51 protein-coding genes, 1 tRNA gene and 1 riboswitch (1 of these 53 cut by a window edge) are annotated in these 57,494 nt (G+C 59.4%); of the genes, 10 read left to right on the plus strand and 42 right to left on the minus strand.

Annotation, left to right across the window (positions count from 1 at the left end):
• Positions 1-65: 65 nt before the first annotated feature.
• Entirely contained in the window at positions 66-2,360 is a 2,295-nt protein-coding gene (locus ACO6TG_RS10945) for a mechanosensitive ion channel domain-containing protein (RefSeq protein ID WP_422378208.1), read from the minus strand.
• A 293-nt stretch (positions 2,361-2,653) separates the two neighbouring features.
• On the opposite strand from ACO6TG_RS10945, the gene ACO6TG_RS10950 reads away from it, so the two are divergent.
• Positions 2,654-3,769 carry a DUF2336 domain-containing protein gene (locus ACO6TG_RS10950; RefSeq protein ID WP_422378209.1) on the plus strand — a complete coding sequence of 372 codons (1,116 nt, stop codon included), beginning with the start codon at positions 2,654-2,656 and terminating at the stop codon, positions 3,767-3,769.
• A 19-nt stretch (positions 3,770-3,788) separates the two neighbouring features.
• Here ACO6TG_RS10950 and ACO6TG_RS10955 read toward each other — a convergent pair whose 3' ends face one another.
• From ACO6TG_RS10955 to fliI, 3 genes are all read right to left on the minus strand, one after another.
• Positions 3,789-4,223 (minus strand): paraquat-inducible protein A, encoded by a 435-nt coding sequence (locus tag ACO6TG_RS10955; protein WP_094072419.1) that lies wholly within the window; start codon positions 4,221-4,223, stop codon positions 3,789-3,791.
• 218 nt (positions 4,224-4,441) lie between these two features.
• Positions 4,442-4,849 carry a flagellar export protein FliJ gene (gene fliJ, locus ACO6TG_RS10960; protein ID WP_422378210.1) on the minus strand — a complete coding sequence of 136 codons (408 nt, stop codon included), beginning with the start codon at positions 4,847-4,849 and terminating at the stop codon, positions 4,442-4,444.
• Positions 4,850-4,877: 28 nt separating this feature from the next.
• Entirely contained in the window at positions 4,878-6,203 is a 1,326-nt protein-coding gene (gene fliI, locus ACO6TG_RS10965; RefSeq protein WP_422378211.1) for a flagellar protein export ATPase FliI, read from the minus strand.
• A 371-nt stretch (positions 6,204-6,574) separates the two neighbouring features.
• Between fliI and ctrA the strand changes: the two genes are divergently transcribed.
• Positions 6,575-7,267: a response regulator transcription factor CtrA gene (gene ctrA, locus ACO6TG_RS10970; protein ID WP_031270498.1), complete on the plus strand. Its 693-nt coding sequence runs from the start codon at positions 6,575-6,577 to the stop codon at positions 7,265-7,267.
• Positions 7,268-7,379: 112 nt separating this feature from the next.
• Here the strand turns inward: ctrA and ACO6TG_RS10975 are convergent, their stop codons facing one another.
• The 3 genes from ACO6TG_RS10975 to ACO6TG_RS10985 all read right to left on the minus strand — a co-directional run bounded on the left by ACO6TG_RS10975 (position 7,380) and on the right by ACO6TG_RS10985 (position 10,656).
• Entirely contained in the window at positions 7,380-8,738 is a 1,359-nt protein-coding gene (locus tag ACO6TG_RS10975; RefSeq protein ID WP_422378212.1) for a lamin tail domain-containing protein, read from the minus strand.
• A gap of 79 nt (positions 8,739-8,817) precedes the next feature.
• Positions 8,818-9,537 (minus strand): substrate-binding periplasmic protein, encoded by a 720-nt coding sequence (locus ACO6TG_RS10980; RefSeq protein WP_422378213.1) that lies wholly within the window; start codon positions 9,535-9,537, stop codon positions 8,818-8,820.
• Positions 9,538-9,687: 150 nt separating this feature from the next.
• A complete protein-coding gene (locus ACO6TG_RS10985) occupies positions 9,688-10,656 on the minus strand; it encodes an MBL fold metallo-hydrolase (RefSeq protein WP_422378214.1) in 969 nt (322 codons plus the stop codon).
• A 295-nt stretch (positions 10,657-10,951) separates the two neighbouring features.
• On the opposite strand from ACO6TG_RS10985, the gene ACO6TG_RS10990 reads away from it, so the two are divergent.
• Complete coding sequence (locus ACO6TG_RS10990; RefSeq protein WP_422378215.1) at positions 10,952-11,863, plus strand: LytTR family DNA-binding domain-containing protein; 912 nt, start codon at positions 10,952-10,954, stop codon at positions 11,861-11,863.
• A 39-nt stretch (positions 11,864-11,902) separates the two neighbouring features.
• On the opposite strand, the gene ACO6TG_RS10995 is transcribed toward ACO6TG_RS10990, so the two are convergent.
• The 7 genes from ACO6TG_RS10995 to ACO6TG_RS11025 all read right to left on the minus strand — a co-directional run bounded on the left by ACO6TG_RS10995 (position 11,903) and on the right by ACO6TG_RS11025 (position 19,121).
• Positions 11,903-12,787: a CheR family methyltransferase gene (locus ACO6TG_RS10995; RefSeq protein WP_422378216.1), complete on the minus strand. Its 885-nt coding sequence runs from the start codon at positions 12,785-12,787 to the stop codon at positions 11,903-11,905.
• Positions 12,784-14,004, minus strand: a complete 1,221-nt coding sequence (locus ACO6TG_RS11000; protein ID WP_422378217.1) for a protein-glutamate methylesterase/protein-glutamine glutaminase — start codon at positions 14,002-14,004, stop codon at positions 12,784-12,786. Before ACO6TG_RS11000 ends, ACO6TG_RS10995 begins: the two co-directional genes overlap by 4 nt.
• 20 nt (positions 14,005-14,024) lie before the next feature.
• Positions 14,025-14,390, minus strand: a complete 366-nt coding sequence (locus ACO6TG_RS11005) for a response regulator (protein WP_006932059.1) — start codon at positions 14,388-14,390, stop codon at positions 14,025-14,027.
• Between the two features lie 38 nt (positions 14,391-14,428).
• On the minus strand, positions 14,429-14,920 hold the full coding sequence (locus ACO6TG_RS11010) for a chemotaxis protein CheW (protein WP_422378218.1): 492 nt from the start codon (positions 14,918-14,920) through the stop codon (positions 14,429-14,431).
• A complete protein-coding gene (locus tag ACO6TG_RS11015; RefSeq protein ID WP_422378219.1) occupies positions 14,917-17,712 on the minus strand; it encodes a hybrid sensor histidine kinase/response regulator in 2,796 nt (931 codons plus the stop codon). Before ACO6TG_RS11015 ends, ACO6TG_RS11010 begins: the two co-directional genes overlap by 4 nt.
• A gap of 134 nt (positions 17,713-17,846) precedes the next feature.
• Positions 17,847-18,491 carry a histidine phosphotransferase ChpT gene (gene chpT / locus ACO6TG_RS11020; protein ID WP_094072429.1) on the minus strand — a complete coding sequence of 215 codons (645 nt, stop codon included), beginning with the start codon at positions 18,489-18,491 and terminating at the stop codon, positions 17,847-17,849.
• Positions 18,492-18,665: 174 nt separating this feature from the next.
• Entirely contained in the window at positions 18,666-19,121 is a 456-nt protein-coding gene (locus tag ACO6TG_RS11025) for a YHS domain-containing (seleno)protein (protein WP_422378220.1), read from the minus strand.
• Between the two features lie 153 nt (positions 19,122-19,274).
• Between ACO6TG_RS11025 and ACO6TG_RS11030 the strand changes: the two genes are divergently transcribed.
• From ACO6TG_RS11030 to ACO6TG_RS11040, 3 genes are all read left to right on the plus strand, one after another.
• On the plus strand, positions 19,275-19,880 hold the full coding sequence (locus ACO6TG_RS11030) for a DUF1134 domain-containing protein (protein WP_422378221.1): 606 nt from the start codon (positions 19,275-19,277) through the stop codon (positions 19,878-19,880).
• Between the two features lie 120 nt (positions 19,881-20,000).
• Positions 20,001-21,380: a hypothetical protein gene (locus ACO6TG_RS11035; RefSeq protein WP_422378222.1), complete on the plus strand. Its 1,380-nt coding sequence runs from the start codon at positions 20,001-20,003 to the stop codon at positions 21,378-21,380.
• 60 nt (positions 21,381-21,440) lie between these two features.
• Positions 21,441-22,223, plus strand: coding sequence for a DeoR/GlpR family DNA-binding transcription regulator (locus ACO6TG_RS11040; protein ID WP_094072432.1), 783 nt, complete (start codon positions 21,441-21,443; stop codon positions 22,221-22,223).
• Positions 22,224-22,329: 106 nt separating this feature from the next.
• Here the strand turns inward: ACO6TG_RS11040 and ACO6TG_RS11045 are convergent.
• Positions 22,330-22,405: transfer RNA gene (locus ACO6TG_RS11045), tRNA-Glu, on the minus strand.
• A 141-nt stretch (positions 22,406-22,546) separates the two neighbouring features.
• The gene (locus tag ACO6TG_RS11050) at positions 22,547-22,903 is read right to left on the minus strand and encodes a hypothetical protein (protein ID WP_094072433.1); all 357 of its coding nucleotides are present in this window, start codon (positions 22,901-22,903) and stop codon (positions 22,547-22,549) included.
• Between ACO6TG_RS11050 and ACO6TG_RS11055 the strand changes: the two genes are divergently transcribed.
• The 3 genes from ACO6TG_RS11055 (at position 22,902) to ACO6TG_RS11065 (ending at position 27,359) form a co-directional block, all read left to right on the plus strand.
• Complete coding sequence (locus tag ACO6TG_RS11055; RefSeq protein WP_422378223.1) at positions 22,902-23,927, plus strand: RluA family pseudouridine synthase; 1,026 nt, start codon at positions 22,902-22,904, stop codon at positions 23,925-23,927. The genes ACO6TG_RS11050 and ACO6TG_RS11055 overlap by 2 nt on opposite strands.
• 179 nt (positions 23,928-24,106) lie before the next feature.
• Entirely contained in the window at positions 24,107-24,994 is an 888-nt protein-coding gene (gene rpoH, locus ACO6TG_RS11060; RefSeq protein ID WP_094072435.1) for an RNA polymerase sigma factor RpoH, read from the plus strand.
• Positions 24,995-25,133: 139 nt separating this feature from the next.
• Positions 25,134-27,359, plus strand: coding sequence for a CHASE2 domain-containing protein (locus tag ACO6TG_RS11065; RefSeq protein ID WP_422378224.1), 2,226 nt, complete (start codon positions 25,134-25,136; stop codon positions 27,357-27,359).
• A 17-nt stretch (positions 27,360-27,376) separates the two neighbouring features.
• Here ACO6TG_RS11065 and ACO6TG_RS11070 read toward each other — a convergent pair whose 3' ends face one another.
• The 5 genes from ACO6TG_RS11070 to ACO6TG_RS11090 form a co-directional block, all read right to left on the minus strand.
• Positions 27,377-28,318 carry an ABC transporter substrate-binding protein gene (locus tag ACO6TG_RS11070; protein ID WP_422378225.1) on the minus strand — a complete coding sequence of 314 codons (942 nt, stop codon included), beginning with the start codon at positions 28,316-28,318 and terminating at the stop codon, positions 27,377-27,379.
• Positions 28,319-28,341: 23 nt separating this feature from the next.
• Positions 28,342-29,097: an ABC transporter permease gene (locus ACO6TG_RS11075; protein WP_422378226.1), complete on the minus strand. Its 756-nt coding sequence runs from the start codon at positions 29,095-29,097 to the stop codon at positions 28,342-28,344.
• 148 nt (positions 29,098-29,245) lie between these two features.
• Positions 29,246-29,351, minus strand: a riboswitch (TPP riboswitch).
• Positions 29,352-29,428: 77 nt separating this feature from the next.
• On the minus strand, positions 29,429-31,168 hold the full coding sequence (locus tag ACO6TG_RS11080) for a hypothetical protein (protein ID WP_422378227.1): 1,740 nt from the start codon (positions 31,166-31,168) through the stop codon (positions 29,429-29,431).
• 255 nt (positions 31,169-31,423) lie between these two features.
• Positions 31,424-32,716 (minus strand): adenylosuccinate synthase, encoded by a 1,293-nt coding sequence (locus tag ACO6TG_RS11085; protein ID WP_422378228.1) that lies wholly within the window; start codon positions 32,714-32,716, stop codon positions 31,424-31,426.
• 213 nt (positions 32,717-32,929) lie between these two features.
• Positions 32,930-34,234: an MFS transporter gene (locus ACO6TG_RS11090; protein ID WP_422378229.1), complete on the minus strand. Its 1,305-nt coding sequence runs from the start codon at positions 34,232-34,234 to the stop codon at positions 32,930-32,932.
• A gap of 102 nt (positions 34,235-34,336) precedes the next feature.
• Between ACO6TG_RS11090 and ACO6TG_RS11095 the strand changes: the two genes are divergently transcribed.
• Complete coding sequence (locus ACO6TG_RS11095; protein WP_422378230.1) at positions 34,337-35,233, plus strand: DMT family transporter; 897 nt, start codon at positions 34,337-34,339, stop codon at positions 35,231-35,233.
• 45 nt (positions 35,234-35,278) lie between these two features.
• Here ACO6TG_RS11095 and serA read toward each other — a convergent pair whose 3' ends face one another.
• From serA to ruvC, 21 genes are all read right to left on the minus strand, one after another.
• On the minus strand, positions 35,279-36,865 hold the full coding sequence (gene serA, locus ACO6TG_RS11100) for a phosphoglycerate dehydrogenase (RefSeq protein WP_422378231.1): 1,587 nt from the start codon (positions 36,863-36,865) through the stop codon (positions 35,279-35,281).
• A 77-nt stretch (positions 36,866-36,942) separates the two neighbouring features.
• Positions 36,943-38,121 carry a phosphoserine transaminase gene (locus tag ACO6TG_RS11105; protein ID WP_422378232.1) on the minus strand — a complete coding sequence of 393 codons (1,179 nt, stop codon included), beginning with the start codon at positions 38,119-38,121 and terminating at the stop codon, positions 36,943-36,945.
• 138 nt (positions 38,122-38,259) lie between these two features.
• Entirely contained in the window at positions 38,260-38,889 is a 630-nt protein-coding gene (locus tag ACO6TG_RS11110) for a histidine phosphatase family protein (protein ID WP_422378233.1), read from the minus strand.
• A complete protein-coding gene (locus ACO6TG_RS11115; RefSeq protein ID WP_422378234.1) occupies positions 38,886-39,668 on the minus strand; it encodes a 3-deoxy-manno-octulosonate cytidylyltransferase in 783 nt (260 codons plus the stop codon). Before ACO6TG_RS11115 ends, ACO6TG_RS11110 begins: the two co-directional genes overlap by 4 nt.
• Complete coding sequence (locus ACO6TG_RS11120; RefSeq protein ID WP_422378235.1) at positions 39,665-40,681, minus strand: phosphotransferase family protein; 1,017 nt, start codon at positions 40,679-40,681, stop codon at positions 39,665-39,667. Before ACO6TG_RS11120 ends, ACO6TG_RS11115 begins: the two co-directional genes overlap by 4 nt.
• Before the next feature lie 169 nt (positions 40,682-40,850).
• A complete protein-coding gene (locus ACO6TG_RS11125) occupies positions 40,851-41,666 on the minus strand; it encodes an outer membrane protein (protein WP_422378236.1) in 816 nt (271 codons plus the stop codon).
• A gap of 210 nt (positions 41,667-41,876) precedes the next feature.
• Complete coding sequence (gene glmM / locus ACO6TG_RS11130) at positions 41,877-43,220, minus strand: phosphoglucosamine mutase (protein ID WP_422378237.1); 1,344 nt, start codon at positions 43,218-43,220, stop codon at positions 41,877-41,879.
• A gap of 172 nt (positions 43,221-43,392) precedes the next feature.
• Complete coding sequence (ftsH, locus tag ACO6TG_RS11135) at positions 43,393-45,309, minus strand: ATP-dependent zinc metalloprotease FtsH (protein WP_094072446.1); 1,917 nt, start codon at positions 45,307-45,309, stop codon at positions 43,393-43,395.
• Between the two features lie 172 nt (positions 45,310-45,481).
• Positions 45,482-46,855: a tRNA lysidine(34) synthetase TilS gene (gene tilS / locus ACO6TG_RS11140; protein WP_422378238.1), complete on the minus strand. Its 1,374-nt coding sequence runs from the start codon at positions 46,853-46,855 to the stop codon at positions 45,482-45,484.
• A complete protein-coding gene (gene ybgF / locus ACO6TG_RS11145) occupies positions 46,839-47,783 on the minus strand; it encodes a tol-pal system protein YbgF (RefSeq protein WP_094072449.1) in 945 nt (314 codons plus the stop codon). The genes tilS and ybgF overlap by 17 nt, the downstream gene beginning before the upstream one ends.
• Before the next feature lie 233 nt (positions 47,784-48,016).
• Positions 48,017-48,502: a peptidoglycan-associated lipoprotein Pal gene (gene pal / locus ACO6TG_RS11150; protein ID WP_094072450.1), complete on the minus strand. Its 486-nt coding sequence runs from the start codon at positions 48,500-48,502 to the stop codon at positions 48,017-48,019.
• Positions 48,503-48,662: 160 nt separating this feature from the next.
• Positions 48,663-50,012, minus strand: a complete 1,350-nt coding sequence (tolB, locus tag ACO6TG_RS11155; RefSeq protein WP_422378239.1) for a Tol-Pal system beta propeller repeat protein TolB — start codon at positions 50,010-50,012, stop codon at positions 48,663-48,665.
• A 43-nt stretch (positions 50,013-50,055) separates the two neighbouring features.
• Positions 50,056-51,009 carry a TonB C-terminal domain-containing protein gene (locus ACO6TG_RS11160; protein ID WP_422378240.1) on the minus strand — a complete coding sequence of 318 codons (954 nt, stop codon included), beginning with the start codon at positions 51,007-51,009 and terminating at the stop codon, positions 50,056-50,058.
• Between the two features lie 6 nt (positions 51,010-51,015).
• Positions 51,016-51,465, minus strand: coding sequence for a protein TolR (gene tolR, locus ACO6TG_RS11165; RefSeq protein WP_422378241.1), 450 nt, complete (start codon positions 51,463-51,465; stop codon positions 51,016-51,018).
• Positions 51,466-51,468: 3 nt separating this feature from the next.
• The gene (tolQ, locus tag ACO6TG_RS11170) at positions 51,469-52,176 is read right to left on the minus strand and encodes a protein TolQ (RefSeq protein WP_094072454.1); all 708 of its coding nucleotides are present in this window, start codon (positions 52,174-52,176) and stop codon (positions 51,469-51,471) included.
• A gap of 263 nt (positions 52,177-52,439) precedes the next feature.
• On the minus strand, positions 52,440-52,907 hold the full coding sequence (gene ybgC / locus ACO6TG_RS11175; protein ID WP_422378242.1) for a tol-pal system-associated acyl-CoA thioesterase: 468 nt from the start codon (positions 52,905-52,907) through the stop codon (positions 52,440-52,442).
• Positions 52,908-52,988: 81 nt separating this feature from the next.
• Positions 52,989-55,121: a methyl-accepting chemotaxis protein gene (locus ACO6TG_RS11180; RefSeq protein ID WP_422378243.1), complete on the minus strand. Its 2,133-nt coding sequence runs from the start codon at positions 55,119-55,121 to the stop codon at positions 52,989-52,991.
• 115 nt (positions 55,122-55,236) lie between these two features.
• The gene (gene ruvB / locus ACO6TG_RS11185) at positions 55,237-56,277 is read right to left on the minus strand and encodes a Holliday junction branch migration DNA helicase RuvB (protein ID WP_422378244.1); all 1,041 of its coding nucleotides are present in this window, start codon (positions 56,275-56,277) and stop codon (positions 55,237-55,239) included.
• Entirely contained in the window at positions 56,267-56,512 is a 246-nt protein-coding gene (locus ACO6TG_RS11190; RefSeq protein WP_422378245.1) for an endonuclease, read from the minus strand. Before ACO6TG_RS11190 ends, ruvB begins: the two co-directional genes overlap by 11 nt.
• Positions 56,509-57,126: a Holliday junction branch migration protein RuvA gene (ruvA, locus tag ACO6TG_RS11195; RefSeq protein ID WP_422378246.1), complete on the minus strand. Its 618-nt coding sequence runs from the start codon at positions 57,124-57,126 to the stop codon at positions 56,509-56,511. The genes ACO6TG_RS11190 and ruvA overlap by 4 nt, the downstream gene beginning before the upstream one ends.
• A protein-coding gene (gene ruvC, locus ACO6TG_RS11200) for a crossover junction endodeoxyribonuclease RuvC (RefSeq protein WP_422378247.1) crosses the window boundary here: on the minus strand, positions 57,123-57,494 show its 3' portion. 153 nt of this gene lie beyond the right edge of the window; 372 of the gene's 525 nt are visible here — the last part of the coding sequence; its start codon lies off the right edge, out of view; it ends in the stop codon at positions 57,123-57,125. The genes ruvA and ruvC overlap by 4 nt, the downstream gene beginning before the upstream one ends.

The raw sequence follows: 57,494 nt of genomic DNA on the forward strand, positions 1-57,494 counted from the left end.
GTTTCCATTCAACCAGTGTCAAGCTGCCTTTCCAGAACTTTCCAGTCCGGGCACCTGTGAAGGTGTCAGTGTTCACCATCCTCCGCCGGAGCATCATCGGCCAACTCGCTGGCGCTCGTCGGCAGTTTGCGGCGCTGCTTCTGTTTGGGTTCGTCCTCCGCAAAGGGCGGCGTCGCAGCGTGATAGGTGACCTGCGGGAACGGAATTTCGATATCGCGTTCATCGAACACCTGCTTGACGAATTCATTATAGGCCCGCCCGATGCCCCACTGATCGCCTGGGGTTGTCTTGATCCGGGCCCGGATATCGATCGAGCTGGCACCGAAATTGGTCACGCCATGCATTTCGAAGTCGCCGACAATCTTCGATCCGAAGTCCGTTTTCTTCAGACGCTCGAACGCCTCGATCATCGCCTCTTTCGCCTTGGCGATATCCGTGTCGTAGGACACGCCGATCAGGGCCACATGGTAGGAGAAGCCGCGCATGAAGTTGGACACCATGTCGACGGACGAAAACGGGATAAGATGCGTGGTGCCGTTCAGGTCGCGCATGCGCACCGAACGGATGGTGATGCCTTCCACCGTGCCGGTGATCCCGGCCACCGTCACCACATCGCCTTCGTTGATCGCGTTTTCGATCTGAATGAAGGCACCCGTGATGATGTCCTTGACCAGGGTCTGCGCACCGAAGGAAATGGCCAGACCGACCACACCGGCACCGGCAATCAGCGGCCCGATATCGACGCCGATTTCAGAGAGCGACAGCAGGATGGCCATGACGATGATGATGATCGTCGCCGCGTTCCGAAACAGCTGAAACAGCGTTCGCTCCCGCGCCGTGACAATATAGCCGGCGCGCGATTGCAGACGCAGGTCCACCCAGGACATGACCGCCAGCCAGATCACGAAGGCGACCAGCACAACAAAGAAGGCCGAGCCGTAGCTGCTGACAAGCCGCACCCCGACATCGCTGTTGAACCAGTCGATGACCCCGATGAGCCCCCAGATGTCGAGCAGGAGCAGAACCGTTCCTGCAAAGACAACCGCGCGAATGATCTTCAGGAGCCGGGGAACAAAAGCATTCAGGCGGTACTGCAGGGCCGGGAGTTTTTGCTGAACGCTCTCCGGCAGACGAATACCGCCCTTGATGGCTTTCGTCATCACAAGCGATATCACCATGCCGGCCATGATTGTCACGATCGAAAGGCCTGTGGCCCGCAGGATGATTGTGGTCGCATCAAATGGACGCGTCACCCAGACCACAAAGACCGCAATGATGTAACCCAGCGCACCGATGTGCCAGAGGTCGCCGAGGTTGGACACGGCTCTTTGAGCAAGCATGCTCTGCAGCGTTTCCGCATAGCGCCTGGTTCCTTCACGCACCCGCACACGGTTCCGCTTGATCAGAACCATCAGGTAAAGCATGCCGCTGAGAACAATCAGGAAGCGTAGCGCATTGCCCAAAACGAAGGACACGGCCAGGTTGGCAACCGGAACCGCCAAGAATACCCCGTAGTTGATCCAGTACATATAGAGCCGCAGGCGCGCGTACCAGTAGTTCGAACTGTCATCATCGAAGGGCAGCAACCGCAATTCCGGCCGGTTGGGTGCGAACACGAACCTGAGCGATACATTGGCCATGCCCGTAATGAAAAAGGCATTCAGTGCGAGGCTCTCCTGAAGCGTGACGCCTGCCTCAAACCCGCCATAGGCCAGCAGGGCGACAAAATAGCCGACCCCCAGCCCGAGCGCGACGGTCAACGCGTCAATGGCCGATGTCAGCAAGAGGATGAAACTGCGCATCAGCCCACCTCCGTAGCGGGCCCGAAGTTGCAGCTTGGGGTACAGTTTCTGTGCCACAAACTGACCGGCGAAAAAGGCGATATAGGCACTGACAAGAACCGCAGCGACCTGACTGATGACACTCTGCACCCGGTCCCATTTGACCGGAATATCGCCTTGCAGGATCAACAACAGCCCCTTCAGGGAGTGCCCTGCCCGATCGATGAGAACGCCCACCTCGTCTGCTACGGCTCGCGTATACTCCCCGACCCGAATGACAAAGCTTTCGCTTTTGGCCGTGTCCTGCGCCTCCGGTGGCTGTTCGCCCGCGGAACCTGCAGCGTCCGCTGCTGCCGACGTCGGGTCGGCACTGCTCTTCTTCAAAAGTTCAAGAAACGCCGCCCGGCTGTCAGGATCACTGAGCACCTTGATCAGTGCCTCGTTCGCTTGATCAACCTCCTGTGCCGTGGTTTGCGCTTGCCCGGCAGCGCCGCCATTCGCGTTTTGTGCCAGCGCAGGTGAAGAGGCTGAACAAAGGAGCACTGCAATGGCAAGGAGACAGGACCGCAAGAATGTCATTTCAAACTCGGCAAGGGTTCGTGAAGGGGGCAAAATTCAATTCCAACCGGACCATAGTGAACAAGGTCCCGGCTTGAAAAGGTCATGAACAACGGTTCATGTATTTTTGCACCGCACAAAGCACCGACAAAGAAATTTGAAGCTTTTTTTGCCCAGATATTATGTAGCCTCCAAATTTTTCGCACTTATCAACCGGAACTGCAAATTTACGCAAGGTCATTATGCTGCATCAACCATTCAGGTAACGTAATAATAACAATATAGGCGTCACTTAGTACTCAAGAGGAGGAAGGATGCCAGGGTCCTTGATCAAACTCGCCCTCGAAGGGACTGACGAAGCGCGCCAGCGTCTGTTTGCGCAGGTGAGCGAACTTGTCGTCTCGAATCTGGACGAGCGCACCGATCGGGAGCTTGCCATCTTCTCCGAAGTGATCATCAAACTCTATGGTGTCGGCTCCGCCACGGACAGGGCCCGGCTCGCGCAAAGGCTGGCCGCTCAGGTCAACACACCCGTCGAACTTGCGCGCAAGATCGCAGAAGACGAAGTCAACGTGGCCATGCCGGTGCTTGCGCACTGCCCCGTCTTTTCTCAGGAAGATTTGCTGAATTTTGTCGAGCATCTCAGCAATGCGCACCTGCAAGTTCTGGCGCGCAGGTCAGACCTGTCCACCGAAGTATCCGACGTGATCGCCGAACGCGGCGACAAGCCCGTTCACCGCATTCTCGCCGGCAACCGGGAAATCAAGTTGTCCCGCGACACCATGGTGAATCTGGTCAAGCTGGCCACCGAAGACCCCGTGCTGCGCGAAGACCTGTGTTTGCGCACGGACCTGTCACCTGCGGTCTGCAGAACCCTGCTTCCTCTCGTCGATGACGAAACCAAGAAACGCCTGCACCGGATCATCGAAGGCGCGCTCTCCCAGGAGCAACTGGACCAGATCGCCAGGCTGAAGGTATTGCGGCGCGAGTTCGGCGATGCCCTGGACAGCACCGACATGAGCCTTTTGTGGCGAGACGCGGAACGCAAGGACATCAGCGTAAGCGAGTTGATGATCCTGCTGTTGCAGGACGGCCGTTTCAACCACTCGATAGAGCTACTGAGTGCTCGGGGCCGCACAGCGCAGAAGTCTCTCAAAGACGCAGTTTACAGCGGAAAGCAGGATCTGGTTCTGCGCACGGCAGCAAAGGCCGGGCTGGATGTCGCCACCTTCGCGTTGTTTGCCAAGGTTCGCTGCGATCATCTGAGAGTTCCCTCCGCACAAGGGTCGGAGTGGACTGCTGCCTACAAAAAGTTTCTCGACAACAACGCCGTCACGAAACAGTCCCGCTGCGGAGACTTTCAGGCGAACCGCCGCACCAAGAAACCCCGTGCGGCCGGTGACCGCAGCTCGCGCGTTTCGGCCATCTGACCGGGCAGCGGGCGGTCGATCAGCTTCTGGAACACAAGGTTGCAGCAATGGCAGTCGACAGGGTCGCCGCTGCGTAGAACCAAAGGCCAGGCAAGATGGCGGCGGCGGCCAGACCACTGGTTTTGGCAGCAAACAGCACCAAAGCAACAAGCATCACATCCAGCATGGACCACTTGCTGACCATCGATAAGAGCGCCAGCGAGCGTGTCTTGGTGCCACTGAGTACCGCAACATGGATGAGCAGGATCTTGAGAGCCGGAAAACCGATTGAGAACAGGGCAACGACAGCGGCCAGCGCCGCATCGCCCTCTTGCCAGAGTCCCAGCACCATCTCCAGCAACGTCGGCCGGTCTTCCAGGAAATAAAGGCGCTCGAACCGCATAAGCGGCTGGGTCAGGCCCAACGCGAACGAAAAGGTGGAAACAGGAAGTAGAAAAGCCAGAAGAAATCGCATTGAGACTGCCGCAGCCGGACCGGGTCAGGCCTTGTGAATGTGTTGAACGCAAACCGACCCGCCTGAGATAGGGACTGGGTTCGCTATTCCCTATATCACCGGGCTGGAAAAGCACAAAACCTGACCGCCGAGGGCGCCGGTCAGGTAAATGGGGAGCGTCAAAATCTGTGCCGGTTGTTAAAGGCAACCAGCGCGAATTGCGGCAGTCCGGCCGCGGGTCAGCGCACTCTGGCGCGGGCGGCCACTTCGTCGAGCTGGTCCTGTTCCGCCATCTCCTGGGCGGTGCGTTCACGCTGCTGGTCTCGTTCTTCCAGCTGCTCGAACTTCTTCAGCTCTTCGATAGCTTCACTGAGCTCGTCCTGAGCACGCTGAAGCTGGTCGTCCAGTTCATACGCTGAATTGCGTAAATTATCGCGCCGGTCAGCCGCCGCCTTGGCAAAAGTCGGATAAGCAAAATGAGTGACATCCGTTATGCCGACACGTTCCTGCTCGGATTTGATCTGATCATCGAGTTCGTCAGCCATGCGATTGAACTCGGCAATCATGCTCTCGATCTGAGCGAGCTGCCGCCGTTTTTCGTCAACTTGAAACCGCTTCAGGCGGATCAAACTGTCTCGGGTTTTCATTACTCAATACTCCCCTAACACGGGCAGTCTATCCCGGAGTCATTTCCAAAAGGTTGGCAAGTTGCTGATACCCGTCAGAAAGTGACGTCGCTTCGTCTTTTCCCTGGTTCAGGAACTCGTCGATCATCGTGAAGCGGTAAATGGCCTCATCCACCGTCGGATCAGACCCTTTCCGATAGGCCCCCAGCCGGATGAGCTCTTCCATATCCGTATAGGTGGACAGCAGCTGGCGCGCCCGGCGCAGGACGGGAAGCTGCTCGGATGGCACACAGCGCGGCATCGTTCGCGATACCGACTTCAACACATCAATCGCCGGATAGCGCCCGCGCTCGGCAATGGACCTGTCCATCACCACGTGACCATCCAGAATGCCGCGCACCGCGTCGGCAACGGGTTCGTTGTGGTTGTCGCCTTCAACGAGCACCGTGAACAGGCCGGTGATCGAGCCACTGCCCTGCTTGCCCGGTCCGGCACGTTCCAGAAGCCGCGGCAACTCGGTGAAGACGGTTGGCGTATAGCCCTTGGATGTGGGCGGTTCGCCGATCGAGAGGCCGATTTCCCGCTGCGCCATGGCGAATCGGGTCACCGAATCCATCATGCACAGAACATTGTTGCCCTCATCACGAAAATGTTCCGCAACGGTCATGGCGAGATAGGCGGCCTGACGCCGCATCAAAACACTTTCATCAGACGTCGCAACGACGACCACGGAGCGTTCCAGGCCCGATTCGCCAAGATCGTCCTCAATGAATTCCTGAACCTCGCGCCCGCGCTCGCCAATCAGGCCAATCACCGCAACGTCACAATTTGTGTTGCGCGCCAGCATGGACATCAGCACGGATTTGCCGACACCCGAGCCGGCGAAGATGCCCATGCGCTGGCCTTCGCAACAGGTTACGAAAGTGTTAAGCGCCCTGACGCCGAGATCCAGCGGCGGACCAACCCGTTTACGTTCTGAGGCCGGCGGCGGTGAACTTCGCAATTTGCGAGGCACTCCGCCATTTGGAAGATCTCCTTTACCATCAATCGGTTCACCAAGTGCATTAACCACCCGGCCGAGCCAGGCATTGGCCGGATGCACCACGCTGTCACGCGATTGAATCACCGCCTTGCAGCCCATGCGCACGCCTTCCAGACCCGAAAACGGCATGCACAACGCATGCCCCTCTCGAAAACCGACAACTTCCGCAGGGACTTTGGGGTTATCCTCACCGTTGTCGATCAAAAGCCGGGAGCCGACGCTCATCTCGTGAATGGGCCCCGCGATCTCCACGAGAAGGCCTTGAACCGCTGTAACCCGGCCATAAATTTCGGTCGGCATCAGCGAATCAATCTCGGCGAAAAGCGCCTTCACGGAAGATTCCTTTCCTCGTTAACGGATTCGGTAACTGTTCGTTTACGACTCTGGTTAATCTTAACCTTTGGAAGGCTGACAAGCGAGAGCCATTTCGAAGTCAAAACGGCTTTGTTGAAAGGAATCTGAACGGAATCGGTTAGACCCGTTTCTTAAAGTGCGACATTAAGATTTGTGAATCCGGTTTTTTTCTGGGGATTCAACAAGTTGGCTGTTGTTCACAGTTTCCTCTCTTCGAAGCTTGCCGTTACGAATCATATTTTGTTAACCATTAACCGATAGCTTTGAGTCGGGGTTAACTCAGTCCTTCGTAGCAGGCACCGACAGAGCCGTTGCGACTTGCCCAGGAAAGGCAGAACAAGGGGATTGGCATGCGTGTATTGTTGATTGAGGATGACAGCGCCACGGCGCAGAGCATCGAGTTGATGCTGAAGTCCGAGAACTTCAACGTCTACACGACAGATCTTGGCGAGGAAGGCATCGACCTCGGCAAACTGTACGACTACGACATCATCATGTTGGATTTGAACCTGCCGGACATGTCCGGTTATGAGGTTCTCCGGACACTTCGCGTTTCAAAGGTCAAGACACCGATCCTGATCCTTTCCGGCAACGCGGGTATTGAAGACAAGGTTCGCGGCCTCGGCTTCGGCGCCGACGATTACATGACCAAGCCGTTCCACAAGGACGAGCTGGTCGCGCGGATTCACGCAATCGTCCGCCGCTCCAAGGGCCACGCCCAGTCGGTGATCGTCACCGGTGACCTGAAGGTCAACCTGGACACCAAGACCGTCGAAGTCGGCGGTCAGCGCGTCCACCTGACCGGCAAGGAATACCAGATGCTGGAGCTGCTTTCGCTCCGCAAGGGGACGACGCTCACCAAGGAAATGTTCCTGAACCACCTTTATGGCGGCATGGACGAGCCGGAGCTGAAGATCATCGACGTCTTCATCTGTAAGCTGCGCAAGAAACTGGCAGCTGCCACTTCCGGCAAGAACTACATCGAAACCGTCTGGGGCCGCGGCTACGTGCTGCGCGAACCGGATGTCGAAGCTGCCGCCTGATCGGTTGGCCTCGAACGGAACAAAGCCCCGGCAGTGCCGGGGCTTTTTTTGTTTGTCCCGCAAGGAACTGCCCCCTGCCGCTGCCCTTGACGAGCTTCGGCCGGCTTCGCTCTCAATCTGCTTCTGCAGAACCGGGCTCTGCAAAGACCAGAATCTGCTTTTCCGAGGCACGCCCGTAGGACACGGCCGCGCGCATATCGCCGGCCTCATCATGCAAGCTGATCAGTCCCCTTCGATTTGACACTTGCATGTGTTCAGCAGTTTGCCGGGTCACGGCAACCTTCAGGGTCTGCCCGGCTTTCAGCGTTGTATCGGCAATTGGTTGCGGCCGGCTCATCTTGTCCCGCAGTTCAAATCCTTGAAGCGCGATATCCGAACCGCTCGCGTTCCAGATCTCCACCCATTCCGCGCCCTGATCCTCTCCGGGTGGGTTGGGCAATGCCGCCCGAATTCGCAGCTCCCCATTGTTCTGAAGCCGGACGGGACGCGGTTTCACTACGATGTCGCCGGAGCCGCCGCCGTCCACACCGCCTTCGCCGAGATAGACCGGAAAGAAGGACCGGATGTGTTTTCCAAGTCCACCATCCTGCGTGGTTGCGTGATACATCACCAGGTCATAGACCCCGTCGCCGAGCTTCACCCGCTTCTTCTGGTTGGTGAGCAACCCCAGATGACCTTCGTAATAGGCCAGGGTGGCAAGCGCCATTTCGCAGGCCGGGCTGCAGCCGACAAAAAAGCCGCCCTTCTTCTTGAAAAGTTCGGCGACAAGGTTGCCGTGCATGTCCATGTGGTTCCAGAGCATCTGCAACGTCACGACATGCGGGTTGTCAGGTCCCGGACCGCCCAGGTCATATTTGTAGCCCAGGTAATCCACGCGGCCACCGAGCTCGTCGAGGGCAAATTTCACCCAGGAGTGATATCCGGAGATCTTGCCCTTTTCTGCAGCGCCATTCGCATTCTTGGCGTATTTGCCCTCTCCGACGAACACATGCTCGAAGCCCGTGCAGAAGTGGGTCGACTTTCCGCGATAATAGTTCGTGTAGACCTTGAACCAGATCAATTCCAGATCACGCCTGAATTGGTCCTGGGGCAGGTCCGGAACAAGCGTGTTCGAGATATGGTCGTAGGCAATCTGCATCGGCCTGCTTGCCAGGACGAGGTCGAGAAAGTTTTCGATCTCCGCTGCCTCTGCAGGTGATACCAGTTCCGGATCACGGAAATGGACGGCGTAGTTGTCGAGAAGCCGAATGAATGCCGAATAGAGCGGATTTTGTTCGAGTTTTTTGAAGTCGACATGATGAAACAAGGGATTTGTCGCCAGATCGATCTGCCGGCTGCCTCGTGCCTTGACCTGCTCATCCAGGAGGATGTCGGCCCCAGGGTTGGCCCAGCTGCCGTCGTCCTGTCGCGCACTGACTGAAAACCGGTGATCGTCTTGCGCCCAGATGGCCTGATAAACATGTTCTGACATCGCCGCCCCCCCGTATCAACGATGGGAAGGTGGCACAGTTTCGTGTCACTTTCACCGGGATAGTCTGATTTGGAAACGATCAGCCGTCGCCCTGCTCCTCCTCTTCAGCGCGCAAGGCATCAAGAGCAGTCTGCAGACGGTCAATCCTGTCTTCGCCCACTTTCGGATTGCAGGCCAACGACAAATCGACTTGTTCCAACAGCAGAACGGGCTCAACATCGATCCCTTCCTTGCGCGCAAGATAAGGAGAGGTAATGAGACCACCAATCCAGAGATCGATCCGGCCCAAGGCAAGCAGATTGGCATTCAGCCGATTGTCCTCGACCACCGACAGTTTGGGGTGTCCGGCCGCGCGCAGCTTGTGTGTGGTTGCCCAGCCAAGCGCCGTACCTGTCGTGTAGTCAAAACTGTCCTCAACGCGCTCCAGTTTCAGTCCCGCCTCCTTGAGCGCAAAAAACGCCAGTCCGTCTGTAAAAAGTGGCCCCACCCAACTAAAGAGGGTCTCGCGCTCCTCCGTTTTCCAGACCGACAAATGACAGGCATCGTCCCTTGAACGGACGTTCATATAGCCGCGGCTAAAGGGCGGCATCTCAAATTCGAAGGAAAGATTGGCGCGATCGGCCATTCTGGTGAAGAGCTCGATTGCCTCTCCCCGCAAGGTGCCATCTTCCGCCGTATAGCTCAGGGGGGCAAATTCTTCAGTATAAACAATCAGATCGGCCGCCTCGAGATCGGTGGCCGCCGTCATCAGGCAGAGTGATGTAAACCAGACAGCCGTAGTCGAAAAACGCCTGGCCATGATCCACGGCCTCCTGCGCAAACCTCAGGGATTGTCAGGCAAGCCTACCAGAATTTCCTAATTATTCTCAAAGGTCGGGAATTGTTCGGCATCACCCGACTGTTGGATCGCTGCAGGCAAGCGCCCTGCAGCGATCCGAAGCTGCGCTTGTCAGAGGTTCAGCTGGTAGGACGCCGGTACATACCGGAATCCGTCTCCCTGCGCCGCGACATAGCCAACCGCCGGGAAAGGCATGTGGTAGCCCACAAAGGGCACCTTGTCCGCAGCCAGCATGCCCAAAACGCTTTTGCGCGTGGCCGCGGCTGCTTCCTTGTCCATGTCGAAGCGGACCTCCCACTCCGGATGGGCGAGTGACCAGACATAATGGTTGGCGAGGTCGGCTGCCAGCAGCAATTGCTTGCCGCCATCTTCCAGCATGTAGACGGTATGACCTGGCGTATGACCGTTGGCTGCCATGGCAGTAATGCCGGACACCACACTGCCACCATCACCGAGGAAGGTCATCTTTTCGGCCAGCGGCTTGACGTTTTTCGCCATCAGTTTGGTGACACCGTTGGCTTCGGGATCCATGCCCGCCCAGAAGTCATATTCCTTCTGCGCGATGACATAGCGTGCGTTCGGGAACGCCGGCGCGCCGCCTTCCATGAGACCGCCGATATGGTCCGGATGCATGTGCGTGATCACGACTACATCAACCTGTTCCGGTGTATAACCGGCGCTTTCCAGAGCAGCACGCATGTTCCCGCGCGCCGGGCGGCCGCCTTCGCCGACCCCGGTGTCGAAAAGCACCAGTTCATTGCCGGTGTTGACGAGCGTCGGTGTGAAGAAGGCCTTGAAGGTGTCCGCCGGTATGAAATTGTCAGCCGAGGCAGCGGCAAACGTGTCCGCATCGACATTCATGCCGAAAGTCTTTTGCGGATCGCCCACCGTCACGGCCCCGTCCAGAAGCGTATTCACTTCAAAGCCGCCTACGGCATATCGTGCGACCGGTGCAGTCATTGCGCCCTGTTTTTCGGCAGCCGCCAACACAGGTGACGCAGACATCAGCCCTGCCCCTGCCAGGGCACCACCGGCACCGAGAAGCGCAGCACGGCGCGACAATTCCACTTTAACGTCCATGTGTATCTCCGATCAATTCCGATAAGTCGGGAGCGTTTATCTCCTTGCGACAGCCGGGGATGGGGCCTCGTGCATGGCTTTCATCGCAAAAATGACAGGGTTAACTTGTCGCGGTGGCGGCAAAAGAAAAGACACCGTTTCGTGAGCTGAACGAAAATGCGTGATTTCTTCAACAACACTAAGTTGAGGAAATATCCAATAAATTCAACATATTAACTAATGATCATTTCACGCTTCTTGAATGACAGGCCCTTTGCGCCATACTTCAGGGCAGCTTTGACTTGAGATCAGCGCCATGACACGCACCCAGTCGACCCATGTTCTGTTCCTTGCGGTGGCGGCAGCACTGCTGCTCGCGGCAAACCAGATCGGTCGTCCTGCCGACTGGTCGCTTGTGGCCGTTTACGGATACTGGACTGGCCGTGTATTGATCGAGGCCGCCCTGTTCCTTGCATTTGCAGACCTCATCGGCCGTCTGCCCGGCCTGCGGGCGCGCCCGGTTTTCACCTGCGCCTTCGCCGCGCTGGTCAGTCTAGTTCCGTTCGTTCTTTCCATTACTGCTCTTGACCTGATCCTGGGCCTACCGGAACTTGACGGCACGGTCGAGATGACGACAACGCCCGCCCCCATGGCCGGGACAACACATGTCGGGTCGTTCCTGCGCGAACTCGTTTATCTGTCGGATAATCATCTGGCGCTCTGCCTGTTGCTATCGGCGCCCCGCCTCCTGCCGGGTCTCAGTCGTGCTGATGAACCGATGCAGTCCCCCGATGGACGAGACAAGATTGACCCTGCTCCGGCTGTGGAAACGGAATTGGTTTCCGGTCCGGCGACACTCCTGCAAAAAGAGCAGGAAGAGACTGGCTCCACCGGATACCAGCGCCACCTCGAGCGGCCGCTGGCAGGCGCGCTTGTACGCGTTGAAGCGCAGGAACATTATGTGCGCCTGGTCAGTCAGAGCGACTCCCAGATGCTGCTTTACCGCTTCAACGACATCGTGGCCGAACTTCCCGTCGAACTCGGCATGCAGGTACACAGAAGCCATTGGGTTGCTTATGCGGCCGTGAACGCACTGTTCCGGGAGGGAGGCCGTCTGTTCCTCTCACTCCGGGACGGCACCAAGGTTCCGGTCAGCCGCAAGTTTGCCTCCGCCGTGCGCACGTGGCTGTCCGAAGAGGCTGCCAATGAAAAAAGGGCGGTCTCCTGACCGCCCTACTGTCGTTCTTGCAAATTGTGTCCGCTGGTTTCAGCGCTGCAGGCCACCTGCAGCGCCAACAGCAAGACGCGGACTTGCAATGGTGCCCGTGCTCGACTGCATTGCCTGCTTCTTCTGAAACAGCCCGCGTTTGCCGGAGACCGGCTTGAACGCATCTGTCAGACCCACGACCGTTTCGGCAGCTCCCAGCACCAGGAAGCCGTCATCCGGCATGGATTTCGCCAGACGCCCGAGGATCTCGGTCTTGGTTGCCTGATCAAAATAGATCAGCACGTTGCGGCAGAAGATGATGTCGAATTCGCCAAGATGCGTGAAGCTTTCCAGGAGATTGAGCTTCTTCCATTCGATCATCGCCCGCATGCTGGCATTGATCTGCCACATGTCGCCCTTCTGCTCAAAATACTTGAGCAGCATCTGGATCGGCAAACCGCGCTGAACCTCGAACTGGCTGTAAAGACCGGTCTTGGCTTTCTCGAGCACTTCCTGGCTGAGGTCGGTGCCCAGGATGCGGGTCCGCCAGCCACCCATTTTGGCAGCTGCCTCCTTGAGGCAGATCCCCAGTGAATAGGGTTCCTGCCCGGTCGAAGCCGCAGCACACCAGATTTTCAGCTGTTTGCGCGTCGCCCGGCTTTCCAGCAGTGCCGGCAGCATGGTGTCCTTGAAATGATCGAACGGCGTCTTGTCGCGGAAGAAGAACGACTCGTTGGTCGTCATCGCCTCGATGACATCCGTTTCCAGCGCGCGGTCACCGCCCCGCTGCAGTTTCTGGATCACCGCGCTCAAGGTTTCGAGCTTGGCGCTGCGCGCGATCGGCAGAAGACGGCTTTCGACGAGATACTGCTTGTCGTTTGACAGAACCAGGCCGGACTTCGTCTTGAGGAAGTTTTTCAGGAATTCGAACTCGCTTGGGGTCATCTTGTGTTCCCCTTCAGAACGCGCGAGATCTTAGGCCCGATCTCCTTCAAGGGTAATATCTCACAGCACACGCCTGTCTGCGCAGCCGCCCCCGGCATGCCCCAGACAACGCTTGTCGCCTCGTCTTGTGTAATCACACTGCCGCCACCGGCTGCAATGGTCTTCACGCCATCCGCACCGTCGTGCCCCATGCCCGTCAGAATGACGCCGAGGCTTGCTGAACCGTAGGCCTTGGCCACGCTGTCGAACAGCGGATCGACGGCGGGTTTGCAGAAATTCACCGGCGGTCCGTCTGTCAGGCGGATCTTGACCGTGCCAGCATCCTTTTCCAGCACCATGTGCTTGCCACCGGGCGCGACATAGATGTTGCCGGGTTTCAGCACTTCGCCATCTTCACCTTCCTTGGCCGGCCGCAGGGCGGCCTTGCCCATATGTTCGGCCAGGATTGCAGTAAAGGTCGGCGGCATATGCTGGGTGACCACAACCGGAACGTCGTTCATCGCCGTGCCGACTTCCTTCATCACTTCCTGCAGAGCCTGAGGACCACCGGTGGATGAACCGATCGCCAGGATCCGGGGCCGTGCGGAGGAATAGGGCCGGGTTTTGAACTTCGACGCCGCCGCGGCGGCAGCCGGCTGTGCAGCTCCACGAAAGCTTGCCCGTGTATCCGTTGTCGGGCGGGCGGTTACCGGCCGGACCGGCTGTGCCGTGCGCCCAGCATTGGTCTCCGCGCGCATCGTACGCGCCGGACCACGCATGCGGATCGCCCGGGCCCCAAGGGCCTTGACCTTCTCGACCAGCTCGCGCCGGAAATCGATTGACGTCGTGACTTCGGACGTCGATTCCGGTTTCGGCACATAGTCCGCCGCACCGAGCGACAGGGCCTTGAGGCTGATTTCCGCGTTACGGCGGGTCAGCGTCGACGCCATGATGACGACAAGATCCCGCTTCTTGGCAAGCATGAGCGGCAATGCCGTCATACCGTCCATTTCCGGCATCTCGATGTCCAGAACGACAACGTCAGGATTGCTTTTTTCGATATCGTCGACGGCAAGCTTGCCGTTGCGTTGCGAGCTGACGACTTTCAGACTTTTGTCTTCACCGAGCCAGCGCGTCAGAAGTCCCCGGATGACGACTGCGTCATCGACGACCATGACCTTGATGGGATCGCTGCCCGGACTCGTGCCCGCTGTTATGTTTCTCTGCGCAAACGCCATAGAGACTGCCCAACTCGAGACTAGATGAGACCGACTTCCTGAAACTTCGCTTCGACGATTTCACGGTCGAACGGCTTCATTATGTATTCATTGGCTCCCGCGCGAATGGCACGCGCGATGTGAGCAACATCGTTTTCCGTCGTGCAGAAGACGACGATCGGGTTTTCTCCACCCTCTTCCGCCCGAAGGCTGGTCAAAAACTCAAGACCATCCATGACTGGCATGTTCCAGTCCAGAAGAATGGCGTCCGGCATGGTCTTGCGACATTCGTCAAGCGCCTGCTGGCCATCTTCGGCTTCGGTGATCTCGAAGTTCATGTCCTCCAGGATGCGGCGGGCGACCTTACGGATGACACTGGAGTCATCGACTACAAGGCACTGTTTCATAAGGTGTAACTCCACTTAGGCGGCCGTTCTCGGCCTACTTATGCTGCAGCCATTGGTTCAGTGAACATCGCGCCAAGCAGTCGGTCCACATCGAGAATGACCATCAGCTGGCCGTCCAGTCGGTGCACTCCGCCGGAAATTTCGGCCCAACGTCGATCAAGGTTCGACGGATTGGGCTCTGCCGAGGCGGATGGCAGGGTCAGAACTTCGCCGACGGTGTCAATCACCAGGCCGTAGCTTTCCTGCTTGTACTCGATGCCGACTGCCATCATCTGCCCTTCCTCCAGCGGAGGCAAGTGCAGACGCCGGCGCATGTTGATCGCGGTAACGATCCGGCCACGCAAGTTGAGCACTCCGGCCACTTCCGGTGCCGACATCGGCACGCGTGTCACGCTCTCGGGCACAAACACGTCATGGACCTGGGAGATCGGCAAACCGAACAGCTGCCCACCAATCACGACCGTCACATACTGGATCATGTCGCTTGCGGTTTTTTGATCGTCAGGAAGTTTGTGTTCCAGCACACTCATGCTGCAGCTCCCATTTCACCGGAGAAGACGTCTTTCAGGGCGGCGATCAGGCCGGGCCGGTCGAATTTGGCGACATAGTCGTCAAAACCTGCCTGGCGGCCGCGTTCGATGGAGGCCGGCGTCACCAGGGATGACAAGGCCAGCATCGGAATGTTGCGGAACCGTGGATCACGGCGCAGCGATTCACAGAACTCGAAACCGTTGATCTCCGGCATTTCGATGTCGCTGACGATCGCATGGAACTTGTCGCCGTTTTCAAGCAGTTCGAAGGCCTGCTGCGGACCGATACAGGTGGTCACGTCGTAACCGGCTGCTTTCAGGACCGGGGTCAGCATGTTGCGGAAGAACGCCGAGTCGTCGACGAAGAGAACCTTCTTCGTCAGGGCCTCGATATCCATTTCCTTGCGCATGAACCAGTCTTCAAAGGCCTGCGGCAGGTAGTAGCCGAGATCGATGATTTCCGTTGCACGTTCCTTGACGACAGCGGAGCCAAGAATGCCTGGACGTTCCGAACCGACTTCGATGTTCATGCGGTCTTCGACAATGTCGACGATCTCGTCGACCACAAGACCCATGGAGCGGCCGGCGTCGGAGAAGACCAGCATCGGCTGTGTGCCTTCCGTCTTGTGGCAATCGCCTTCGTTGACATAGACCAGCGGCATCAGGGCACCGCGATACTGGACCAGGTCGCGGCCGTTGGAGCGCTCGATCTTCGAGACCTCGAATTCCTCCAGGCGCGTGACCAGCGACAGCGGGACGGCCTTCGGTTCCGGTGCACCTGCACGGAACAGCAGGAGCGAAATGGCGTTCTGACCGGTCATGGCCTTGCGCTGCAGGTCCTCTTGTTCGTCTTCCTGGTTCTCCGCCACCGCGCTGGACGCATGGCTTGCCATGGCGCTTGCGATACCATTCGGATCGATGATCATGATCACCGAGCCGTCGCCCAGGATTGTGTTGCCGGAGAACATGTCGAGCGCACGCAGCATCGTGGACATCGGCTTGACCACGATTTCCTCCGTATGGAAGACCCCGTCGACAACGACGCCGAAGGTCTGGCTGCCGACCTGCATGACGACGATGAAACCGTTGTCTGCATCAATGGCCTGCTCAACGTCCTCGCCTTCATAGATGCCGAGAAGCTGGGACAGGTGCACGAGCGGCAGCAGCTTGTTGCGCAAGCGCAGCACCGGAGTGTCCTTGATCCGCTCGATGCGGTGTTCGGAATTGGTCTGAACACGGACCAGTTCGACAACCGACAGCTGCGGGATCGCGAAACGGTCACCGCTCGCCTCGACAATAAGAGTCGACACGATTGCCAGCGTCAGCGGGATCTTGATGATGAAGCTGGAGCCCTTGCCGGTCTGCGAACGCAGATCGACCGTGCCGCCAATCAGCTCGATGTTGTTGCGCACAACATCCATGCCGACGCCGCGGCCGGATACGCTGGTGACTTCGGCCGCTGTGGAGAAACCGGCCGCGAAGATGAACTTATGGATCTGGGAATCCGTCATCTTCTCGATTTCGGCTTCGCTCGCCAGGCCACGCTCCAGGACCTTCGCCTTCACGCGGTCAACGTCGATGCCCTTACCATCGTCGCGGACTTCGATGATGATATGGCCGCCTTCATGATAGGCAGCAAGCGTGATCGTGCCTTTTTCCGGCTTGCCGGCGGCGCGACGGTCTTCCGGGCGCTCCAGGCCATGATCGGCGGAATTGCGGACCATGTGGGTCAGCGGATCCTTGATCATTTCCAGGACCTGGCGGTCCAGTTCGGTATCCGCGCCGATCATTTCCAGATCGATCGGCTTGGCCAGTTCCTGGCTGAGGTCACGAACGATGCGCGGCAGCTTCTGCCAGGCATTGCCGATCGGCTGCATGCGCGTCGCCATGACGCCTTCCTGCAGCTCGGCCGTCACGTTCGACAGACGTTGCAGCGGAACCTTGAATTCGCTGTCTTCGTGCCGGCGCACGATTTCCAGAAGCTGGTTCCGGGTCAGCACGAGTTCGGACACCATCGTCATCAGGTGTTCGAGCGTGTCGACGGCAACGCGAATGCTTTGGTTGGAAACACCGCCGGCCTTTTTCTTCTCCGGATCCTTGGCCTCGGCCTTCGCTTCGGCCTTTGGTGCGGCTGCCGCGGGCGCTGGTGCGGGCGTCGGCTCGGCTTCCGGCTCCTCGACCTCGTCGTGGGCTTCTTCCACCTCGACCGGGTCGGCTTCGGCGACCTCTACCTCGATTTCGGTTTCCTGGAAGGCACGCTCCAGCTCGTCGAGCGAGACTTCGCCCGGGCGCAGCGGCCGTTCAAGGGTCTGATCGGGAACTGAAATATCTTCTTCGGCTTCGGCCGGCGCTTCGGCAGCAGCCTCTTCAGCCGGAGCTTCCTCTTCGGCACCGCCGCCCGCCATGGCCGCATCGGCCTTTGCGGACATTTCTTCCAGCTTACCGATCAGCTCGCTGTCATCACCTTCCGGCTCTTCGCCTTCGGCAGCTTCCAGCTCGTTCAGGATTTCCTTGATCTGGTCGATCGAAATCAGAATAAGGGACACAGCTTCCTGCGTGACGGGCGCACCGTCGCGGAATTTGCCCATTAGCGTTTCCGCAGCGTGGGCTATGCCTTCAAGCCGGGGGAGGCCAAGGAAACCGCAGGTGCCTTTGATCGTATGCACCAGGCGGAAGATATTGTCCAAAATAGTAGCGTTGTTCGGTTCTTGCTCGAATTTTACGAGCTCAACGTCAACAACATCGAGACTCTCGTTCGTCTCGGTAATGAATTCCCTGAGGAGGTCGTCCATGGCCTGCTCTCACCCGACTTGTTACTGGTTCCGCATCCCGAAAAGGATGTCTGGACCGAGAAGTCCATGAGAGCTAGGTTGACGGCAAACAGTTAAGATACGCTGAAGCGGTCGGAGACTTTTGGCAGGCCGATTTACACTGTCGGAAGCGCTGTAATTTTTACCAGATCTTCTTGTTTATCTATTGTTAATACCATGCCACTTTCACGTGCAAGCAACAGCGTATAGATCGGCTGTACGGAATGCGCATCGACGCGTTCCGGCTCTTCTCCGCCAAGAGTTTCCTTCATTCCAAGCGGAATGCGCGGGTTCAGGCCGCTTGCGTGTAACGTAAAGGACGGGGACTGCGGCTCGCCTTCCATTTCAACCTTGATTTCGCCGCCACGCGGGACGCACTGGTTAGCGATCAGGATCAGGTTGAGCAGTAGCTTGACGTAGTTCTTCGGCATTAAATGCCGGGTCAGTTGCCAATTTAGATCGGATTTTTCGTTTTCCATAAACCCTGTTGCCACGACCTGCGCATCCCCCAGGTCGATTTCCGCACCGGCGGATCCGGCAGCTCCAAACGCGAGCCGCGCGAACTGCAACTTGGCTGACGCCTGCCGTGCGCTTTTGCGAATGAGGTCCATGGCGAATTCGCGCATGTCCTCAGACCCTTCCTCGTCAAGCACCTCAAGGCCGTTGGTTATGGCCCCCACCGGAGAGATGATGTCGTGGCAGACGCGGCTGGCCACCAGAGCGGCCAGATCAAGAGAAGAAAGCTCTTTAAGTGCGGACATGGCGATGTTGGCTCTTGTTGAAGATCTCGGCAGGAACTGATTCGCAGTAATCCGCCTGAGATTTACACATCCGCCAAGCCGCTGCCAAGGCAATGCGGCGCTGCAATCCGGGTCATCCAGATGAAAGTTGCCCGGATTACCTGAACGAATTGATTTCCGGCACGGTCCGAGGCTTTAGCGGAGGGGAACGCAGCCGACTCGCGCCGCGTTGTCCTGGGCTTCATTTACGAGGCTGGTCGCGTTGACGACAAACAGGAACCGGTTGACCACGGAGTGAAAGAACACGAGCCGGCCGTTGACCACCGCATAGATAAAGGGGTTGCCGGCGGTTGCGAAACCTTCTGACAGGGCAAAGCCGCCACACCCGGCGAACATCGGCGCGTAGGCCTCCGGATCACGGGCAAAGGCGGCCATATTGCCTTCGTTGACAAAGATCCACTCCGCGCCGCCCCATCGGTAGGCATGCTCGCGTTCGCCCTTGCGCGGCTGTCCGTCGACAAAGAAGCTGACCGGATCATGTCCGCCAATCGCATATCCGGTGATTGGATCGGGGACAAAGACCTTTGGCCGCGCAAGACCTTTCCCCGCCAAAACGCATAAAAGCAGGATCAAAACAGCGGAAAGACACATCCTTGTCTTTTTTTCAGGCCAGCTTTTCATCGATTCGGCTTATGTGAGGTGCAAGGAAGCATGCGAATCAGCATGATAATGCATCAGTTTAACATTGCGGTTTGACCGGACGGCAACAGTCGGCCTGCCTGGCATGTAATTGGGAGAATTTGTATGGCACTCGGATCATGGCGCGCCGCGTCCTGGATTTCAGCTGCGTACCTCGTTCTGTTTCTGCTGATCCCATTCAGCCCGACCCAAGCACAGACCTCGGGCAACGAACCCATTCCGCCAAACGCTACCTATGGCGAAGATGAGATCGTGAAGACCGGTCACCAGTTCTTCGGCTCGGTCTCCGGCGGCCTCGCCTCGGTTGTCGAGAAGGCCTTCTCCCGTTACGGCGAACCAAACGGCTACATTCTGGGCGAAGAAGGATCCGGCGCCCTCATTGCCGGGGCGCGCTACGGCGAAGGCCATCTCTACACGCGCAATGCCGGCAATCACAAGGTGTTCTGGCAAGGGCCCTCAGTCGGCTGGGACTTCGGTGCCGACGGCGCCCGGGTCATGATGCTTGTCTATAATCTGCCGACCGTGAACTCGATCTACGACCGGTTCGCCGGGGTCAACGGGTCCGCCTATCTCGTCGGCGGCGTGGGCATGACGGTCCTCTTGAAGAACGAAGTTGTGCTGGTTCCTGTCAGGGCCGGCGTCGGCGCGCGCCTCGGCATCAACATGGGATATCTGAAGATCACCGACAAACCGACCTGGAACCCGTTCTAGGCTTGGGCAGGGTTTGATGGCGAAGCAGCAGCCGAACCTGTAGAAATGACGAGACTTGGCGTTCGCCCGGCACTCGTCTAATGATGAAGCCAGGAGTTAGCACCTGAACGGGAGCCGGACTTGATTGAAGCAGCGATGTATGTGGCACTGGGGTTTTGCACCGCCAGCCTGATCGGCTTGGCAATCCTGCCCGCATTCTATCGCCGCGCAGCCCGTCTCACCGAAGAAGCCCTCAGGGCCGTCAACCCTGCCAGCTACGCTGAGGTTCGCGCTGCACAGGACCAGGAGCGCGCGCGCTACGCCGTCGAGCTCACCCGCGTGGAAACGCGCCTTGACCGGGAACGCGAAAAAGCCGCCGGTTTCCATCTTGAGGCCTCCCGCCTGCGCACCGAGATTGAAGCGCTTCAGAAATCGCATCAGGACGCGGTTGCCGGACTGGAAGCCAAACTCACGGCACAAGACAGCGAACACCATGCCGTTGACATGCTGTCTGCCGAAATCAAGACGTTGAAGGAAAAACTGGCGGAGTCCGAAAAGGCTCTGGCAGAAAGCTGGGCGTCGACCGATGACACGTCCTCCGAGGAAGCGTCTTCCAAGGACAAGGATCAGGATACGGACAACGACTGGCTGCCCGCCACCGATACGATGGCACTCGCAACCATTACCGGCCTGGAGGCCGAGGTCGCGACACTCAAATCCAAGCTCGCCAAGTACGAACCAACGGTCGCCAGCGAAGTCGAGGCTTCCTTGCAACACGGCACCAAATCACGCCTCGCCGAACTTGAAGCCCAGCTGGTCGACACCGAAAGCAAATACGTCACGGCTCAGGCCGAGGTTACCCGTCTGTCGCTGATGCTGGAAACCGCCGGTGTCAGCGATACAGCGCCAGACGAACAACTGGAGGCGCAGCTGAAGCAGCTGACTGCCGAGATTTCGGCCCAGCAAACTGACTTACATGCAAAACAGCGCAAGCTCGACAGGCTCGACGGCCAGAACCGCAAGCTGCGCGATGACCTCTCGGCCGCGCCGGAACTGCGGCAATTGCGGGAAGATTTCCGTACCCTGTCCGAGAGGATTTCGGCGGCCGAGGCCGTCTCCGTCAAGCGTGTCGTGAAACGCACTGCGACGAAAAGGAAAAAGGCCCAGGATCCGGGCAACACCGAAGCTGCCGACATTGCCGCAAGTTCGGCGCCTCCGAAGGCCAAGGTGAATGGCGGCCGTTCCAAGCCGGTCCAACGGACAAAAAAGGCCACTGTGGTCAACGCCGCCCCGGCTGAACCAGCGCCGACACCGTCCCCTTCGCCAGCCAAGTCCGCGGACATTGCGTCTGCAGCAGAAGCCCTTGTCAGCCGCATTGTCGCGTCCAGCCGCAACAACAGCGAAGACACGGCCAAGGCGGACGCAGCCCCAGACACCGAAACCGGGACCTCGGCCAAACGCGCCACCGGGTCGGCCCGCAAGGCCAAAACGGCCAATCAGAAAAAACAAGATGTCGCTTGATCTTGCCGTGCAGGGCGTTCAGGTGGTGAGACCGATAATTGCCTGATGGTGCAGACCTAAATGCTGATCGAACGTCACAATGCAATTCTGGAACTAGCCCGTCAGCTTGGCCGGGTCAGCGTGGATGATCTTGCCAAGCGTTTTGACGTCAGCCCGCAGACGATCCGCAAGGATCTGAATGAACTCTGCGACCGGCGTCTGCTCGCCAGGACCCATGGCGGCGCCCTGCTCTCTTCCGGCATCGAAAATGTCGGCTATGAAGCGCGCCGTATCATTTCCAGCCGGGAAAAGGCGGATATTGGCGAGCAGGTCGCAGCACTCATTCCGGACAACGCGTCGATCTTCATCAATATCGGCACCACGACCGAAGCCGTCGCCCAGGCACTGCTGCAGCATCGCGGGCTGATGGTCATCACCAACAACATCAACGTTGCCAGCCTGATGCGCGGCTATTCCCAGATCGAAGTCGTCATCGCTGGCGGCGTTCTGCGCCATGCGGATGGCGGCATCGTCGGCGAGGCCGCCGTGGACTTCATGCGCCAGTTCAAGGTTGATTTTGCCGTGATCGGCGCCTCTGCAATCGACCCGGACGGGTCTTTGCTCGATTATGACTACCGGGAGGTCAAGGTCACCAAGACCATCATGGACAACGCCCGTCACGTCATCCTGGCCGCCGACAGCACCAAATTCGAGCGCACGGCGCCCGTGCGTGTCGGTCATCTGTCACAAGTCAGCACATTCGTCACCGACCACTGCCCCACGCCGGGCTTTGCCAGAATTGCCGAAGACGCTGAAGTCAAGCTGATCGAGACAGGCCTGCAGGCGCACGAGGAAACCGCCTGACGTCCCCTTCCGCCTTCTTTCATGGCGATTGAATAGCGACAACGCCAAGGCGGTGGACAACCTGTTCACCGGCTGTCCAAAATCTGTTTGCAACTTGTGGAGAAGTTGGCACGCCCAACGGGACTCGAACCCGTGTTTCCGCCGTGAAAGGGCGGCGTCCTAGACCGCTAGACGATGGGCGCGCGGTACTCGGAGGCATCAGCCTCTTGCCGAGGACCGTGCGTATACGGCTGCTCAGCCTAAGACGCAACCCCTATTTTTCATTTTTTTGACAAGACCCACGATTTCTCACAGTCCTTGTGCGCGGAACGAATCCCGTTCTCCTACCGCGACACGAAATCGGTGCGGCCCAGCTGCTTGCCGGTGACAGGATCAAAGCGCAGCAATGCGGTCTTGGTGCCTTCGCGCACCAGAACCAGCAGCAAGCCGTCCGACAGATTGGCCTGCAGAACCTCTGCGTCGGCCCCGACAGCGACTGTGGCAGCAAATTGCGCATCGACCGGAACGCCATCGTCACTATTGATCTTGTAGAGAATTGCTGCAAAGACAGCGACAAGACCCAAAACCATGACAAGGGTCGAACCGAACAGAAGGCGTTTCAATTTCGCCTGAATGCGTTCGGCTTCCGGATCAAGCGGCGCCTCACTTGGCCCTCCAGCACGATTTTCAGGTTGAGACATGACAGACAATTCCCTCGAAGATCCGGCCGGGCTGGACCAGGATTTCAGTTTGACAGTTGATGCAGCCGATACCGGCAAGCGGCTGGATGCGGTGTTGGCGGCGCATGTGGACGCCTTGAGCCGCAATAGGATCCAGTCTCTGATCAAGTCCGGAGACGTCACCGTCGGCGGCGCGAAAATAGTGGAGCCGAAATACCGGGTCAATGAAGGTGATACCCTGACCCTCACATTACCTGAGCCGGAGGACCCGGACCCCAAGGGGGAGGACATACCGCTCAGCGTCGTCTTCGAGGACGAGCACCTGATCGTGATCGACAAGCCTGCCGGTCTTGTTGTCCATCCGGGCGCCGGCAACTGGACCGGCACCCTGGTCAATGCGCTGATCCATCATTGCGGCGACAGTCTCTCCGGCATTGGCGGCGTCAAGCGCCCCGGCATCGTGCACAGGATCGACAAGGACACGTCCGGCCTTCTGGTGGTAGCGAAAACCGACCAGGCCCATCAGGGACTTGCGGCGCAGTTTGCCGACCATGGCAAGACCGGTCCACTGGAACGGGCCTATTCGGCGCTGGTCTGGGGGGCACCTTCGAGCCTGAAGGGCACCATCAATGCGAACCTCGCCCGTTCGCAGGCCAATCGGCAGAAGATCGCAGTGGTCAAGACCAGCGGCCGTCACGCCATTACCCACTGGCAGGTCAAGGGGCGTTTCGGCATCGCCGGCGAACCTGCCCTTGCCTCCCTCATGGAATGCCGCCTGGAGACCGGCCGCACGCACCAGATCCGCGTGCACATGGCCCATATCGGTCACCCGCTGATCGGCGACGACGATTACGGCTCCGGCTTCAAGACCAAGGCCAACCGCCTGGAAGACCCGCTCAAGGGCCTCATTCAGGGCTTCACCAGACAGGCGCTTCACGCGGGACTGCTGGCATTCGAACACCCGCTCAGCGGTAAAACTTTGCGTTTTGAGAGCCCTTATCCGGCTGATTTCGCAAAACTTTTGTCGGGATTACAAAAATTTTAGGATGTGTTTCCGATTTATGACCATGTAATCGGCCAATTCCAACCTATATTAGTATTTCTTGTGTGCCTGAATGGACACTGTTCTGCGTCCGTCCTCCCTCCAACATGGCTTGCTTGCGTGGTTCTGCGGGGCAGCGGGAGGGAAAAGGACGCAAATTTGACGAAAGGGGGGTGCATCATATGGCCCAGAACGTACCGACGCTCACAGCCGGGGAAGGCGGCCTTAGCCGTTACCTGGACGAGATTCGCAAGTTTCCCATGCTGCAGCCGCAGGAAGAGTACATGCTCGCCAAGCGCTACAAGGAGCATGAGGACCCTGAAGCTGCCGAAAGGCTGGTCAATTCCCATTTGCGTCTCGTCGCCAAGATCGCCATGGGCTATCGCGGCTATGGCCTGCCGATCGGAGAAGTCGTCTCCGAGGGCAATGTCGGCCTGATGCAGGCGGTCAAACGCTTCGAGCCCGACAAGGGTTTCCGCCTGGCAACCTATGCCATGTGGTGGATCAAGGCGGCCATCCAGGAATACATTCTGCGCTCCTGGTCACTGGTCAAGATGGGCACCACGGCCAACCAGAAACGACTGTTCTTCAACCTCCGCCGCCTCAAGGGCAAGATCCAGGCCCTGGACGAGGGCGATCTGAAGCCGCATCAGGTGAAGGAGATCGCGACGCGTCTGGGCGTCAGCGAGGAAGAAGTGATTTCCATGAACCGCCGCCTGGGTGGCGACGCCAGCCTGAACGCACCTGTGCGCGCTGAGGCGGACGCCGGCGAATGGCAGGACTGGCTTGTTGACGAAGGCGACAGCCAGGAAACGCTGCTCGCCAACCAGGAAGAGCTCGACATGCGTCGCAAGATGCTGAGCGAGGCCATGGATGTGCTCAATGATCGCGAACGGCGCATCTTCGAGGCCCGGCGCCTCGCCGAAGACCCGATGACCCTGGAGGACCTTTCGGGCGAGTTCGGTGTCAGCCGCGAGCGCGTGCGCCAGATCGAAGTTCGAGCCTTTGAAAAAGTCCAGAAGGCCGTGCGCAACAGCGCCCGCACCATGGACCAGCAACCGGCGACCTGACGTCCGGAACAATCAGGTCACCGCAAAAGCGCTGGAGCTTCGGCCCCGGCGCTTTTCTTTTGCCCACTCCTACGCCGTGCTTGCTGTCTCCTGATCCAGATCCTAGGCTTGCCGGGTCGGACCGATGCCGGATGGGGTCATGCACCGGATTATCAAAACACTTTTTTCAAGGCGCCTTCTGGTCGCCGCAACAGCCTGTCTCGTGCTTGGCTGCATGACAAGCCTGCGTCTGGCCGACCCCCAGGTGCTGACGTCCCTGCGTGAACTCACCTTCGACTATTACCAGCGCCTGAAACCACGCCCTTATGAACCTGCCCCGGTCCGTATCGTCGATATCAACGAGGTCTCCATTGCCGAAATCGGCCAATGGCCGTGGCCCCGCACAAGACTGGCGGAGATGGTGCACACGCTGACGGATCTGGGAGCAGCCGTCATTGTTTTCGACATGGTGTTTTCCGAACCGGACCGGACATCTCCCAAACAACTGACGGCAGCGCTTCCCGCAGACAGCGATCCAGCCTTGCGCGCGGCTCTTGCCGCGCTTCCCGACCACGACCAAACCTTTGCTGCCGCGATTGCAGAAGCCCCTGTCGTTCTGGGGTTTGCGGTGACACCAGATGAAACGCAAGGTAGCCCGTTGAAGCTGGCGGGTACGTCCTATGCTGGCGAGAATCCGGCAGACTTTCTCGATCCTTTCAACAACGTGGTCCCCAATCTGGACCTGTTGCGCGCTAACGCCAGCGGTATCGGCTCGTTCTCCGTTTCAAACGATGACAAGGAAGGGATCGTCCGGCGCGTGCCCCTGATCATCAGTGACGGTTCCGAACTCTATCCAAGTCTCGTCACGGAGGCCTTGCGCGTGGCGCAGGGCGAGCGCGGCCTGGTTATTCGCGCCACTGGTGCAAGTGGTGAGGCCGATACGGGCGAACCAGCCGTCAACGCTCTCAAGATCGGTGCTTTCCGGCCGCCGACCACATCGGCAGGCGAGCTCTGGCTCTATTTCAACTCGGACCAGAAACACCCGGAACGGTATGTGTCCGCACACCACCTCTTCGACCCCGGCAAAGCCGCCGAACTGGTGCCGTTTCTTGAAGGGCAGATTGTTTTTGTCGGCACATCGGCCGTCGGTCTGCGCGACATCAGGGCGACACCGCTTGGAGAGCAGGTGCCGGGCGTATCGATCCATGCCCAGGCAGTCGAACAGATCATTTTCGGTCAATTCCTCTCCCGCCCGGACTGGGCGGACGGCGCAGAAGTCATAGCCACCTTTGCCGCCGGGGCCATCCTGATCCTGGCACTGCCCGCGATTGGCAGCATTGGCACAGCCATCCTGGGAAGCCTGATCATCAGCGGCCTCATAGGCGGATCGGTCTATCTGTTCTTTCAGGACGGGCTCCTGATCGACCCGATCTATCCGAGCGTGACCACAATCCTTGTCTTTGCGGCCTCGACCGCCCTGCTCTACTTCCTGACGGAACGCGAGAAACGCTTTGTTCGTCAGGCCTTCAGCCAGTACCTGTCACCGGATCTGGTCACCCAGCTTGAAAAGGCGCCGGAACAGCTCGCCCTCGGTGGTGAAATCCGGCCCATGACCATCCTGTTCATGGATATTCGCGGCTTCACCCCCATATCCGAGCAACTGACACCGGAAGAACTGGTCAGTTTCCTGAACACGCTGCTGTCCCCCCTGTCCGATGCCATTCAGGCAGAAGGGGGAACCATCGACAAATATATCGGCGACAGCATCATGGCCTTCTGGAATGCGCCCCTTCCCGTACCGGACCATGCCGAGAAGGCCTGCCGGGCCGGTCTTGCCATGTTAAGGGTCGTCGACCGGCTCAATGGCGAAGATGCCTTCGGCTTCAAGGCCCGCGGTCTGAAAGCGCAGAGCGTGCAGATCGGCATCGGTCTCAACAGCGGAGAGGCCTGTGTCGGCAATATGGGCTCGGCGCGACGGTTCAATTATTCGGTCATCGGCGACGCAGTGAATGTCGCCTCACGGATTGAATCGAGCTGTAAGGCCGTTGGCGCGGAACTTCTGGTCTCACAAGAGACAAGGGACGCCGCCCCCGGGCTCGCCTACCTGGAAGCCGGGGAAATTCCGCTCAAAGGCAAGAGCGAACCGATCAAGCTCTTTGCCCTGGTGGGCGACGAGACCTTCAGATCAACTTCTCGTTTCCAGGAACTGGAAGCGGCGCACCTGCAATTGCTCCGGGCGCTCAGAGAAAACAACACGGTGCTGGCAAGACAAACGCTTGAAACCGCCCGTTCCCGCGCGCCGGAGCTAGCCGTCTTCTACGATCGGTTTGAAGCGACGATTGCGGTTTCCGATCTTGCTCCAGGTGCGAGCAGCGCCGCCCAATAGGCGGCGCCGCCGCTAAATCAGCGGATTTCGATCGCGTAGCTTTCCACCGGCGGAACCTTGCTGATCAGGCCTGCTTCGGCCATGAACTCTGCAAACCGCTGGTAACGGCCCTCATCCAGCGCAGCCGGGCGCTTGGCAAAACGCGGCAGCGTGTCGGCCCAGGCGCGCTTGTTGAGCTCGTCATTGAGATGCGGATAAGCTTCGATGAACGCGTTCCAGGCTTCGTCCGGATGATTGGTCAGATAGATTGTTGCGGCTTCGACTGCAGCCAGGAACCTTTCGAAACGGGGATCGTCCGTCTTGTCCTTGTTGACCACATAAATCAGCTCATCAAAGATCGGAACACCGTTTTCTTCAGGAAAGAACGCCTTGCCTTCCTTGCCTTCGATTTCGATCTGGGTCAGCTCGAAGTTGCGATAGGCGCCGATGACCGCATCCACCTGTCCGGACAGAAGAGACCCCGACAGGGCGAAGTTCACGTTGACCAGCTCAACATCATCGATGGACAGATCGACCGAGCGCAGCATCTGGCCAAGCATGGCGTCTTCAAACCCGGAGACCGAAAATCCGATGGTCTTGCCCTTCAGGTCCTTCAGCTCCTTGATCGGCCCGTCCTTCAGGACAATCAGCGAGTTGAGCGGCGTTTCCACCAGCGTGCCGATCCATTTCAGCGGCAGTTCTTCCTCGATCTGCGCATGCAGAGTCGGCTGGTAGGACACGGCGATGTCGCCGCGTCCGGCCGCCACAAGCTTGGGCGGCATGGCCGGATCAGCCGGCTCGATGATTTCCACTTCCAGGCCTTCGGCTGCGAAGAACCCCTTGGTTTGCGCCGTGACCAGCGGGGCATGATCCGGATTGATGAACCAGTCCAGCAAGAGCGTCAGCTTGTCGGCTGCCTGCGCCGGTTGAGCGGCCAGCAGGCCGGCGGCGAAAGCAAGGGACAGGAGTTGTTTTTTCATGGGGTCCTCCAATTGGGCAGCCGTCAGGTAACGGGTTGCCAAGGCACTAGAAACTGGGTGAAACGATTGACGATAAAGCGCATGATGAGCACCATCGCCGCGAGCAGGATCAAAGCGGCGAACATCATGTCCGCCTGCATGCGATTGCTGCTTTGAAGCATGATGAAGGCCAGACCGCCCTTGGCCCCGGCCCATTCGCCGATGATGGCGCCCATCGGGGCGAAGACGGCGGCGACCCTGAGACCGGACGCGAAGGCCGGCAATCCCGACGGCAGCCGGAACAGCCACAATTCACGCAGCCGCGGCAGCCGGTAGAGCCGGGCCAGATCTCCAAGTCCCGGGTCAAGCCGCTGCAAACCATCGAAGAACGTCGATGTCACCGTGAAAAAGATCACCAGCACGACAACGACAATCTTGGATTCAAGGCCGAAGCCCAACCACAACGCCAGAATCGGTGCGATGGCGAAGACCGGCAGGGCCTGCGTCACGAGGATGGGCGGCATGGCGAAACGGGCGGCCAGCGGGAACAGCCACAGGAAAACCGAGAGCAGCGCCCCGGCTGCAGCCCCGACCACAAATCCGAGCACGGTCTCAAAGGCGGTGATGCCCGCGTGATGCATCAGAAACGGTGCGTTCTTTGCAAATGCGGCAAACACACGCTCGGGACCGGGAAGGATGTAGTGCGGTGTGTCGAAAACGGTGACGATCATCGCCCAGAGCGCAACCGTCACCCCGAGCCCGAGGACGGTCTTGGCCACCGATGCCAGGACAGGTTTCATCGCACATGCTCCTGTCGGCCGCACCCGATAACAGGTGTGACAGCAGGAACCGGCAGATGACAGGACGGCATGGGCCGCCTTGGCTGACACGAACGCATAGGATCTCCCGTCTTCGGACTTGGCCGAAAATGACATTGGAGATCCGGGATAAGGCTAAGGATTCCGTCCCTTCGCCGGCATGACCCGGATCAGGTTCTAAGGGTTCGGCTGACGCCATCTCAGTTCCGTCAAACGGAACACCCCTCGGACCAGGGCGGACCATGCCCGCAATCACGCAAAAAGGCAAGCCGCAGGGGTGCGGCTTTTCAAATTTATGGGAGGTCGCTCGTTCCTAGCCGGCTTGCCAGGCGGCAATCGCCTTTTCCACGACATCCGCGCCAGCCGACCCTTTTTCAAGGGTGAGAATCCCGCGCTTGCCGTTTTCATACAGCATCGGAATGTCGATCCAGCCACGCTCGCGCAGGAGCGCGAGATTGCGTTGCTGTTCGTTCGGCAGACTGGACAGGGCGATCCAGAAAAAGCCCGGAGACACTTTGACCGACGCGCCGATCAAGGCGTCGCCACGGGCTTCCTCGGTCGGCTTCATGACCAGACCGGGCACGTTGACCACGTCACCAGCAGCAAAGCTTTCCGGAAACTCGTATTTGATCTCGACCAGATGGCTGGCCGGCAGCGACGTGTCGTCATTCGGCTTGATGCGAATGTCGACCTTGATATCCCGTTCAGGGATTTCAATCTCCGCGCTGAGCACGGCCTGCGACTGACCGTCGAGATTGGTCTCTTCGTCCAGCGTCCAGACGACTGCGCCCTGGGCAGCCGTTCCGGCACCGCCGGAATCTTCCCCTTCTTCATAGAGGATGGACCGTTGCGCACCACCTTCCGAAGTTGCCGGCGGGGTCGTTTCCTCCGGTGAGATCGCCGCAATACTGTCGCCAGGCGCGGCAAGGGCCGGTTGTTCTGCAATGGCCGGTACGGACGGTTCAGCTACGGGCGCCGGCTCCTCTCCGGGAGTGCTTGCAATCGCAGGCTGATCCGGCGCGACAGGCGTGGAATCCGGTGTGATGAGGGTCGTCGTCACGGTACGGGCATCGGGCGCAACCACATCACCGTTGCCGTCATCCAGCAGCCGGTCCGTATTCTTGGACGAATCGGAGGCAGGCGTTTCAGCAGGTACAGCAGGCTCCGGAGCGGCCGGTGTAGGTTCCGGTGCCGTCGCCGTCTGCGTATCTGAAGGCTGCAGCACCGATGTGCTGTCAGGCGTCTGGTTGTCCGTGGGCAGCAGGAAATAGGCCCCGACACCGGCCAGGATCACCACCAGCACGAGCGCTGCTGCGATCGGCACGATCTTGCCACCCGACGAGCCGCTCTTCAGCGCATCCGAGGCGCTTGGACGGGCACGCCGGCCGCGACCGGCTTTTGCGGCTGGTTTTTCTGCGGCCTTGTCTGCCCCTGGCTCCGGCTTTGGGTCCGGGGTGACGTCTGCTTGCTGCGCCGGCTCAAACAGGCCCTCATCCGGCTGCGGCTGGCTTTCGAATGCGGGTTCCTGACGAACTGGTGCCGTGTCCGTCGTCCGATTGTCGTCCTGAGGCGCAACAACGTCCCGAGCGCTTTGTGTTGCCTGGCTGGCAGCCGCGCCGAGCGTCTCGGCTTCGGCCAGTGTTTCCTTCAGCGGAGACGGTGTCTCCGGTTCGACAGGCGCAGCAACAGGCTCTTCGGCCGGCTGCGGCACAGTATTGTCGGCCTGCGGCTCGGAGGACGGCTCCTCGACGGCCGCGGGAGGTTCAACGGCTGGTGCAGTAGGCTGAGGTGTCTCCGCTGGTGGGGTCGCCTTTACAGGCGGGGCCCCCAGACCGAGGCTTTCGCGCGCAGCTTCCGCCTCAACCTTGCGGATGGCTTCTTCCAAACGCAACTGCTCTGCGGTGATTTCGGACGGCGCGAGGGGAGGTTCGTAGGCTTTCAGCTGGTTGACAATGGCATTGCGTGCGCGGCTGTAGACACTTCGGCGCGCAGCACCATTGTTTTCAGGCAAAGACGCGATCGTTTTCTTCAGAATTGAATAGTAATCAGCCATCTTCCTGCCTACCGGCCGACTGTAAGGAACTGGTCCAAGGCCTGAGAAGTCCATTCGGTCTCAGGCTTATATCAAGTTTTGGATTAACGGTGCGAATTCTTCGGGGCGTTTGCACCGGCAATCGTCCTTACAGCACTCCTTCCTACAAACATGGTCAGGCGAACCTCAAGCGGTCCGCCGATGGCGGATGTGCGCCGCAGTGATTCGCGACGCACAGCCGTATTTCTTAATATTGGCCTTTAAAAGACAAATATCTCAATCCTGGAAGGGATTCTGCACAAGAATTGTGTCGTCCCGTTCCGGGCTGGTCGACAGGAGGGCAACCGGTGCGCCGATCAGTTCTTCGACATGGCGCACATATTTGATCGCCTGCGCCGGCAGTTCCGCCCAGGTGCGCGCACCTTCCGTCGATTCTTTCCAGCCCGGCAGGCTCTCGTAGATCGGCTTGACCCGCTCCTGCGCGCCCTGGGAGGCCGGCAGATAGTCGATTTTTTCTCCGTCGAGCTCATAGCCGACACAGATCTTGATCTCGTCAAGGCCATCCAGAACGTCGAGTTTCGTCAAGGCAATACCATTGATGCCGGAGGTGCAGACCGTCTGGCGCACCAGCACCGCATCGAACCAGCCGCAGCGGCGGCGGCGCCCGGTGACCGTTCCGAATTCATGGCCACGCGTGCCGAGGAACTCACCGACCTCATTCTCCTGTTCCGTGGGAAACGGACCTTCGCCGACACGTGTAGTGTACGCCTTGGTGATGCCCAGGACATAATCGACGGACCCCGGCCCAAGGCCGCAGCCCGTGGCGGCCTGTCCGGCTACCGTGTTGGAAGAGGTCACGAACGGATAGGTGCCGTGGTCGATGTCCAGAAGCGCGCCCTGTGCGCCTTCAAACAGGATCCGTTTGCCCTGGCGGCGCAGATCGTCGAGCAGATACCAGACCTTGTCCATGTAAGGCAGGACCTTGTCAGCAACGCTTGCCAGTTCGTCGTAGATTGCCTGAGCCGAAATCTCTTCCTGGCCAAGTCCACGCCGCAGGGCGTTGTGGTGGGTCAGCAGCCGGTCGATCTTGGCCGGCAGGGTGGTCAGGTTCTTCAGATCCATCAGACGGATGGCACGACGACCGACCTTGTCTTCGTAAGCCGGGCCGATGCCGCGTTTTGTGGTGCCGATGCGTGTTCCGGTGTTGGAGTTTTCACGCAGTGCATCCAGTTCGCGGTGCAGGGACAGGATCAGTGTGGCGTTTTCAGCAACCCGAAGTGTTTCCGGCGTGACCACAACCCCCTGGCCTCCGAGGCGCTCGACTTCTTCGGCAAGCGCATGCGGGTCCAGCACCACACCATTGCCGATTACGGAGAGCTTGCCTTGACGGGCCACACCTGACGGCAGGAGCGACAGCTTGTAGCTGATGCCGTCAATCACAAGCGTATGGCCGGCATTGTGTCCGCCCTGGAACCTTACGATGACATCGGCTTGTTCCGACAACCAGTCGACAATCTTGCCTTTGCCTTCGTCACCCCACTGCGAACCGACAACAACCACATTCGCCATCTAGACTTTGCTCTCCTGCAGCAACTTTTGCACCCCGGCATAACTCCGGGTGCCAACACGACAAGCCCCGGCAACCGGACCGGGGCAAACGGCGCGGACTATAGACAGGTTTCCACCCGCAGGCGAGTCTCTGCGTCGATTTATTACACCTGCCGGAAGGGATTTTCCGGATGCCTGCTGAAACCTGCAGTGACCCCAGGCCGGGCACAGGTTCTAATCGGTTGATTTATCAGAATTTTCCTTGGAACCTTCAGTCAAATCCTGGCCATCCTCTGACCGGTCTCCACCGGCGAGCCTGAAGATCATCGGCGAGGTGCGCAGGAGCCAGACAAAGCGGCGGCGCTGACTGGCCGGCACGGCGCCCCGGCGCGACATGCGCAGCGCAATGAACAGGACGAGGGCCAGATGCAGGCTGGCCGTATAGATGAAGAATGCGGCCGGTCCGAAGGCCCCCATCAGCAGAGACGCAATAAACGGCCCGATCATGGCCCCACAGCCGAAGGACAGGGTCAGTCCGGCCGCGACATCGACGAATTGCCCGGGAGCTGCATGATCATTGGCATGGGCTGCCGACAGGGAATAAAGCGGCAGAGCAAACCCGCCGAACAGGAAAACGCCCAAAAACAGCGTGGTTTCACTGATGGCCTGTGCGATCAGCAGACAAGACAGCCCTGCCGCAACCGTGAAGGCAATCAGAACCAGACGCCGGTCGACCCGATCCGACATCCACCCCGCCGGGTACTGAAAAAGCGCTCCTGCCAGGACCCAGAAGGCAATGAAGGCGGCAACCGTTTCCAGATCCAGGCCGATGGATTCGGCATAGACTGGCCCCACCATGCGGAATGCCCCGTTTGTCAGCCCGATGGTGAAGATGCCGACAATGGCGACCGGCGACACGCGCCAGAGCATCAGGGGATTGACCAGCCTTGCCGGCGGTGCCGGCGGGTTCCCCTCACTTGCAAGCGAGATCGGCACAAGCGCAAGACAGTAGAGGATGGCAAGCACGATCAGGATGTCGGTGCCGGTCGCTCCGAAGACCGGCAGCAGAAACTGTCCTCCCATCACGGCGGACATGTCGACAATCCGGTAAACGGAGAGAATGCGGCCGCGGGACGCGTTGGATGCAATCGCGTTGAGCCAGCTCTCCAGCACCATCGCCGTGCCGCAAAAGGCGGCGCCGCTGACGAGCCGCGCGCCCATCCAGAGCCATCCGGTCGGCAGAAAGGCGATCGCCAGAATGGAGATCGCGCTGACGGAAGCCAGCGCTGCGAAAACCCGGATATGGCCAGCCCGGGCGATCAGAAACGGTGTCAGCAGAACACCGAAAATCAGTCCGGCGAAATAGAGTGAGCCGAGCAGGCCGATACTGGAATCGGGCAAGCCTTCTGCGCGGGCACGGACGGCAATCATGGTCATGGCAAGACCGTTGGCGCCAAGCAGACAGGCTGCGCCGGCCAGCAGCGGCGAAATGCGCCCCGTCAGCGAACGCTGCGCAACAGGTGATGTGGTCTGTGCCATGTGTCTTCTTCTTGTGGTGTGCGGCTGCTCGGTTTTCGGGTGTCAGGCGGGGCGGCCCCATGATAGGCGATACCATCGTTCCCGCATTCAACGAGAAAATCAATGTCGCTGCGAAACTGGATCCTGCTTGTTGTTCTTGGTGCCATCTGGGGCGGGGCATTTCTGTTTGCCAAGGTCGCCGTTGCCGAGATCCCGCCCTTCGTGCTGGTTTTTCTGCGGGTTTTCATTGCCTGCACGACACTGATGATCGTTCTCTGGCATCAGGGACTGCTGGATCGTCTTGAGTGGCGCCTGACCGGACCGTTCCTGCTCATGGGTCTGCTGAACAACGCAGTCCCCTTCTCGCTTCTTTTTCTCGGCCAGACCGTCATCGGCGCAGGCCTGGCTTCCATCCTGAACGCCACCACTCCGATTTTCACCGTTGTTGTTGCGGGCCTGCTTGTTCGCCAGGAAAGCCTGGGCATGCACAAGATTGCCGGCGTAATACTTGGTGTGGCCGGCGTTGCCGTCATGCTGTCGAGCAGTCTTTCCGGGCTGGCGACGGACCCGCTCTGGGCCCAGCTCTGCTGCCTGGGCGCAGCGATTTCCTATGCCTGTGCCGCAACTTTTGCCAAGCGCTTCAGATCTCTGCCGACCCAGGTCGCCGCCACGGGGCAGCTCCTTGGCTCAAGTCTGATCATGCTGCCTGTTGCCCTCTTTACGGCATCCGACTGGTCTCCCTTTGACACCAGCCTGGTCGCCTGGAGCAACGTGATCGCGCTCGGGATCCTGGCTACCGCGCTTGCCTATCTGATCTACTTCCAGCTCCTCAGCGATGCCGGCGCCACCAATGCGTCGCTGGTCACGCTGCTGGTGCCGGCAAGCGCGCTCTTTTTCGGCTGGCTGATTCTCGGCGAAAATCTCAGTCCGCTGCAGCTTGCCGGGTTCGGTGTGTTGCTGGCGGGTCTGGTTGTGCTCGACGGCCGTTTTTTCAAGCCGAAAGAAACGGAAACGGCTTGAGCAAGACCCGGCGGCAGAGAGCCACCGCCGGGAAGTTTCATGACCCTAGAACGTCAGGGCCTTCACCTGCTTGACATGAGAAACCGACTCCAAGCGTGTCATGATCTCCTGCGAAACGGCCCCATCCACTTCTACCAGACAGATCGCGTCATCGCCCGGCGCCAACCGCCCGAGGTGGAAGGTGGCGATGTTGACGCCGTTATTGCCGAGTTCCATGCCCAGATGACCGATGAAGCCGGGTTTGTCCTCATTGGTGATATAGAGCATGTGAGACCCGAGTTCGGCCTCCATGTTGATGCCCTTCACCTGGATGATGCGCGGCTTGCCGTCGGCAAAGACCGTTCCGGCAACGGACCGTTCCTGGCGTTCCGTGATCACTGTCAGGCGAATATAGGTTTCATAGGCGCCCTGTTTCTCCCGCCGGATCTCCTCGATCTTCATGCCCCGTTCCTTCGCAAGGATCGGTGCGGAGACCATGTTCACGGTTTGCAGCAAGGGTGTCAGCAGACCGGTGAGCGCAGCAGCCGTCAGGGCCTGGACATTCATTTCGGCAACGGCACCGGCATATTCCAGGCGGACCCCTTCAATGCCTGTTTCGGTCAACTGACCTGCAAAGGATCCAAGCTGTTCGGCAAGGCGCACGAATGGCGCCAGCTTGGGCGCTTCTTCTGCGGTGATCGACGGCATGTTGAGCGCATTGCGGACCGCTCCGTCGAGCAGGTAGTCACACATCTGTTCGGCGACCTGAAGCGCGACATTTTCCTGGGCTTCCGCAGTCGAGGCGCCGAGATGCGGGGTCGAGACGAAGTTCGGCGCCCCGAAGAGCACGTTGTCCTTCGCCGGTTCCTCGACGAACACATCGAAAGCCGCTCCGGCCAGTTTGCCTTCCTCGAGGGCAGCCCGCACGGCCGCTTCGTCGGCAAGACCGCCACGTGCGCAGTTGATCAGGTAGGCGCCCTTGCGCATCTTGGCAATCGAATCCGCATTGATGATGTTGCGGGTCTTGTCGGTCAGCGGCGTGTGCAGCGTGATGAAGTCAGACCGGCTGAATAGCCCGTCCAGCTCGACCTTTTCGACACCGAGCGCCACCGCCCGCTCCGGGGTCAGGAACGGGTCATAGGCAATGACCTTCATCCTGAGGCCGATGGCGCGGTCGGCAACGATGGAGCCGATGTTGCCGCAGCCAACCAGCCCCAGCGTCTTGCCAGTCAGTTCCCGGCCCATGAAACGGGATTTTTCCCATTTGCCGGCCTGGGTCGAGGCATCAGCTGCCGGGATCTGCCGTGCAGCCGCCATCATCATCGAGATTGCGTGTTCCGCCGTCGTGATAGCGTTGCCGAAAGGCGTGTTCATCACGATGATGCCACGTGCGGTCGCCTTCGGGATATCGACATTGTCGACCCCGATGCCGGCGCGGCCGATGACCTTGAGATTGTCGGCGGCCGCAATCACCTTCTCGGTGACCTTGGTGGCCGAGCGGATGGCCAGGCCATCATACCGGCCGATGATTTCCAGCAGCTTTTCCTTGTCCTTGCCGACATCCGGCAGAAAATCCACATCAACGCCGCGATCCTTGAAGATCTGGACGGCTGCATCCGACAACTTGTCTGAAATCAGTACCTTGGGTGCCATGAAAGCATCTCCCTTTTGACGAAATACGCTCCGGGCAGCAGGCCGCCCGGAAGAATAATCCTGTTTGGGGAAGTGTCTCAGGCAGCCTGAGGCAGTTTCGCTTTTTCGCTCTGGAACGCCCAGTCGAGCCAGGCCGTCAGGGCTGCAAGATCCGAAGCTTCAATGGTTGCCCCTGCCCAGATCCGAAGACCGGACGGCGCATCCCGATAGGCGCCGATGTCATAGGCGACGCCTTCGGCATCAAGGGCACTGACCATGCCTTTTGCAAACGCCGCCTGATCGTCGGCCGACAGCGTCCGGATACCAGGATCCGTGACCTTCAGGCAAACGGACGTGTTCGACATGGTGTTCGGGTCGACAGCCAGGAAATCCACCCAGTCGGTTCGTTCAACCCAGTCGGACAGCACCTTCAGATTTGCGTCCGCGCGGCCGCGCAGAGCGTCGAGACCGCCAAGTCCGTCGGCCCATTTCAGGGCATCGAGATAATCCTCGACGCAGAGCATGGACGGCGTGTTGATGGTCTCGCCGCGGAACACACCTTCGATCAATTTGCCGCCCTTGGTCAGGCGGAAAATCTTCGGCAGCGGCCAGCTCGGCGTATAGCTTTCCAGGCGCTCGACGGCGCGCGGGCTCAGGATCAGGACACCATGGGCCGCTTCTCCGCCCAGAACTTTCTGCCAGGAGAAGGTCACCACGTCGAGCTTGTCGAAATCAAGATCCTGGGCAAACGCGGCAGAGGTCGCATCGCAGATGGTCAGGCCTTCACGATCAACCGGGATCCAGTCGCCATTCGGCACACGCACACCGGACGTCGTGCCGTTCCAGGTGAAAACCACATCTCTGGAGAAGTCGACGGCGGCAAGATCCGGCAATTCGCCATAAGGTGCGTCAAGAACCCGCGCATCGTCGAGCTTGAGCTGCTTGATCACGTCCGTCACCCAGCCGGAGCCGAAGCTTTCCCAGGCCAGCATGTCAACGCCGCGCGCGCCCAGAAGGGACCAGAGCGCCATTTCCACAGCACCGGTGTCGGAGGCCGGCACAATGCCGATCCGGTAGGTTTCCGGCACCTGAAGGACCTTGCGGGTCAGATCGATCGCCTCGGCCAGTTTGGCCTTGCCCGGCTTGGCGCGGTGGGACCGGCCTAAAGGTGCACCAGAAAGCTGATCAAGGGACCAGCCGGGGCGTTTGGAACAGGGACCGGACGAAAAATTGGGATTGGCCGGACGCACGTCCGGCTTTGCGGTAAGCTCAGTCATATCTGTCTACCCTCGCAGATAGTAGCCCCTCGTTGGGGAGGGGTGGCCCACCTATGGGGATAGCTCAATGACCACCATTACGCAAGGAAATCGGACCAGCGCACTCGGCAACATGCGAACACGACTGCTGTTCGGCCGTTAGTCTGGCAGGATCTGGCCCGGGCGCTGGCTCCAGGTTTCGACGCTGATCTCGCCGCTTTCCGGCACGTTGAGTACCGAAATGGAACCGGTTGCCATTTTTGCATTTTCCTTTGGAATTCCAAGCTCTTCCGCGACCAGTTTGAAGATGCCATTGCTCGACACGATCACCGCATCTCCGTCCGCGCGGCCGGCAATGACCCTGCCAATCAGTCCGGCCCAGTTGACCTTGATCCGGTCGAGTGAAGGTGACCAGTTGAACCCGTCAGGCCAGACGTTTCGCTTCTGCCAACCGTCAATAGCTTCGCTGCCGTGGTCTGCCCGGATGTCGTCGTTGGACCGCCCTTCCCAGGTGCCGTAATCGATTTCCCGAAGTTCCTCGCAGACGTGGCACCGATCTGGCGAAAGATCGAACAGGGCATTGATCTCTTCAGCTGACTGCACGGTGCGCTTCAGGGGACCGAAATAGAGCGCGCCGGGTGCAGCGCCCAGGAACTTCAGTGCTTTGCCAACGGCTTTGGCCTGCGCGCGCCCTTCAGGTGTCAGGTCCAGATCCGTGCGAGCTCCAACCCACACGACCTTGTCACCGGGGCCAAAGGTATTGCCGTGCCGGACAAGAAAAATCCTCATGCGCCGACGAGCTCCCCTTCCCGGTCGATAATCTGTTCGGTGAGTTCAATATCGCCCTTGTTGTCGACTGAGGCATGCGTACGGCCGCGATAGTCAACAAGGGTAACCCTCACCACCAACCCGTTTTCCAGGGCGCGCAACTGTTCCAGGCCTTCTGTGCGTTCCAGCAGCGATTCCTGCAGGCCGACATAGGTCTTCAGCCCGCTCCGCGTGTAGCCGTAAAGCCCGATGTGCCGGTGAACCGATGCGGCGTCTTTTTTCCGAAGGTAAGGAATGACCTGTTTGGAGAAATAGAGCGCGTTTTTCTTGCCATCGAAAACAACGGTGGTGCCGCTCGACGGGTTGTCCTTCTTGTGGTCCATGAAGGCTGCCAGGGCCTTGTCATCCAGCCGGACGGCGGGCGTGACAATGTCGAACCGGTCGGCGCTGTCAAATTCTTCGACCATGGCCTCCAGCACCCAGGGCGGTGTCAGCAACGCATCACCCTGAAAGTTGATGATCGCCTCTTCCTGTATGTCCGCCGCCGCCAGCGCGGCATAGGTCCGCTCGGTGCCATTCCGGCAACTCTCCGGCGTCAGAACGGCCTCGGCGCCGAAGGACGCGGCATGGTCGACAATACGCTGGTCTTCGGTGGCGATCACGACGCGGGAGCAACCTTCGACGGCCTTCGCAATCCGCCAGACGCGTTCCAGCATGCTCATGCCGCGGATTTCCAGAAGAGGTTTCCCCGGAAGCCGGCCCGACCCGTAGCGGGCCGGTATCACGATTGCTGCTGTCATGTATTTCTGCCTTCAAACAAAGTCTTCAAACACTTCCGATAATGGTCCGGTTCGCGAAAAGGGGCGGCCGGTCGGTGCCCCTCAGATATCCGTGCCGTTTCAAAACTCATCACACGCAGCAGCCAGACAGTTTCACAAAGCCTGAAGACACCGTCCTGGATGCCCTTTCCAGCCACCTGCTGATATCCAGCAAGGAACCTGCGATATTTTTCCGGATTTGACCGGAACAAACCGTCTTCACCACAGTCTGTCCAGTACTTGAGTTTCACCAGGTCGAATTCCGGCGGACCGATCTGGAGATTGTCCCAGTCGATAAACCGGATCTCGCCGTTGGACGCAATGATATTGAACGGCTGCAGATCATTATGATTGAGGCAAAAGCCGATGACCTGCGGCAAAGCCTCTTCCCGCAAAGCCTGCCAGGGGATGGTCAGCCCGAGCCGTGCAGCGATCGTTTCGCACTTCGTGCACATCTGATCCAGCCAGTCGCCGCCCTCCCGCCAGGGATCGTTGAACGAGATCCTGAAGCGTGGAAAGCCGGATGCATGCAATCCGGCGAGCGCTTTGCCGATGCTCTCAAAATGGTCTCTTGTTGTGCTGGCAACCAGTTCCCCGCTCGCCCATTCCTGCAACAGCCAGGGAAAAGGCACAAGGTCTCGGGAACCATCCTGGAAGAACACCTGCGGCAACAATCTGCAGCGAGAGTTCTTAACGGGTTGTCCAATCGCGCCGAGACACTGATCAAGGACAGTCTCGTTGTCGGTCGAAATACCGCCCTTCTTTTCAGAAGCGAGAAAATTCGCTGCCAGGGTTTCCTTGATCAGGTTGTGTTCGTAAGCGAACAGGTTCTCCCGCAAACGGACCCGCAACGCATAGTCCCGAGAACCGATGCGAATCCGGAACACGTCATTGATCGCTCCGCCAATTGTGGCAACCAGTTCCATGGAGCATGCAGCTTCAGGTCCCAGGGCTCGGGTGACGATGGCTTTGAGATCTTCGGCATCCAGGCTCATTCAACGGCCTCTGACCGCAAGTCGAAGGATGGTTTCATTCTGGGTCTGAGGCGCATTCGGTTGTTCCGGCCAACGATCATCCTGCCGTTTCTACTGAAACGCCGACGCAAATCAAAAACAAAAAAGGCCGGTCCCCAGACCGGCCTTTCTGTTTTCAGATCCTGTTGGATCAGAAGTTGCTCGTGATCGGGCCCTGCGGTTCGTAATATGTTGGAGCCGAAGTAGTGTTAAAGTTGTAGCGTGCACCGAGGCGGAACTCATGCGCAGTCAGATCTTCCCATCTTTCTCGCGTACCACCCGAACCAACGCCAACAAGCTTAACGCTCTTGGCTTCGCCGAGATTCTTGTACCGGTAGCCGGCGTCAAGGCTCCAATTCGGCGTGAACGCATATTCAGCACCTGCCATCAGCGCCCAAGCAAAGTTCCATTGGCCGTTATCCCCGTCATAAGTCGGGCTTGAGCCATCCGGGTTAAATGACTTTTTGTTGCTGGTGTTCACATATGCAGCGCCAATACCGGCCCCTACGTAGGGCGTGATCCGATTCCAGGTACCAACATCTACATAGGCGTTTAGCATCACAGTCCAGACATCTATGTCAGCCTGCTCTTTCGAGAACTGCCCTGCTGTTGCACAGCCCACGCAAGGAGCATAACCAGTTGCCGTCGCACGTGTCTCATAGTCCAACGTCAGGTCGGTACGGAAGTAATCGTTGAATTGGTAGCCAACACCAACGCCGATCATCCAGGCATTATCCATGCTTTCCCGCTCATAACGCAGATCACCGATCACAGGATCGTTGAAGCTACCGCTTGGGTCGCTATAGATTTTGTATCCGATATCACCGCGCAAATAGAATCCGCCAGCCGCAGCCGGAGCAATCGGCACGTGCTCGATGACCGGAGTTGGCAAGTCCGCAGCGTAGCCCGCAGTGGAAAGCACAACAGCAAAGCCGGTCAAAGACAAACGCTTAATGAAATTGTCCATGTCCTCGTCCTCTTCCAGTGAGCGTCCGCTTCAACCAATGGTCGGACACATCAAACTTGAAAGCATACTGACGAGAATTCATTAATTGTGACTTAACTCTGTTCCTTAACCGCGTTTTTTTACCTTAAGGAAAGCTTAACAACACGATCCGGAATGCAAATGAAAAAGCCGCCATGTCTAATGGCGGCTTCGAAATCCGAATTGGAGATTTCAGGCTGCGGCGCTGGCGACCACGCCGGCAATGTCATTGACGACCTGCTTGACGAGATCGGCATCGTCCCCTTCCGCCATCACACGGATCAAGGGTTCGGTTCCCGATGCCCGGATCACAAGACGGCCAGACGTGCCCAGACGGGCCTCGCCATCTTCAATAGCGGACTTGACCTGATCCTGCTCCAGCGGCAGTCCGCCCTTGTAGCGCACATTTTTCAGGATCTGCGGCACCGGCTCAAATCTCTTGCAGACTTCCGAAACCGGCCGGTCCTGATCCTTGACGCAGGCCAGCACCTGCAGTGCGGCAATCAGCCCGTCGCCAGTGGTCGCAAAATCCGACAGGACGATATGCCCGGACTGCTCGCCGCCGACATTGTAGCCGTTTGCGCGCATGTGCTCGACCACGTAACGGTCGCCCACCTTGGTACGGGCAAGGCCGAGTCCCAGATCCTGCAAGTAGCGCTCGAGCCCGAGATTGGACATGACCGTTGCCACGATACCGGGCGCGGACAGCCGGTCATGTGCCTGCCAGGACTGCGCCACCACGGCCATCAGCTGGTCACCGTCGATGACTGTGCCGTTCTCGTCCACGATGATCACCCGGTCGGCGTCCCCGTCCAGCGCAATGCCGATATCGGCCCGGACTTCGTGCACCTTGCGCGACAGGGCATCGGTGGACGTGGAACCGCAATCCTCGTTGATGTTGTAACCGTCCGGGGAAACCCCCATGGAAATGACGTCCGCCCCGAGTTCCCAAAGGGCTTCCGGAGCCACCTTGTAGGCTGCTCCATTGGCGCAGTCGATAACCACCCGGAGGCCTTCCAGGCTCATTTCCCGCGGCAGGGTGCGTTTGGCAAATTCGATATAGCGCTGCTGTGCACCGTCGATGCGCTTGGCACGCCCAAGTTCACGCGTCCCGGCAAGAAGCGGTGTCATGTCGCTTTCGACCATGTCTTCGATGGTCTTTTCGATCTCATCGCTGAGCTTGAAGCCATCCGGACCGAAAAACTTGATGCCATTGTCCTGAAACGGATTGTGGGAAGCGGAAATCATCACTCCGAGATCCGTGCGCAGCGAGCGTGTCAGCATGGCAACTGCAGGCGTCGGCATTGGTCCCAGCAGAAACACATCCATACCCACGGACGTGAACCCGGCGACCAGCGCCGTTTCCAGCATGTAACCCGAAAGACGGGTGTCCTTGCCGATCACCACGCGATGACGGTGCCCGCCATTCTTGAACACCAGCCCGGCCGCCATGCCCACCTTGAGAGCCATCTCAGCGGTCATGGGATATTTGTTCGCCTGACCGCGGATACCGTCAGTGCCGAAAAACTTGCGCATCAATTATGCCTGTCTGAAGTGTTTGTCTTGCGCCTATTTAAGCGCAAACGCGGGCGCTCACGATTCAAAATATGTGAGCAATTGTTACTATTCACTAACGACTGAACGGTTCCCCAACGAAAGATGCCCGGTCATGACCGGGCATCTGTCAGATCGTTGAATGTCGCGAAGATCAGGACGGCTGCGGTTCCATGCCGCCGCTGGCTTCGTCGCCGCCGCGTTTGGCGCCAGCGGTCGGAACCGCAGACGAGCGTCCGATCGGCTGGTCGTCGTCGGTGTCGCGCACCGGCGGCTTGCCATTCAAAAGGTCCTTGATTTCGTCGCCGGACAGCGTTTCGTACTCCAGCAGGCCCTTGGCGATCGTGTGCAGTTGATCCTCATGTTCCGTCAGGATCCTGTGCGCGGTCTCGTAGCCCCGGTCGACATAGGCCTTGATTTCCTCGTCGATCATCTTCTGGGTCACGCCGGAGATATTCTGCTGGCGCGCCACGGAGTGGCCAAGGAAAACCTCTTCCTGGTTCTCCCCGTAGGAGATCAGCCCGAGTTTCTCGGACATGCCCCATTGGGTGACCATCGCACGCGCGAGACGTGTTGCCATCTGGATGTCGCCGGAGGCACCGGAGGTGACTTTATCGTGTCCGAAGATCTCTTCTTCGGCAACACGCCCGCCCATGGCAACCGCAAGGTCTGCATAACACTTTGCGCGGGTCAGGGACACCTGGTCCTTCTCCGGCAGACGCATCACCATACCAAGCGCGCGGCCGCGCGGAATGATGGTTGCCTTGTGGATCGGATCGGACGCCTCCTGATGGAGCGCCACCAGGGCGTGACCGGCCTCATGATAGGCGGTGAGCTTCTTTTCTTCTTCGCTCATCACCAGGGTGCGGCGTTCAGCACCCATCATGACCTTGTCCTTGGCGTCCTCGAACTCGGCCATCGTGACCAGCCGCTTCGACCGCCGGGCCGCCAACAACGCCGCTTCGTTGACGAGGTTCATCAGGTCCGCGCCGGAAAAGCCCGGGGTGCCGCGTGCCAATGTCTTGACGTCGACATCCGGAGCCAGCGGCACCTTGCGCATGTGAACCTTGAGGATCTTTTCACGACCGGTGATATCCGGGTTCGGAACGACGATCTGGCGGTCGAAACGACCGGGACGCAGCAGCGCCGGATCAAGCACGTCCGGACGGTTCGTGGCGGCGATGATGATGATGCCTTCATTCGGCTCGAAACCATCCATTTCCACCAGCAGCTGGTTGAGCGTCTGCTCGCGTTCGTCATTGCCGCCGCCAAGGCCGGCGCCGCGATGACGGCCAACCGCATCGATTTCGTCGATGAAGATGATGCAAGGTGCGTTTTTCTTGGCCTGTTCGAACATGTCGCGGACGCGGGACGCACCCACACCGACAAACATTTCAACGAAGTCGGAACCTGAAATCGTGAAGAACGGCACATTGGCTTCGCCGGCAACGGCACGCGCCGTCAGCGTTTTACCGGTGCCCGGAGGGCCCACAAGCAGAACGCCGCGCGGAATGCGGCCGCCCAGGCGCTGGAATTTCTGCGGGTCACGCAGAAACTCAACGATTTCCTGCAAATCTTCCTTGGCTTCGTCGATACCTGCGACGTCTTCAAAGGTCACGCGGCCATGCGCTTCGGTCAGAAGCTTGGCCTTAGACTTGCCGAAGCCCATCGCCTTGCCACCGGAGCCCTGCATCTGGCGCATCACGAAGATCCAGATGCCGAGGATGATCAGCATCGGCAACCAGGAGAACAGCGCACTCAGCAGAGGTGAACTTTCAGCAGGCGGACGCGCATTGACCAGAACGCCTTTTTCGCGCAGTTCGTTCACATATTGCGCCCCGTCCGGCGCATAGGTCTGGAAGGCACCGCCACTGTTATAGCTGCCGGTAATCTTCTGTTCCTGGATCGTGACTTCCCTGACTTCACCATTGTCGACCTGTTTCATGAAGTCCGAATAGGCAATGTCATTGGTAGCGCCATGCTGCGCAGGGCTTTGGAACAGCTGGAACAGCGCGATCAGCAAAAGTGCGATGATCACCCAAAGAGCGAAGTTGCGAAAATGTGCGTTCATTTCGTTTCCTTAACCGCCCAACGCGACGTTACTAGCGCGCGGTCATATTTTCCTTAGGGCGAAGATAGGTCGCCCGAGGCCCGCTGCCAAGGCGGTGCGCCATAGTTGCGCAGATGCACTGACTATTTTCTTAAGCCCGGACGTCTATCAGATCTTTGAAGCCGGGAAAACTCTAGTTTTCCTCAGCCACGTCTCCATCATCGACATAGTTACCGAGCAATTTAGCGTGAATTGGCAGGCGTTCCAAGGTTATGCCGCCTTCCGGATGACTGGTCCCAGGCTCGAGAAGGGCGGTCAGGGCATGGAGCATCAGCACACGCTCGCCGCACCAGACAACCGGGGCACAGTCGAATGCTGCTTTCGGCCACCCTTTCGGCCAGTCAATTTCTTTTGATGACACGGGCGCATCCGACAGCGGACCGAGCTGAAGCGGGATGCCCGCTGGCTCGTCCGGTTCGCCGACGACCGAGAAGACATAGCGATTGTCCCAGACACCGCGGCCCTTCAGGCCGACCAACGTTTCCGGCGGGGTTCGCCCCCTTTCCTTCCAGCAACAGACCGTCTCGGGTCCTGCCTCGAAAACGGCACCCGCCAGCGTCAGGCGGCAAGGCCGGTCTCCGGACAGCATCCGGTTCAATCCGGTCAGACTGCGCAGCCGCGGGCGGGGAGAACTTCCTGTCACGCGGGCTATCATCAAGGTGATGAGCCTCAGGCGGAGCTCCTCGGGGATTGCGCGAAAGACGGCGCGCTCCAGTTTGAGCGGGCCGGCGGCATGTTCCACCAGGTGTTTTTCGGCAAGGTCCTGCAAGGTTGCCTGCAATGCTTCGCCTGCCCTGCGCATATTGTCCGCGGTCCGCGCCAGCCGCTCCGCTGTCAGCCCCTCCTGCGCCAGCAGCGCGAGAACAGACCTCAGCCGGCTTCTCTTGTATCGGTCATCTTCATTGGACGGATCGGTGCACCAGGTCCTGCCGCGCGCCGTCAGGCTAGCTTCCAGGAGCGTCTTTTCGATCGTCAGCAACGGTCGCAACAACCTCAAGCCCCCCGGACCGCTGGTGTCATCAGCCGCCATGGCACTCAGTCCGGCAACCCCGCTGCCACGGGTCAGACGATCGAGAAAGGTCTCCGCCTGATCATCGAGATGGTGTCCCAGAAGCAACGCCTCGGCGCCGGATTTTGCCATGTGACCTGCCATCAGGCGATATCGGGCAAAGCGCGCTTCTTCTTGCAGATTATGGTCCGGTTTCACACCGGTCCAGCGCAGGATTGCGCAGTCCAGCCCCTGCTCTTCAGCACATGTGGCAACAAAGGCAGCTTCCGCGCCACTTTCCGGCCTCAGGCCATGATCGACACAAAGCACTTCAAGCTGACCAGACCAGGCCGAGCGTTGTTTCCATTCGGCAAGCAGCGTCATGAGGCACAGGGAATCCGCGCCACCAGAGACGGCAACAGCCAGACGGGAAAATCGTTTCAGATTGAAAAAGAGGGCATCAACCACGTCATCCGGGAGCCCTTGAGGCTCAACCGGACCATCAGGAACACTGGGCACGGCGGCGTTCGTCCCTTGCCTGGGACAGAACGGCAGGCGCGGCATTCGGAAACTTGTTCAGGAGTTCGGAGAATGTGGCGCAGGCGGCTTCACCTTCGCCAAGCCCGCGCAATGACACGCCAAGCTTCAGCAGACTGTCCGGGCTTTTGGAATTGCCGGGATGGTCCGTATAGGTCTTCAGAAAGGCATCGGCCGCCTCGCGATAATTCTGCTGGGCAAGAAGGCTTTCGCCCAGCCAGTATTGCGCGTTGGCCGCCAGCTGATCGTCAGGATAACTCTCCAGGAAGGTCCGGAAGCCGTCTTCCGCACCGACATAATCGCCGTTCACGGCAAGCGAATACGCGCTGTCGTAGTCAGATTGTGGATCTCCGCTGCCGATTACGCTCGCGATCTGGTCATCGTCGAGCGTCAGACCCGGATCGGCCGCCAGGTCCTGGCCTGTGCCCGGAACAGTTTCCAGGCCCTTGGCCAGGGCCGACAGATCGATCGGCCCGTCCGTAGGCAGGCTGTTGTCATAACCGCCCGACTGGTCCCAGGTGGCATCACCCGAGCCATCGGCCGGCAAGGTGGCAAGCCCGCCATTGGGTGCCGCCAGCGTGCCGGATCGCGGCACGCCGTTCGCATCAAGACCCGGAGCGCCCGAACCGGGCGCAAGATCGGATCTTTTCCCAGGAGTACCGCCTTCCAGCTGCTGGAACCGGTATTCGTTGTCTTCCTGCATGCGCCGCATCTGGTCCTGCATTTCACGTAGCTGGAAAGACAATTGCTCGATCTGGCCGGTCAGCACCCGGATCCGCTCTTCCAGCTGGCTGATCCGCACGGCAGACTCGTCGTTGCGGCGGCCAAACAACTGGGCTTCGGATGGTGTGGCGGTGGCGATCATCACCAGCGCCAGTAGGAGACCTGCCAGTCCCTTGAAATGTTGCATTCGCTCCTCCGGTTGGGGGGATCTGTTCGCGACATGCCTGCAGATCCTTCCGCATGATGTCTTATCATGACCGGTTTTCTACTCAAGTGCACAGAGCGCTTCGACTTCGGCTAAATTTTGGCGTGGATTGGCGAAACAGCAGAGATTTTCGCCTTCAAACCGTTCGGCATGGAAAATAGACACAAAAAAGGCCGGGCACATGGCCCGGCCTCAAATTCCTCGGATGGCTCCGATCAGTTGGTTGCGTTGTTCAGCACCGTAACCGCGCGCCGGTTTTGTGACCAGCAGCTGTTGTCGTTGCAGACCGCCACCGGGCGCTCCTTGCCATAAGAGATGGTACGGATCCGCGAAGCATTCACGCCTTGGGACACCAGGTAATCGCGGGCGGCCTGCGCACGCCGCGCCCCCAGCGCAATATTGTACTGGCGCGTACCGCGTTCATCGGCATGGCCTTCCACGGTGATCGTGTATTGCGAATAGCGGCTCAGCCATTTGGCCTGGCTCGCAAGTGTTGTCTGACCTTGCGCGTTCAGCACCGACTGGTCTTCCTCGAAGAAGACGCGGTCACCCACATTGACGACAAAGTCCTGACCCGTGCCGGGTTTCACGTTGCTCGTCGGCCCGTCGGTCCTCGTCTGGGCACACGCGGCCACGAACATCACGGCGAAACAGACCGCAATCCATCGCGCGCCAGCCGCGGCATTTACTCGTTTGAACATTCCTGTCTCCATAATCCCCAGCCCCGCAAACCCTGGTTCCGGACCACCCGGTTCTTGGTAAACGCTTTCTAGCCAAAACCGGTAAAAAACGTCTTTTCAAAGATGGTTAGCGAAAGCTTAACACGGCACGCCCAAACGCCGTGCCGTGCTTGTCAGATTTCTAGTCAATCAAAGGCGACCAGGACGGGTCCGACGCAAAGGCCGGTGTTTCCAGACGCTGTTCGTTGTAACCTGTCAGATCAACAGTCCAGACCTGCGGCCCGCCGGTTGCTCCTGGCGTATCGCGGAAAAACACCAGAACACGTCCGTTCGGCGACCAGGCCGGTCCCTCGTTGTGATACCCTTCTGTCAGGATGCGTTCGCCCTTGCCATCCGGACGCATGACACCGATCATGAAGCGGCCCTGATGCTGCTTGGTGAAGGCAATCAGGTCGCCGCGCGGCGACCACACCGGCGTCGAATACCGTCCCGGACCGAACGAAATGCGTTGCGCCTGCCCGCCATTTGCCCCCATGACGTAAAGCTGCTGCGTGCCGCCGCGATCGCTTTCAAACACGATCCGGCTTCCGTCAGGTGAATAGGACGGGCTGGTGTCGATCGCCGCCGTGTTGGTCAGTCGCGTCGTGCGGCGCGAGCGCAGATCCATCTTGAAGATATTCGCGTTGCCGCCCTGCTGCAGGCTCATGATGACGCTCTGGCCGTCCGGCGAGAACCGGGGTGCGAAGGTCATTCCCGGGAAGTTGCCGACAATTTCCCGTTGGCCGGTCTCGATATTGAGCAGGTAGACGCTCGGATCGGCGCCGCCATAGGACATGTAGGTGATTTCCTGACTGGTCGGCGAGAAGCGTGGCGTCAGCACCAGATCATCGCCCCGTGTCAGATACCGGGTATTGGCGCCATCCTGGTCCATGATGGCAAGGCGTTTGACGCGTTTGTCCTTGGGGCCGGTCTCGTCGACAAAAACGATGCGGGTGTCGAAATAGCCCTTTTCGCCGGTCAGCCGTTCATAGATGGCATCGGCGATGATATGCGCCAGCCGGCGCCAGTTTTCCGGCGTGGTATAGAACTGCTGACCGAGCATCTGCTCGGCTGCAAATACGTCCCAAAGGCGGAACTCTGCGCGCAGACGCCCGTCCGGCTGCTTGATCACCGTTCCGGTGACCAGCGCCTGGGCACTGATCTGGCGCCAGTCACCAAACCGCGGCGTGGAATTCACGCTCATGTTCTTTTGAATGAAGCTGGCCGGGTCGAGCGGCCTGAACAGCCCGGAACGTTTCAGGTCGGCCGCGATGACATTGGTCATGTCACTGGCCAGCTTGCTGTCTCCTCCCTCTGCGGAAAAGGACGGCAAGGCAATTGGCAGGGGTTCGATATTGCCCTGTGTGATGTCTATTTCAACAAGGGCAACCGCCGGGCGCGGCCCGATGGCAACAAGAGCTGCGGCAACAATGGCGGCCCCCAGGACCTTCCGGCCTGCGAGAACAGAAATGTGTTTCAGTATTCCACGCATGAGCAATACAGCTCCCTCATCGACATTGTCCGGTCTGTCCGAACTATCCCCCGATGATCATCTCTCTCGGGTCAAAATTAATTATCACTTCCTGCCAAGCTTCATACTTGGAAATTGGCAGAGAATATGGCTGACAGCGCATGATGGCACGTGTTGCGCTGCTTGCGGCCGCCCGGAAGGCCGGATTGCCGCTTGAATTCAGGATCTCCGGCGCGCCAACGACTTCCCCGCCCTGTGACAGGTTGAACCGCACACGCACCTTCAGTTCTTCCGCACCGACTGCACCCACCGGCGGGTTCCAGCATTGGGAGACCTGGCCCCGGAGAGCATCGAGCTCAGACTGGGTCATGCGGATATTCTGAGCGCCGGAGCGCGACCCGAGCGAGGCCGGTTGATCGGACGCGTTGCCGGACTGGCGCGCAGGTTCGGTCTTGTTCAAGAGCGCGGCAATATCGTTGCTGTTGAAATCGTCCCGCGGCGGCTCGGGCGAACGGCGTGGCGGCGTCGGTTTCGACCGCGGCGCCACGCTCGTGACGATCGGTTGCGGCGCCGGGGCCGCTTCCTGCTGGGGTTCTGGTTCCGGCGCCGGTTCCGGCTCTGCGGCTGGAGCCGGTTCAGCCGCCGGCACGGGTTCCGGCGCGGGCGCTGGCTCGGGCTCCGGCTCGGCAACCGGGGCCGGCTCGGGAGCGGGCGCCGGCGTTGGTGCGGGCGCAGGTGTTGGCGGCGTTGGCTGTTCCACCTGACTGTCGCCCGGCCTGTCCGCAGGCTGAGGCGGCTCTTCGTCAGGTGTGTCGCTCGGCTGAACGGCCGCCACATCGCGGATCTCGGCGGTTCTTTCGCCGAGCCTCAACTGCGTGAACTCTTCTACCGGGATCAGGTCGACCGGCAGGGATTCCACTTGCGGCACGGAAAAGCTCTCCGCGTTCGGAAAGGCGATCAAGCCCCAGACCAGAATTGCCGAATGACCGGCCAAAGACGCGATGAGACCAGCGCGCATGACGCTTTACGAGTCCCGTTCTTCCAGAGTGACAAGACCGAGCCTTTTGAACCCGGCCGCGCTTATCCGGCCCATGAGACGCATCATGGTGCCGTAGTCCGCATCCTGATCGCCGCGCACATAGATGCGCTCATCGTAGCCGTTCTCGGCAATCGCCTCGAGTTTCGGCACGATTTCCTCGATCGTGATCGGAGTGTCCTGAATGAAGATTTCTCCGCTGGAGTTCACCGAAATCGTGATCGGTTCGGTATCGCCTTCCAGCGCCTTGGCGCGTGTTTCAGGCAGATCAATCGGCACGCCGACAGTCAGCAGCGGCGCAGCCACCATGAAGATGATCAGGAGCACCAGCATGACATCGACGAACGGCGTCACGTTGATCTCGCTCATCGGTGCATGCCGCTGCCGACGCCGTCCGCGGCGCCCTCCTGACTGTCCGGACCCGACCTGCATGGCCATGGCTCAGCCCCTCTCGTCGATCTGGCGGGACAGGATCGCCGAAAACTCGTCCGCAAACCCTTCCATGCGGGCAACGGCCTTGCCGACGTCATTGTTGAACTTGTTGTAGGCAATCACCGCCGGGATGGCTGCCAACAGGCCAAGGGCCGTTGCAAACAGGGCTTCGGCGATACCCGGAGCGACAACGGCAAGGTTCGTGCTTTCGGAAGCCGCGATCGCCTGGAAGGCTGTCATGATGCCCCAGACCGTGCCGAACAGACCGATGAAAGGTGCCGCCGAGCCAACGGTCGCCAAAATGAGCAGGCGGTTTTCGAGGCGTTCGGCCTCCCGCTGGATGGTGACGTCCATGACCCGGTCGATGCGCTGCTGCAGGCTGCCGATCGCCGGGCGCGCACCTTCATGGCTGCGTTTCCACTCGCGCATGGCCGCCACGAACAACGCCGCCATGGAGTGGTTCACGCGGTTGTGAAGCGTGTTGTAAAGCTCCTCGAGTGACTGGCCTGACCAGAACACGGTTTCGAACCGGTTCATCTGCCGCCGTGTCCGGCCAATCAGCATGACTTTGTCGACAATAATGGCCCAGCACCAGACCGACGCGGCCAGGAGGCCGATCATGACGAGCTGAACAACGAGATGCGCCTGCCAGAACAGCGCGAAAAACGAAATGCCGCCTTCCGGCGCTGCCAATGTCGATTCGACAAGTGTTTCCATTATTTCAATGACCCCTGGGTCGGCTGCCGCTGGTTGCGTTCAAGGTTGCGAAACGACAGCGAGGAACCGGAAATCTTCGACCGGTTCTCATGACCAGTCGCCTCTCTGACGTTTGAATTTGTCAAAACTGGGACTTTCTGGTCAAAGAACGTCCCCCCTTAAAGGAATCAATTAAGGTTACTGCAAGATTAACGCAGTAAAGTGTATTGAAACTATTTTCCGTTCCTGAGGCACATGTCCGCGCCTGGTTTCGGCCAAGCAGTTCAATTGTCGGTGTTTTCCGAAGGCGCGTGGTTCTGAAGCCGCTCGGACAGGATCTGCGGCAGCCGGGTCGGTCGGCCTTCCCCGGTGATCACGGCAACCGTGACCGCGGCCGATACCAGCAGTTCATCCCCGCGATGGATCAGCTGATCGAGCCGGATTCGCGCGCCCTTGTATTCCGCAAGACTGGTGTGAACTTCCAGGACATCGTCGATCCGCGCCGGCTTCTGGAAGTCCAGGGTCATGGAGCGCACTGCAAAGGCCAGGCTGGTACCATGAGCACCTGACGCCATATCCGCGTGGTGAATGCCCATCAGGCGCAGGAAATCGGACCGGGCCCGTTCAAAAAACCGCACATAGGCTCCGTGATAGACGATGCCCGTAAAATCGGTGTCTTCATAATAGACCCGGACGGGAAGGACATGACCACCTTCTTCCAGGCGGCCGGAGAGATCGGGCCAGTCGGACACGGTAAACCTCACCTGTTCAAAAGAAACGGCCGCCCGGTCACCCGACCGGACGGCCCAACTCTGTCTTACCTATGGTCGCGACTACGCGGCCGCAACCTCGGACAGGAATTTCTCGACCGATGCGCGCAGATGCTCCGCCTGCTGCTTCATTTCCAGGGTCGCTGTCAGCATGTCACCAACCGCCTCGGAATTTTCCGCAACGCCTTCATTGAGCGAGGCCACCGTGTTGGCCACGCTGCGCGTACCATCGGCAGCTTCAGCGACATTGCGCGAGATTTCGCTTGTCGCGGCCCCTTGCTGCTGAACCGCATCGGAAATGGTCGTCGTATAGGAGTTGACCTCTTCGACCGATTCCGACACCCGGGCTATTTCTTCTACCGCTTCTGTGGTCGATGCCTGGATCGCGGCGATCTGCGTCGAGATTTCTTCGGTCGCTTTTGCGGTCTGCCCGGCCAGCGATTTCACCTCGGAGGCAACAACCGCAAAGCCCTTGCCGGCATCGCCGGCTCGGGCGGCTTCGATGGTTGCGTTCAGGGCCAGCAGGTTGGTCTGTTCGGCAATCTCGGAGATCAGCGACACGACGTCACCGATCTTGTTGGCGGCTTCCGCAAGACCCGAGATCTTGGAGTTGGAGCTCTGCGCAGCGGTCGTGGTCTGGGACACGATGGACGCCGTGGTTTCAACCTGTCGGGATATTTCCGAAATCGACGCGTTGAGTTCTTCTGTCGCCGAGGCGACCGCCTGAACGTTGGACGAGGCGTTTTCCGATGTGGAGACCGCCGTCTGCCCCTGGTCGGACGCCGAGGCCGAGCGCTCGTTCAGCGCAGAAGAGACATCCTCAACCCGTGCGATATTGGTTTCCACCAGCTCCAGCACCGCCTGGGACTCCGCCCGGAACTCGCCGATCAGCGAGTCGATCATTTTCTCGCGCTTTTCGCGGGCGATATGGCCGACCTTTCGTTCCGCGGCCAGGCGCTCACGCTCAACGGAATTATCCTTGAAGACCTCGATGCAGCGCGCCATACGGCCAATTTCGTCAGACCGCTCCGTCGCTTCGACGGCGACTTCCAAATCGCCGTCAGCGATCTTGCGCGCGGCATCCGACAAGCGTTCCATCGGTGCAAACATGCGCCGTGTCACCCACCAGATCAGACCGACGATTGGTACGAGGCAAAGAAAGCCGGAAATCACGGCGCCAAACGTAATCCGGTCGGCTGCAGCTGACAGTTCGGTCTGCTTCACCGCAGCGACCACGCCGAACGGCGCGTCAATGAAGGTGTTGTTGGCCTCCGCAAAACGATAGACACCTTCTTCCAGGCTGAGCAGGCGATTGTCCACGCGGATGTCGGACATGGAATGAACGGCAGCTGCCTGCCCCTCCGCTCCGAGCCGAACCAGCTTGCCAGCGGAATCCGACAGGAACACCAGCTCGCTTTCACCAAGCCCGGTCTTTTCGTTGAGGAGCGTGGCCAGATGCTGCATGTCGACCGTGAAGGCAACCGCGCCAAAGAAACGGTCAAGATAAAACACCGGTGCCGCCAGCACCGCCGTGACGGATCCGTCTTCGGCCGTGACAAAACCGGACGAATAGATCTGACCGCCTGCAAGGGTTTCGGCCTTCGCGGCAGCATGGAGCTTGCCCATGGCGACCTGGACCGGATGACCGGCAATCTGAGCATCGTCCACGTGGTAACCGAATTCCGGCCCCTTGCGATAGGTGTAGGTGATGAACCCGTCCGGGTTGGTCAGCGCGGCATCGGAGAAGAGCCCCTGGCCGATCAGGTCCTGGTAAATCGGATGCACAACCTTGTGGTTGTTCACATAGTAGTTGCTCTCTGCGGCCTCGACCAGAAGATGGCGCTGATCCTTGTGCGGATTGTCGTCAACAAAGATGCGGCGAAGCTCCGTGGTCGGGCTTTTGCCTTCCTCGTCCTTCAGGCTCCCCGTCAGGTTCTTCCAGCCGACCATGGTCTTCATCAGACTGTCCTTCGCCCCTTCCAGGGTGACGAAGAACGCTGCGCTGTCCTTGACCTGTCCAAGCGACAGTTCCAGCACTTTCTGCTTTGCACTGGTTGCGCTTTGCAGACCCGCGTCCGCCTGGCCGTTGGCAACGTCCCGGGAAATGATCGAAGTCACAGTAACGATGGCGACACACATGGTCAGTGCGCCGGCCAGAAACATAAGTGCCAGTTTAGATGAAAGCCGCTTCCGCATGGTTTCCCCCGCATAGTTAACGGGACAATACGGCCGGATTCGCCAACAAATGCTTAATCGGCAACACGTACTGCGCAGTTTTTACGAGGATGGAGTTTATTTTCGTTACGGAACCCTAGTCAGGATCTGAAAACAGGCCCATTTGCGGTGCATCCGGTCGGGTCGGCACTGCCAGTCCGAGATGTTCAAAAGCCATCGGGGTCAGGATTCGTCCGCGCGGCGTGCGCTGGAGAAACCCGTTCTGGATCAGATAGGGTTCGACGATTTCCTCGATGGCGTCCCGGGGCTCGGAGAGCGCAGCAGCGATGGTCTCGATGCCGACGGGGCCGCCACCGAAATTGACGGCAATCTGGTTGAGGTAGCGCCGGTCAAGACTGTCGAGCCCCGCGCCGTCGACTTCCAGCTGCAACAGGGCCTTGTCGGCCAGCGCCCGGTCGACGCGCTCGGCCCCGTCGAAGACGGCAAAATCGCGCACACGCCTGAGCAGCCGTCCGGCAATCCGGGGCGTGCCCCGGGATCGCTTGGCGATTTCTCGGGCCCCGTCCTCCGCCATGCCGATCCCGAGAATGGACGCCCCGCGCTTGACGATATGTTCCAATTCCGGAACCGTATAAAACTGAAGACGCACCGGAATGCCGAACCGGTCCCGCAAAGGGGTTGTCAGCAGTCCCAGTCGTGTGGTGGCCGCCACAAGGGTAAACTTCGCCAGGTCGATCTTCACCGACCGCGCCGCCGGGCCTTCACCGATAATCAGATCGAGCTGGAAGTCCTCCATCGCCGGATAGAGCACTTCTTCGACCGCCGGATTGAGCCGGTGGATCTCGTCGATGAACAGGACGTCCCGTTCTTCCAGGTTGGTGAGCAAAGCTGCCAGATCGCCGGCCTTGGCGATCACCGGACCAGACGTGGCTCGAAAATTCACGCCCAGTTCGCGTGCCATGATCTGCGCAAGCGTGGTCTTGCCAAGGCCGGGAGGGCCGACAAACAGCACATGATCGAGCGCTTCGCCGCGTGCCTTGGCAGCGCCGATGAACACCTTCAGATTGGCGCGCGCCTGGGCCTGACCGACAAAGTCGTCCAGAGCCTGCGGCCGCATGGTGCTGTCGATCTCATCACCGCGGATTTCCGGCGTCACGATACGGCTGTCATCCGACATGGCTTACGACCACAAACAGAAGCACCAGGAGACCGAGCGAAAAGGCCACCCGTAGCGCATAGAACTTGTTGAATTGGCGACGGACAAACGGGTCATCGGTTTCGATCCGGCGCCCCTTCAGGACAAACGGCCGGTCACCGACCGCTTTTGAAAAGCGCTGGTCCAGATACATGATGCCACCAATACCCAGGACAACAAACACGATCGCGATGATGGCATAGGTCAGCGCGATCATCCGGCCAGTTCCTTCAAACCAAGACGGATCAGCGTCTCCGTCGTCGCCTCGTCACCTGCGGACTGCATGGCCTTGGCAACGGCAGCACTGGCCTGCGCCTGGGCATATCCAAGGTTCGTCAGAGCTGACACCGCCTCGGCAACCGGCCGGGCGGCAACATTGTCGGCGACATTTTGTGACACGGCGATGGTGCCCTGATCGACGGTGGCGAGGGCCGGCGCCTTGTCCTTCAGTTCGGCGACGATGCGTTCGGCGACCCGCTTGCCGACCCCGGGGGCCCGCGTGATCACCGCCTTGTCGCCCAGTGCGATGGCATTCGCCACTTCGCTGGCCTTCAGAATGCCGAGAATGCCGAGCGCCACCTTGGCGCCGACGCCTTGCACGGTCATCAGAATCCGGAACCACTCCCGCTCGGCTTCGGCAGCGAAACCGTAAAGGCGGATCATGTCCTCACGCACGATGGTCTCGATAAAAAGGACGGCTGCCTCGCCTGCCCTCGGCAGTCCCTGCAATATGCGCGAAGGACAATGGACCTGATAGCCGACGCCATGCACGTCGAGAATGACGTGATCCTCGCCATAGCTGTCGACAGTGCCTTTCAGTTTCCCGATCATGCGGCCCCCTTGGCAACATGGGCAGCCAGACGCGCAGCTCCACTCGCCCGGTGCTGTGCATGGCAGATCGCAATGGCAAGGGCATCGGCCGCATCGTCCGTGTTGAAGGTTGCCCGTGGCATCAGCACTTTGACCATGGCCCGGATCTGTTCCTTTTCGGCGTGGCCGGTCCCGACCACGGTCTTCTTGACCAGGTTCGGCGCGTATTCGGCAACCTCCAATCCGGCCAGCGATGGCACCAGCAAAGCAATGCCGCGCGCCTGACCCAGTTTAAGCGTCGCCCCGGCATCCTTGTTGACAAACGTATGTTCTACGGCTGCTTCCGCCGGCTCGTAGCGCCGCACGACATCGGTCAGCCCGTCATGCAA

The organism is Roseibium sp., from assembly GCF_965233565.1.
In the GTDB taxonomy this organism is placed as follows: Bacteria; Pseudomonadota; Alphaproteobacteria; order Rhizobiales; family Stappiaceae; genus Roseibium.

Bases quoted from the DNA above. Each gene is read 5' to 3' on its own strand.
- ACO6TG_RS11065 (WP_422378224.1), top strand. From the start codon at position 25,134: ATGCACCGGATTATCAAAACACTTTTTTCAAGGCGCCTTCTGGTCGCC.
- ACO6TG_RS10980 (WP_422378213.1), bottom strand. From the start codon at position 9,537: ATGGCCAGGCGTTTTTCGACTACGGCTGTCTGGTTTACATCACTCTGC.
- chpT (WP_094072429.1), bottom strand. From the start codon at position 18,491: ATGTCCGCACTTAAAGAGCTTTCTTCTCTTGATCTGGCCGCTCTGGTG.
- ACO6TG_RS11015 (WP_422378219.1), bottom strand. From the start codon at position 17,712: ATGGACGACCTCCTCAGGGAATTCATTACCGAGACGAACGAGAGTCTC.
- ACO6TG_RS10990 (WP_422378215.1), top strand. From the start codon at position 10,952: ATGACACGCACCCAGTCGACCCATGTTCTGTTCCTTGCGGTGGCGGCA.
- ACO6TG_RS11105 (WP_422378232.1), bottom strand. From the start codon at position 38,121: ATGACTGAGCTTACCGCAAAGCCGGACGTGCGTCCGGCCAATCCCAAT.
- ACO6TG_RS11160 (WP_422378240.1), bottom strand. From the start codon at position 51,009: ATGCGCGCTGGTCTCATCGCGTCTTTGGCCGGTCATTCGGCAATTCTG.
- ACO6TG_RS11190 (WP_422378245.1), bottom strand. From the start codon at position 56,512: ATGATCGCGCTGACCTATGCCATCATCGCGATCGTGTTTGTTGTCCTG.
- ACO6TG_RS11075 (WP_422378226.1), bottom strand. From the start codon at position 29,097: ATGAAACCTGTCCTGGCATCGGTGGCCAAGACCGTCCTCGGGCTCGGG.
- ACO6TG_RS11040 (WP_094072432.1), top strand. From the start codon at position 21,441: ATGCTGATCGAACGTCACAATGCAATTCTGGAACTAGCCCGTCAGCTT.
- ACO6TG_RS11180 (WP_422378243.1), bottom strand. From the start codon at position 55,121: ATGCGGAAGCGGCTTTCATCTAAACTGGCACTTATGTTTCTGGCCGGC.
- glmM (WP_422378237.1), bottom strand. From the start codon at position 43,220: ATGCGCAAGTTTTTCGGCACTGACGGTATCCGCGGTCAGGCGAACAAA.
- fliJ (WP_422378210.1), bottom strand. From the start codon at position 4,849: ATGAAAACCCGAGACAGTTTGATCCGCCTGAAGCGGTTTCAAGTTGAC.
- ACO6TG_RS10975 (WP_422378212.1), bottom strand. From the start codon at position 8,738: ATGTCAGAACATGTTTATCAGGCCATCTGGGCGCAAGACGATCACCGG.
- ACO6TG_RS11090 (WP_422378229.1), bottom strand. From the start codon at position 34,234: ATGGCACAGACCACATCACCTGTTGCGCAGCGTTCGCTGACGGGGCGC.
- ACO6TG_RS11110 (WP_422378233.1), bottom strand. From the start codon at position 38,889: ATGAGGATTTTTCTTGTCCGGCACGGCAATACCTTTGGCCCCGGTGAC.
- ACO6TG_RS11055 (WP_422378223.1), top strand. From the start codon at position 22,902: ATGACAGACAATTCCCTCGAAGATCCGGCCGGGCTGGACCAGGATTTC.
- ftsH (WP_094072446.1), bottom strand. From the start codon at position 45,309: ATGAACGCACATTTTCGCAACTTCGCTCTTTGGGTGATCATCGCACTT.
- ybgF (WP_094072449.1), bottom strand. From the start codon at position 47,783: ATGCAACATTTCAAGGGACTGGCAGGTCTCCTACTGGCGCTGGTGATG.
- ACO6TG_RS11050 (WP_094072433.1), bottom strand. From the start codon at position 22,903: ATGTCTCAACCTGAAAATCGTGCTGGAGGGCCAAGTGAGGCGCCGCTT.
- ctrA (WP_031270498.1), top strand. From the start codon at position 6,575: ATGCGTGTATTGTTGATTGAGGATGACAGCGCCACGGCGCAGAGCATC.
- ACO6TG_RS10995 (WP_422378216.1), bottom strand. From the start codon at position 12,787: ATGACCCCAAGCGAGTTCGAATTCCTGAAAAACTTCCTCAAGACGAAG.
- ACO6TG_RS11085 (WP_422378228.1), bottom strand. From the start codon at position 32,716: ATGGCGAATGTGGTTGTTGTCGGTTCGCAGTGGGGTGACGAAGGCAAA.
- ACO6TG_RS10985 (WP_422378214.1), bottom strand. From the start codon at position 10,656: ATGGACGTTAAAGTGGAATTGTCGCGCCGTGCTGCGCTTCTCGGTGCC.
- tolR (WP_422378241.1), bottom strand. From the start codon at position 51,465: ATGGCCATGCAGGTCGGGTCCGGACAGTCAGGAGGGCGCCGCGGACGG.
- tolQ (WP_094072454.1), bottom strand. From the start codon at position 52,176: ATGGAAACACTTGTCGAATCGACATTGGCAGCGCCGGAAGGCGGCATT.
- ACO6TG_RS11095 (WP_422378230.1), top strand. From the start codon at position 34,337: ATGTCGCTGCGAAACTGGATCCTGCTTGTTGTTCTTGGTGCCATCTGG.
- ACO6TG_RS11080 (WP_422378227.1), bottom strand. From the start codon at position 31,168: ATGGCTGATTACTATTCAATTCTGAAGAAAACGATCGCGTCTTTGCCT.
- ACO6TG_RS11120 (WP_422378235.1), bottom strand. From the start codon at position 40,681: ATGAGCCTGGATGCCGAAGATCTCAAAGCCATCGTCACCCGAGCCCTG.
- tolB (WP_422378239.1), bottom strand. From the start codon at position 50,012: ATGCGTGGAATACTGAAACACATTTCTGTTCTCGCAGGCCGGAAGGTC.
- ACO6TG_RS11030 (WP_422378221.1), top strand. From the start codon at position 19,275: ATGGCACTCGGATCATGGCGCGCCGCGTCCTGGATTTCAGCTGCGTAC.
- ACO6TG_RS11125 (WP_422378236.1), bottom strand. From the start codon at position 41,666: ATGGACAATTTCATTAAGCGTTTGTCTTTGACCGGCTTTGCTGTTGTG.
- ACO6TG_RS10955 (WP_094072419.1), bottom strand. From the start codon at position 4,223: ATGCGATTTCTTCTGGCTTTTCTACTTCCTGTTTCCACCTTTTCGTTC.
- ACO6TG_RS10945 (WP_422378208.1), bottom strand. From the start codon at position 2,360: ATGACATTCTTGCGGTCCTGTCTCCTTGCCATTGCAGTGCTCCTTTGT.
- ACO6TG_RS11070 (WP_422378225.1), bottom strand. From the start codon at position 28,318: ATGAAAAAACAACTCCTGTCCCTTGCTTTCGCCGCCGGCCTGCTGGCC.
- ACO6TG_RS10950 (WP_422378209.1), top strand. From the start codon at position 2,654: ATGCCAGGGTCCTTGATCAAACTCGCCCTCGAAGGGACTGACGAAGCG.
- ruvA (WP_422378246.1), bottom strand. From the start codon at position 57,126: ATGATCGGGAAACTGAAAGGCACTGTCGACAGCTATGGCGAGGATCAC.
- ruvB (WP_422378244.1), bottom strand. From the start codon at position 56,277: ATGTCGGATGACAGCCGTATCGTGACGCCGGAAATCCGCGGTGATGAG.
- serA (WP_422378231.1), bottom strand. From the start codon at position 36,865: ATGGCACCCAAGGTACTGATTTCAGACAAGTTGTCGGATGCAGCCGTC.
- ACO6TG_RS11000 (WP_422378217.1), bottom strand. From the start codon at position 14,004: ATGGCGTTTGCGCAGAGAAACATAACAGCGGGCACGAGTCCGGGCAGC.
- ACO6TG_RS11005 (WP_006932059.1), bottom strand. From the start codon at position 14,390: ATGAAACAGTGCCTTGTAGTCGATGACTCCAGTGTCATCCGTAAGGTC.
- ACO6TG_RS11115 (WP_422378234.1), bottom strand. From the start codon at position 39,668: ATGACAGCAGCAATCGTGATACCGGCCCGCTACGGGTCGGGCCGGCTT.
- rpoH (WP_094072435.1), top strand. From the start codon at position 24,107: ATGGCCCAGAACGTACCGACGCTCACAGCCGGGGAAGGCGGCCTTAGC.
- ACO6TG_RS11010 (WP_422378218.1), bottom strand. From the start codon at position 14,920: ATGAGTGTGCTGGAACACAAACTTCCTGACGATCAAAAAACCGCAAGC.
- ACO6TG_RS11025 (WP_422378220.1), bottom strand. From the start codon at position 19,121: ATGTGTCTTTCCGCTGTTTTGATCCTGCTTTTATGCGTTTTGGCGGGG.
- pal (WP_094072450.1), bottom strand. From the start codon at position 48,502: ATGTTCAAACGAGTAAATGCCGCGGCTGGCGCGCGATGGATTGCGGTC.